This window comes from Paenarthrobacter sp. RAF54_2 (assembly GCF_052113945.1).
In the GTDB taxonomy this organism is placed as follows: Bacteria; Actinomycetota; Actinomycetes; order Actinomycetales; family Micrococcaceae; genus Arthrobacter.
Genome location: NZ_JBFRDV010000018.1, coordinates 1 through 57671 on the forward strand (window position 1 = coordinate 1; position 57671 = coordinate 57671).

General features: G+C 60.7%; 51 protein-coding genes and 2 pseudogenes (1 of these 53 running past the window's edge). 22 read left to right on the forward strand and 31 right to left on the reverse strand.

All coding sequences use genetic code 11. The features are described from left to right. The first annotated feature begins 502 nt into the window (after positions 1-502). From AB4Y87_RS17840 to AB4Y87_RS17850, 3 genes are all read left to right on the forward strand, one after another. Positions 503-2059 (forward strand): Re/Si-specific NAD(P)(+) transhydrogenase subunit alpha, encoded by a 1557-nt coding sequence (locus AB4Y87_RS17840; protein WP_442005640.1) that lies wholly within the window; start codon positions 503-505, stop codon positions 2057-2059. Beyond that, a complete protein-coding gene (pntB, locus tag AB4Y87_RS17845) occupies positions 2056-3534 on the forward strand; it encodes a Re/Si-specific NAD(P)(+) transhydrogenase subunit beta (RefSeq protein WP_442005641.1) in 1479 nt (492 codons plus the stop codon). Before AB4Y87_RS17840 ends, pntB begins: the two co-directional genes overlap by 4 nt. Positions 3535-4039: 505 nt before the next feature. Further along, a complete protein-coding gene (locus tag AB4Y87_RS17850) occupies positions 4040-5176 on the forward strand; it encodes a bifunctional 2-methylcitrate synthase/citrate synthase (protein ID WP_442005642.1) in 1137 nt (378 codons plus the stop codon). Between the two features lie 285 nt (positions 5177-5461). Here the strand turns inward: AB4Y87_RS17850 and AB4Y87_RS17855 are convergent, their stop codons facing one another. The 3 genes and pseudogenes from AB4Y87_RS17855 to AB4Y87_RS17865 all read right to left on the reverse strand — a co-directional run bounded on the left by AB4Y87_RS17855 (position 5462) and on the right by AB4Y87_RS17865 (position 9330). Next, positions 5462-7612 carry an amylo-alpha-1,6-glucosidase gene (locus AB4Y87_RS17855; RefSeq protein WP_442005643.1) on the reverse strand — a complete coding sequence of 717 codons (2151 nt, stop codon included), beginning with the start codon at positions 7610-7612 and terminating at the stop codon, positions 5462-5464. A gap of 541 nt (positions 7613-8153) precedes the next feature. Continuing rightward, positions 8154-8348, reverse strand: a pseudogene (locus tag AB4Y87_RS17860) (dihydrofolate reductase family protein); the annotation flags it as partial. 130 nt (positions 8349-8478) lie between these two features. Continuing rightward, complete coding sequence (locus AB4Y87_RS17865) at positions 8479-9330, reverse strand: RNA polymerase sigma factor (protein WP_442005644.1); 852 nt, start codon at positions 9328-9330, stop codon at positions 8479-8481. A gap of 100 nt (positions 9331-9430) precedes the next feature. Here AB4Y87_RS17865 and AB4Y87_RS17870 point away from each other — a divergent pair, with 100 nt between their 5' ends. Further along, positions 9431-10414 carry an Lrp/AsnC ligand binding domain-containing protein gene (locus AB4Y87_RS17870; RefSeq protein ID WP_442005645.1) on the forward strand — a complete coding sequence of 328 codons (984 nt, stop codon included), beginning with the start codon at positions 9431-9433 and terminating at the stop codon, positions 10412-10414. A 68-nt stretch (positions 10415-10482) separates the two neighbouring features. Here the strand turns inward: AB4Y87_RS17870 and AB4Y87_RS17875 are convergent, their stop codons facing one another. The 3 genes from AB4Y87_RS17875 to AB4Y87_RS17885 all read right to left on the reverse strand — a co-directional run bounded on the left by AB4Y87_RS17875 (position 10483) and on the right by AB4Y87_RS17885 (position 11983). Next, on the reverse strand, positions 10483-10914 hold the full coding sequence (locus AB4Y87_RS17875; RefSeq protein ID WP_431115320.1) for a VOC family protein: 432 nt from the start codon (positions 10912-10914) through the stop codon (positions 10483-10485). A gap of 88 nt (positions 10915-11002) precedes the next feature. Next, on the reverse strand, positions 11003-11461 hold the full coding sequence (locus AB4Y87_RS17880) for a VOC family protein (RefSeq protein ID WP_442005646.1): 459 nt from the start codon (positions 11459-11461) through the stop codon (positions 11003-11005). Between the two features lie 144 nt (positions 11462-11605). Continuing rightward, positions 11606-11983, reverse strand: coding sequence for a VOC family protein (locus AB4Y87_RS17885; protein WP_442005729.1), 378 nt, complete (start codon positions 11981-11983; stop codon positions 11606-11608). 132 nt (positions 11984-12115) lie between these two features. Here AB4Y87_RS17885 and AB4Y87_RS17890 point away from each other — a divergent pair, with 132 nt between their 5' ends. Further along, on the forward strand, positions 12116-12505 hold the full coding sequence (locus tag AB4Y87_RS17890; RefSeq protein ID WP_442005647.1) for a DUF3054 domain-containing protein: 390 nt from the start codon (positions 12116-12118) through the stop codon (positions 12503-12505). Between the two features lie 71 nt (positions 12506-12576). Further along, positions 12577-12855 (forward strand): Lrp/AsnC family transcriptional regulator, encoded by a 279-nt coding sequence (locus tag AB4Y87_RS17895; RefSeq protein WP_223932953.1) that lies wholly within the window; start codon positions 12577-12579, stop codon positions 12853-12855. A gap of 65 nt (positions 12856-12920) precedes the next feature. Here AB4Y87_RS17895 and trpD read toward each other — a convergent pair whose 3' ends face one another. Then, positions 12921-13988, reverse strand: coding sequence for an anthranilate phosphoribosyltransferase (gene trpD / locus AB4Y87_RS17900; protein ID WP_442005648.1), 1068 nt, complete (start codon positions 13986-13988; stop codon positions 12921-12923). Between the two features lie 148 nt (positions 13989-14136). Here trpD and ctaE point away from each other — a divergent pair, with 148 nt between their 5' ends. The 4 genes from ctaE (at position 14137) to qcrB (ending at position 18472) form a co-directional block, all read left to right on the forward strand. Continuing rightward, on the forward strand, positions 14137-14775 hold the full coding sequence (ctaE, locus tag AB4Y87_RS17905; protein WP_442005649.1) for an aa3-type cytochrome oxidase subunit III: 639 nt from the start codon (positions 14137-14139) through the stop codon (positions 14773-14775). A gap of 87 nt (positions 14776-14862) precedes the next feature. Next, positions 14863-15651 carry a cytochrome bc1 complex diheme cytochrome c subunit gene (qcrC, locus tag AB4Y87_RS17910; protein ID WP_442005650.1) on the forward strand — a complete coding sequence of 263 codons (789 nt, stop codon included), beginning with the start codon at positions 14863-14865 and terminating at the stop codon, positions 15649-15651. A gap of 99 nt (positions 15652-15750) precedes the next feature. Continuing rightward, positions 15751-16821, forward strand: a complete 1071-nt coding sequence (gene qcrA, locus AB4Y87_RS17915; protein WP_442005651.1) for a cytochrome bc1 complex Rieske iron-sulfur subunit — start codon at positions 15751-15753, stop codon at positions 16819-16821. Further along, on the forward strand, positions 16799-18472 hold the full coding sequence (gene qcrB, locus AB4Y87_RS17920; protein ID WP_442005652.1) for a cytochrome bc1 complex cytochrome b subunit: 1674 nt from the start codon (positions 16799-16801) through the stop codon (positions 18470-18472). Before qcrA ends, qcrB begins: the two co-directional genes overlap by 23 nt. Positions 18473-18512: 40 nt before the next feature. Here the strand turns inward: qcrB and AB4Y87_RS17925 are convergent. Continuing rightward, positions 18513-19070, reverse strand: a pseudogene (locus AB4Y87_RS17925) (GntR family transcriptional regulator); the annotation flags it as partial. A gap of 164 nt (positions 19071-19234) precedes the next feature. On the opposite strand from AB4Y87_RS17925, the gene AB4Y87_RS17930 reads away from it, so the two are divergent. Continuing rightward, entirely contained in the window at positions 19235-19528 is a 294-nt protein-coding gene (locus AB4Y87_RS17930; RefSeq protein WP_442005653.1) for an HPr family phosphocarrier protein, read from the forward strand. 111 nt (positions 19529-19639) lie between these two features. Here the strand turns inward: AB4Y87_RS17930 and AB4Y87_RS17935 are convergent, their stop codons facing one another. From AB4Y87_RS17935 to AB4Y87_RS17955, 5 genes are all read right to left on the reverse strand, one after another. Beyond that, positions 19640-20041, reverse strand: a complete 402-nt coding sequence (locus AB4Y87_RS17935; protein ID WP_442005654.1) for a cytochrome c oxidase subunit 4 — start codon at positions 20039-20041, stop codon at positions 19640-19642. After that, positions 20038-21759: an aa3-type cytochrome oxidase subunit I gene (gene ctaD / locus AB4Y87_RS17940; protein ID WP_216925611.1), complete on the reverse strand. Its 1722-nt coding sequence runs from the start codon at positions 21757-21759 to the stop codon at positions 20038-20040. Before ctaD ends, AB4Y87_RS17935 begins: the two co-directional genes overlap by 4 nt. Positions 21760-21769: 10 nt before the next feature. Continuing rightward, positions 21770-22642: an aa3-type cytochrome oxidase subunit II gene (gene ctaC / locus AB4Y87_RS17945; RefSeq protein WP_442005655.1), complete on the reverse strand. Its 873-nt coding sequence runs from the start codon at positions 22640-22642 to the stop codon at positions 21770-21772. A 182-nt stretch (positions 22643-22824) separates the two neighbouring features. Next, the gene (locus AB4Y87_RS17950) at positions 22825-23214 is read right to left on the reverse strand and encodes a HesB/IscA family protein (RefSeq protein ID WP_442005656.1); all 390 of its coding nucleotides are present in this window, start codon (positions 23212-23214) and stop codon (positions 22825-22827) included. A 201-nt stretch (positions 23215-23415) separates the two neighbouring features. Beyond that, on the reverse strand, positions 23416-24888 hold the full coding sequence (locus tag AB4Y87_RS17955; protein ID WP_442005657.1) for a dipeptidase: 1473 nt from the start codon (positions 24886-24888) through the stop codon (positions 23416-23418). Positions 24889-25007: 119 nt separating this feature from the next. Between AB4Y87_RS17955 and AB4Y87_RS17960 the strand changes: the two genes are divergently transcribed. Then, positions 25008-25601: a DUF3043 domain-containing protein gene (locus AB4Y87_RS17960; RefSeq protein ID WP_442005658.1), complete on the forward strand. Its 594-nt coding sequence runs from the start codon at positions 25008-25010 to the stop codon at positions 25599-25601. Between the two features lie 126 nt (positions 25602-25727). Here the strand turns inward: AB4Y87_RS17960 and AB4Y87_RS17965 are convergent, their stop codons facing one another. Then, positions 25728-26807 carry a quinone-dependent dihydroorotate dehydrogenase gene (locus tag AB4Y87_RS17965; protein ID WP_442005659.1) on the reverse strand — a complete coding sequence of 360 codons (1080 nt, stop codon included), beginning with the start codon at positions 26805-26807 and terminating at the stop codon, positions 25728-25730. Between the two features lie 68 nt (positions 26808-26875). On the opposite strand from AB4Y87_RS17965, the gene AB4Y87_RS17970 reads away from it, so the two are divergent. The 3 genes from AB4Y87_RS17970 to AB4Y87_RS17980 are packed head-to-tail and all read left to right on the forward strand — an operon-like array spanning position 26876 to position 30642. Continuing rightward, a complete protein-coding gene (locus tag AB4Y87_RS17970; protein WP_442005660.1) occupies positions 26876-28555 on the forward strand; it encodes an FAD-binding dehydrogenase in 1680 nt (559 codons plus the stop codon). A 9-nt stretch (positions 28556-28564) separates the two neighbouring features. Continuing rightward, a complete protein-coding gene (locus tag AB4Y87_RS17975; protein ID WP_442005661.1) occupies positions 28565-29572 on the forward strand; it encodes an alpha/beta hydrolase in 1008 nt (335 codons plus the stop codon). Then, positions 29569-30642, forward strand: a complete 1074-nt coding sequence (locus AB4Y87_RS17980; RefSeq protein WP_442005662.1) for an alpha/beta hydrolase — start codon at positions 29569-29571, stop codon at positions 30640-30642. Before AB4Y87_RS17975 ends, AB4Y87_RS17980 begins: the two co-directional genes overlap by 4 nt. A 53-nt stretch (positions 30643-30695) precedes the next feature. Here AB4Y87_RS17980 and AB4Y87_RS17985 read toward each other — a convergent pair whose 3' ends face one another. The 3 genes from AB4Y87_RS17985 to leuA all read right to left on the reverse strand — a co-directional run bounded on the left by AB4Y87_RS17985 (position 30696) and on the right by leuA (position 34104). After that, positions 30696-31520 carry an isoprenyl transferase gene (locus AB4Y87_RS17985; protein ID WP_442005663.1) on the reverse strand — a complete coding sequence of 275 codons (825 nt, stop codon included), beginning with the start codon at positions 31518-31520 and terminating at the stop codon, positions 30696-30698. 2 nt (positions 31521-31522) lie between these two features. After that, on the reverse strand, positions 31523-32278 hold the full coding sequence (gene recO, locus AB4Y87_RS17990) for a DNA repair protein RecO (protein WP_442005664.1): 756 nt from the start codon (positions 32276-32278) through the stop codon (positions 31523-31525). Positions 32279-32364: 86 nt separating this feature from the next. Beyond that, complete coding sequence (gene leuA / locus AB4Y87_RS17995) at positions 32365-34104, reverse strand: 2-isopropylmalate synthase (RefSeq protein WP_442005665.1); 1740 nt, start codon at positions 34102-34104, stop codon at positions 32365-32367. Between the two features lie 251 nt (positions 34105-34355). Between leuA and AB4Y87_RS18000 the strand changes: the two genes are divergently transcribed. Continuing rightward, positions 34356-36308, forward strand: a complete 1953-nt coding sequence (locus AB4Y87_RS18000; RefSeq protein WP_442005666.1) for a M13 family metallopeptidase — start codon at positions 34356-34358, stop codon at positions 36306-36308. Between the two features lie 96 nt (positions 36309-36404). On the opposite strand, the gene AB4Y87_RS18005 is transcribed toward AB4Y87_RS18000, so the two are convergent. From AB4Y87_RS18005 to AB4Y87_RS18025, 5 genes are all read right to left on the reverse strand, one after another. Next, positions 36405-37976, reverse strand: coding sequence for an LCP family protein (locus AB4Y87_RS18005; protein ID WP_442005667.1), 1572 nt, complete (start codon positions 37974-37976; stop codon positions 36405-36407). Positions 37977-38079: 103 nt separating this feature from the next. Beyond that, positions 38080-39075, reverse strand: a complete 996-nt coding sequence (gene era, locus AB4Y87_RS18010; protein WP_442005668.1) for a GTPase Era — start codon at positions 39073-39075, stop codon at positions 38080-38082. After that, entirely contained in the window at positions 39026-40357 is a 1332-nt protein-coding gene (locus tag AB4Y87_RS18015) for a hemolysin family protein (RefSeq protein ID WP_442005669.1), read from the reverse strand. The genes era and AB4Y87_RS18015 overlap by 50 nt, the downstream gene beginning before the upstream one ends. After that, positions 40354-40827 carry an rRNA maturation RNase YbeY gene (gene ybeY, locus AB4Y87_RS18020; RefSeq protein WP_224090475.1) on the reverse strand — a complete coding sequence of 158 codons (474 nt, stop codon included), beginning with the start codon at positions 40825-40827 and terminating at the stop codon, positions 40354-40356. The genes AB4Y87_RS18015 and ybeY overlap by 4 nt, the downstream gene beginning before the upstream one ends. Next, positions 40824-41909: a PhoH family protein gene (locus AB4Y87_RS18025; RefSeq protein WP_442005670.1), complete on the reverse strand. Its 1086-nt coding sequence runs from the start codon at positions 41907-41909 to the stop codon at positions 40824-40826. The genes ybeY and AB4Y87_RS18025 overlap by 4 nt, the downstream gene beginning before the upstream one ends. Before the next feature lie 444 nt (positions 41910-42353). Here AB4Y87_RS18025 and AB4Y87_RS18030 point away from each other — a divergent pair, with 444 nt between their 5' ends. Further along, positions 42354-43226, forward strand: a complete 873-nt coding sequence (locus tag AB4Y87_RS18030) for a GerMN domain-containing protein (protein WP_442005671.1) — start codon at positions 42354-42356, stop codon at positions 43224-43226. 46 nt (positions 43227-43272) lie between these two features. On the opposite strand, the gene AB4Y87_RS18035 is transcribed toward AB4Y87_RS18030, so the two are convergent. Genes AB4Y87_RS18035 through hrcA form a run of 3 tightly spaced genes read right to left on the reverse strand, consistent with a single transcriptional unit; the run spans position 43273 to position 46242 of the window. Then, positions 43273-44046: a 16S rRNA (uracil(1498)-N(3))-methyltransferase gene (locus tag AB4Y87_RS18035; RefSeq protein WP_442005672.1), complete on the reverse strand. Its 774-nt coding sequence runs from the start codon at positions 44044-44046 to the stop codon at positions 43273-43275. Positions 44047-44048: 2 nt separating this feature from the next. After that, the gene (gene dnaJ, locus AB4Y87_RS18040) at positions 44049-45176 is read right to left on the reverse strand and encodes a molecular chaperone DnaJ (RefSeq protein WP_431115348.1); all 1128 of its coding nucleotides are present in this window, start codon (positions 45174-45176) and stop codon (positions 44049-44051) included. 58 nt (positions 45177-45234) lie between these two features. Continuing rightward, a complete protein-coding gene (gene hrcA / locus AB4Y87_RS18045; RefSeq protein WP_442005673.1) occupies positions 45235-46242 on the reverse strand; it encodes a heat-inducible transcriptional repressor HrcA in 1008 nt (335 codons plus the stop codon). Between the two features lie 174 nt (positions 46243-46416). Between hrcA and AB4Y87_RS18050 the strand changes: the two genes are divergently transcribed. Together AB4Y87_RS18050 and AB4Y87_RS18055 are read left to right on the forward strand one after the other, a co-directional pair. After that, positions 46417-47268: a DUF3097 domain-containing protein gene (locus tag AB4Y87_RS18050; protein ID WP_442005730.1), complete on the forward strand. Its 852-nt coding sequence runs from the start codon at positions 46417-46419 to the stop codon at positions 47266-47268. A 135-nt stretch (positions 47269-47403) separates the two neighbouring features. Beyond that, positions 47404-47817, forward strand: a complete 414-nt coding sequence (locus AB4Y87_RS18055) for a DUF4870 domain-containing protein (protein ID WP_159699313.1) — start codon at positions 47404-47406, stop codon at positions 47815-47817. Positions 47818-47847: 30 nt separating this feature from the next. Here the strand turns inward: AB4Y87_RS18055 and hemW are convergent, their stop codons facing one another. Both hemW and lepA read right to left on the reverse strand, forming a co-directional pair. Continuing rightward, the gene (gene hemW / locus AB4Y87_RS18060; protein ID WP_442005674.1) at positions 47848-49077 is read right to left on the reverse strand and encodes a radical SAM family heme chaperone HemW; all 1230 of its coding nucleotides are present in this window, start codon (positions 49075-49077) and stop codon (positions 47848-47850) included. Next, on the reverse strand, positions 49078-50931 hold the full coding sequence (lepA, locus tag AB4Y87_RS18065) for a translation elongation factor 4 (protein WP_442005675.1): 1854 nt from the start codon (positions 50929-50931) through the stop codon (positions 49078-49080). 220 nt (positions 50932-51151) lie between these two features. On the opposite strand from lepA, the gene AB4Y87_RS18070 reads away from it, so the two are divergent. Continuing rightward, entirely contained in the window at positions 51152-51691 is a 540-nt protein-coding gene (locus AB4Y87_RS18070) for a type II toxin-antitoxin system PemK/MazF family toxin (protein ID WP_442005676.1), read from the forward strand. Between the two features lie 167 nt (positions 51692-51858). After that, complete coding sequence (gene rpsT, locus AB4Y87_RS18075; protein ID WP_442005677.1) at positions 51859-52119, forward strand: 30S ribosomal protein S20; 261 nt, start codon at positions 51859-51861, stop codon at positions 52117-52119. An 81-nt stretch (positions 52120-52200) separates the two neighbouring features. Here the strand turns inward: rpsT and holA are convergent, their stop codons facing one another. After that, the gene (gene holA / locus AB4Y87_RS18080; protein ID WP_442005678.1) at positions 52201-53217 is read right to left on the reverse strand and encodes a DNA polymerase III subunit delta; all 1017 of its coding nucleotides are present in this window, start codon (positions 53215-53217) and stop codon (positions 52201-52203) included. Between the two features lie 219 nt (positions 53218-53436). Between holA and AB4Y87_RS18085 the strand changes: the two genes are divergently transcribed. After that, the gene (locus AB4Y87_RS18085; RefSeq protein WP_442005679.1) at positions 53437-54156 is read left to right on the forward strand and encodes a hypothetical protein; all 720 of its coding nucleotides are present in this window, start codon (positions 53437-53439) and stop codon (positions 54154-54156) included. Between the two features lie 40 nt (positions 54157-54196). Here the strand turns inward: AB4Y87_RS18085 and AB4Y87_RS18090 are convergent, their stop codons facing one another. The 3 genes from AB4Y87_RS18090 to AB4Y87_RS18100 all read right to left on the reverse strand — a co-directional run. Continuing rightward, positions 54197-55798, reverse strand: coding sequence for a ComEC/Rec2 family competence protein (locus AB4Y87_RS18090; protein WP_442005680.1), 1602 nt, complete (start codon positions 55796-55798; stop codon positions 54197-54199). Continuing rightward, a complete protein-coding gene (locus AB4Y87_RS18095; protein WP_442005681.1) occupies positions 55791-56651 on the reverse strand; it encodes a helix-hairpin-helix domain-containing protein in 861 nt (286 codons plus the stop codon). The genes AB4Y87_RS18090 and AB4Y87_RS18095 overlap by 8 nt, the downstream gene beginning before the upstream one ends. A 62-nt stretch (positions 56652-56713) precedes the next feature. Next, positions 56714-57671, reverse strand: partial view of a DegV family protein gene (locus AB4Y87_RS18100; protein WP_442005682.1) — the 3' portion only. 23 nt of this gene lie beyond the right edge of the window; the window shows 958 of its 981 coding nt (coding positions 24-981); its start codon lies beyond the right edge, outside the window — the gene reads right to left on this strand; the stop codon is at positions 56714-56716.

The window sequence follows — 57671 nt, forward strand, 5'->3', positions numbered from 1 at the left end:
ACCGGGATCACCGCATCAAACCCGATCCGATCAGCATGCTGCGCCAACCGAAGGCTCTCCTCCCAACTGCCCAGGACCTTGCCCTCCACATTGGCAAGCGTCACACTCCCACGCATATTCGTAGCGAACGTCGCCAACTTCAACCGATTCTCATCATTCAAAACCGGTGTTGACCACTTATCGACACGAACATCCACCGCCTCCGAAGGCACGCTCAACATCTCTTCCGTCCTCGCTGACAAGACTCCACCTCGACTTAACTCATCGTGCGCAGCGCCCGAAACAACCAAGACAGCCACACAACCCAAAACTTATGAATACGATACCATGAGGTTGGATGCGATACCACGTTCATCGACAACTACCTCCGTTCGTCCCGCACCGCACGTGGCGATCCTGTCCTGAGGCACGGGCTTCAATTCCAAGCCAAACCTCCGGGACGTTGACAGTGTCGGCTGAGGCATCAGCATTTACCGGCATCAAATCTTAGAAAGAGAAAATAGTGACACGTATTGGCATCGTGGCCGAGTTGGGTCACGAGACGAGGGTGGCGGCAACGCCCGCCACCGTGAAGCAGTTGCTGGGGTTGGGCTTCGAGGTGGTGGTCGAGAAGGGTGCCGGGGAGCGCGCGTCGTTCCGTAATGAAGCCTACGAAGAGGCCGGCGCACTGATTGTGGGTGCGGATGAGGCGTGGGGTGCCGACGTCGTGCTGCGCGTGAACCCGCCCACTCAGGAAGAGATCGCCCGTCTTACCGAGGGCGCGACGCTGATCGGCTCCCTTAGCCCGGGCCTGCGGCCGGAGTTGGTGGAGGCCCTGGCGGAACGGCCGATCACTGCGCTGGCGTTGGATGCCGTGCCGCGTATTTCCCGGGCACAGTCGATGGACGTGCTTAGTTCGATGGCGAATATTGCCGGGTACCGGGCCGTCATTGAAGCCGCCCACGAATTCGGCCGGTTCTTCACCGGGCAGGTCACCGCGGCGGGCAAGGTCCCGCCCGCGAAGGTCCTGGTCGCTGGCGCCGGTGTTGCCGGCCTCGCGGCGATCGGTGCGGCCTCCAGCCTGGGCGCGATCGTGCGCGCGACCGATCCGCGGCCCGAGGTGGCTGACCAGGTGAAGTCTATTGGCGGTACTTACCTCAAGGTTGAGGTGGAGGAGGAGATGAAATCCTCCGATGGGTACGCCAAAGCAACGTCGGAGGCGTACAACAGGCGCGCAGCCGAGATCTACACCGAGCAGGCCCGCGATGTGGACATCATCATCACCACGGCCCTGATCCCTGGCCGGCCTGCACCGAAACTGCTCACGGCGGATGACGTGGATGGGATGAAGCCGGGCAGCGTGATTGTTGATATGGCTGCCGGTCAGGGCGGCAACGTGGAAGGTTCCGTCGCCGGGGAACGCATCGTCACGGACAACGGGGTCGTCATCCTGGGCTACACCGATCTCCCCTCACGGCTGCCGGCCCAGGCATCCCAGCTGTACGGGACGAACCTGCTGAACCTGCTCAAGCTCCTCACCCCGGACAAGGACGGAGTGCTGCGGATCGATTTCGACGACGTCGTCCAACGTTCAGTGACCATGGTGCGTGAGGGTGAGAAGACCTGGCCACCACCCCCGGTCCAGGTCTCCGCCGCACCGGCCGTGAAGACAGACGCCGCGACGGCCGCCGAGAACACGGCGCCGAAGAAGAAACCGGGCCTCGGCGCAGGCGGTAAGGCAGGTCTGTTCGCCGCGGGCATCGCAGTGCTGTTCGGGATCAATACCGTTGCCCCGGCGCCGCTGCCCCAGCACTTCACGGTGCTGATGCTTTCGGTGGTGGTTGGGTTCTACGTCATCGGGAAAGTCCACCACGCCCTGCACACCCCGCTGATGTCCGTGACGAACGCGATCTCCGGGATCATCGTCGTCGGTGCCCTGCTCCAGGTCACCTCCGAGAACATTGTCATGCAGGTCCTGGCCGCCGTCGCGGTCCTGCTGGCCAGCATCAATATCTTCGGCGGCTTCGCCGTCACGCGGCGCATGCTCGCGATGTTCACGGCCGGGAAGGGCCGTTCATGAGCGCCGTAGCCGTAACAGCAGCCCAAATCGTTTCGAGGAGCCTTACTGTGTCTGACACCGCCTCCGGTCCGTTGACCGCCGACTCCATCGCGGGGGCCGCGTACATCGTCGCGGCGCTGCTGTTCATCCTCAGCCTCGCCGGACTGAGCAAGCACGAGAAAGCCAAGACAGGTGTCATCTACGGCATCACCGGCATGGTCATCGCCCTCGCCGCGACCGTCTGGCTGACCCTCCAAGGAGCCTGGGGCACCGGCCACGCCCTGACAGGCCTGGGCCTGCTCATCGCGGCAGTAGTGGTTGGCGGCGCGATCGGGCTCTGGCGCGCACGGGTCGTGGAAATGACCGGGATGCCCGAGCTCATCGCCCTGCTGCACAGCTTCGTGGGCCTCGCGGCCGTGCTCGTCGGCTGGAACGGACACCTCCAAGCCCCGGCCCTGTCCCCGAACCTGATGGCGATCCACCATGCCGAGGTGTTCATCGGCGTGTTCATCGGGGCGGTGACCTTCACCGGTTCGATCGTGGCGTTCCTGAAGCTTTCCGCCCGGATGAAATCCTCACCCCTGATGCTGCCGGGGAAGAACGCGATCAACCTCGGCGCCCTCGCGGCTTTCGTCGCGCTGACCGTCTGGTATGTCAATGACTCCCAGCTCTGGCTCCTCATCGTCGTCACCCTCTTGGCTCTGGGTCTGGGCGGGCACCTGGTCGCCTCCATCGGCGGCGGCGACATGCCCGTCGTCGTCTCCATGCTCAACAGCTACTCCGGCTGGGCCGCAGCAGCCGCCGGCTTCCTGCTCAACAACGACCTGCTCATCATCACCGGAGCCCTGGTCGGCTCCTCCGGCGCGTACCTGTCCTACATCATGTGCACAGCCATGAACCGGTCCTTCATCTCCGTGATCGCCGGCGGCTTCGGCATCGCGGCCCCCACCAGTAAAGGAGACGCAGACCAGGGCGAGCACCGCGAAATCACGGCCCAGGCAACCGCGGAAATGCTGACCAACGCCTCGTCCGTCGTGATCACCCCCGGCTACGGCATGGCCGTCGCCCAAGCCCAGTACCCGGTCGCCGAACTCGCCCACCAACTCCGCGAACGCGGCGTGAACGTCCGCTTCGGCATCCACCCCGTCGCCGGGCGGCTGCCCGGACACATGAACGTCCTCCTCGCCGAAGCAAAAGTCCCCTACGACATCGTCCTGGAAATGGACGAAATCAACGACGACCTCGGCGCCACCTCCGTGGTCCTGGTCATCGGCGCAAACGACACCGTCAACCCCGCCGCAGCCGAAGACCCGGGAAGCCCCATCGCAGGCATGCCCGTCCTGCGGGTCTGGGAAGCCGAAAACGTTGTGGTCTTCAAACGCTCCATGGCCGCCGGCTACGCCGGCGTGCAGAATCCCCTGTTCTTCCGGGACAATTCCCAAATGCTCTTCGGCGACGCCAAACAACGCGTCGAAGACATCCTTCGTGCCTTCTAGCGGAAATCAGGACCTTTAGGTCCCAGACGAACGAACGATTCGTGATGTTCCGTTGGTTATCCAATTCAGTGACCCCAACAAGACGGGAAGAGACCATGCTGTGGCGTCGATTTAATTTCAATAGCCCTGATCAGCCTATCTTTGGGTCAGGGGCGCCCGATAAGGTGCACTGCCCAAAAGCGCGGATTGAGCTAGAAGCGTTCAACATTGATGAATTCAACGCATCTCCTTGGATTGGCCTTCACTACCGACATGAGTTCGCGCCCCACCACGGCCACGAACTGTTGGACCGCGGGCAAGGACATAAGGAATGAGACGGATGCCCAGATTAGACACGTAGGACCAGGCTTAAGTTGTAGCGCTCAATTTTGCGAAACGAATGCCGAACCGGCCTGATTTACATAGATGCCGATTTGGCTCCTCGGCATTTACTTTGGATTTAAATAGCGCCTATGTATACAGATTCCAGACATCCACTAGAACAAACACTGCAAAGGAGTTCAGCATGACTGACACCGAGATTAGAAAGGGCCTGGCCGGCGTTGTGGTGGACTTCACCGCCGTCTCAAAGGTCAACCCTGAAACGAATTCACTGTTATACCGCGGGTACCCGGTACAGCAACTCACGGCCAAATGCAGCTTCGAAGAGGTCGCCTATCTGCTCTGGAACGGTGAGCTGCCCACCCAGCAGCAACTGGCGGAGTTCACTGCACTCGAACGGGCCGGCCGGGCACTCGCCCCTACACTCCAAGCCATCATCGACGCCTTGCCCAAGAACGCCCACCCGATGGACGTGTGCCGCACCGCGGCCTCGGTGCTCGGCGCCCGCCATGAATTGGCGGAGGATTCATCTCCTGAGGCCAATATGAAGAAGGCGATTGACCTGTGGGCCGCAATGCCTGCCGTGGTTGCCTATGACCAGCGCCGCCGCCATGGGCAGGGCGCCATCGAGCCTCGTGACGACCTTGGCTACTCTGCCAATTTCCTCTGGATGACATTCGGCGAAGAACAGGTCCCGGAAGTCGTGAAGGCCTTTGACGTCTCGATGATCCTCTACGCCGAACATTCCTTCAACGCCTCCACCTTCACCGCCCGCGTCATCGCCTCGACCCTCTCCGACCTTCACTCGGCGGTCACCGGAGCCATCGGCGCGCTCAAAGGCCCGCTGCACGGCGGCGCGAACGAAGCGGTCATGTACACCTTCGACGAAATCGGCATCCGCCCCCAGGAATCCCTCGAGGAAGCAGCCGCCCGGGCGAAGGCCTGGATGGAAGACGCCCTCGCCCGGAAGAAGAAGGTCATGGGCTTCGGTCACCGTGTCTACAAGCAGGGCGACTCCCGGGTGCCCATCATGAAAGAGGCCCTGGACAAGATGATCGCCCACTACGGCCGGCCCGAACTCCTGGGCCTCTACAACGGCCTGGAACAGGCCATGGACGAGGCCAAGAACATCAAACCCAACGTCGACTACCCCGCCGGCCCCGCTTACCACCTCATGGGCTTCGACACCGCGACCTTCACTCCCCTGTTTGTCGCCAGCCGTATCACCGGCTGGACGGCCCACATCATGGAACAGCAGTCGTCCAACTCCCTCATCCGCCCTCTGGGCGAATACAACGGGCACGAGGAGCGTGCCGTGTAGCTGGCAGTCCTAATTGCCTCTATATTCCAGCGGTGAGGTGTCGGATGATCACCCGGATCATCAAAATCGCAACGTTTACGGCACCTCACCGTCTGTTCGCCAAACAGCACGACGCGGCCGGCGTCTTCAAACTAGCCAGCGGCGATGTGTTCCGGCAACCTACGGAAACGGCCCTTTTATTCCCTAGATTCCATTTGGGCGAAGGCCGACGTCATCGGCCGCCTAACGGGGGCACCATTCAGGACCCGAGGGGCTTATAGGAAGGCATGACATGCCGAGACCAGATCACCGCTGGGGTTTGACCTTCTCCACCAGGTCGGTCACCCGGGGCCGGATTCCGCGGTGGAAGATCATGCCCTCGGGCAGTCCGTGAACGGCTGTGGTCGAATCAGAGATATCAATTGTGATCCTGCCATTTGCCAGGGGGGCGTTGGTGAGGTGGAGGTCGCCATACGATTTCGGGAGCACGGGATCCAACCAAACTCCGCCTTGCAAAACGTCGACGTGGTAACCCATCAAGCTCTTGATCAGTTGGATTGGCGTGGTTGCCGCCCATGCCTGCGGGGAGCATGCTGTGGGGTAAGGGAGGGGTTCGTCGAATTGATCGCGGCCGAAGCCGCAGAACAATTCGGGCAACCGCCCCTCGGAGTACTCTGCCGCCTCAAACAGCGCTGTCGCGATCCTCTGCGCCTGCTCGATAAAGCCGTAACGCAGGAGTCCTGTTGCGATAATCGCGTTGTCGTGGGGCCAAACTGATCCATTGTGGTAGCTGGCAGGGTTGTATGCGCCCATGTTGCTGGCCAACGTTCGCACACCCCAGCCACTGAACATCTCAGGGGACATCAACTGGTCAGCCACCAGCGCAGCCTTGTCGTTGTCAACGATCCCAAACATAAGGCATTGACCCATGTTGGAAGCACAGGCGTCGACCGGCCGCTTGTCGCCGTCCAGGGCGACGGCGTAGTAACCACGGTGAGGCAGCCAAAACTGTTCGTTGAACTGCTTCTTCAACCGCGCCCCGAGCTCCCGATACTCGGCCGCAAGCTCCAAGTCACCGGCTTCGTGAGCTATCCACGACCGGCCCAGATAAGCGCCGTAGACGTAGGCCTGCACCTCGCATAAAGCGATAGGTGGCTGAGCTATATTCCCATCGGCGAAGTTGATGCCGTCCCACGAGTCCTTCCATCCCTGATTGATCAGGCCGTGATCATTGAGCCGTGAATATTCGATAAAACCGTCGCCGTCCTTGTCCCCGTAGTGGCGGATCCAGTCCAGCGCCCGGTCGACATGTGGCAGAAGGTCCGCAATGGTTTCTGATGCGAATCCCCAGCGGCTGACCTCGCCGAACAGTGCCACAAAAAGCGGCGTGGCATCAACGCTGCCGAAGTAGCTGGGTTTCCCGCCCAATGCCAGCCCACTGGATACGCCAAATCTGACCTCGTGGAGGATTTTGCCCGGCTCCTCTTCGCTCATTTCATCCGTCACGTGCCCCTGACGGTCGGCCAAAGTCTGGATGGTGCCGAAGGCCAGGGAGGGATCAACGGGCAGTGCCATAAGGGACGCCCAAAGCGAGTCCCGGCCAAATAAAGTCATGAACCAGGGGGCACCAGCAGCCACTACGATCCTGTTGGGGTGGTCAGGATCCTGAATGCGCAGAGCGCCGAGGTCGTCGTAGCTGCGCCGGAGCGTGCGTTCGATTGACGCGTTGCTGATGTGTAGTACAGGGATCTTGGATACCCACTCCTGGCGGCGCCGGTCACGAGGAGACATTTCGCCTTCATCGGCCCGAATAAAGCGTGCGGCGGAGGGGGTTCCGCCAGCGAAGGCCGTGACGCTTAACACAGTACTCCACTGTCCATGCGCGGGAACACTGAATCGGTAGGCAAGCCCCTCGGGGGTTATGTCGGCCCCGTCGGCCGCCACCACAACACCCTTCTGAACGTCCTGCCAGACCGCCCTGATGATTAGCGAGTCGCCTGATACGTCACGGGACTCTTCCCAGCGCCGCTGGATTCGGGCCTCTTTCACCTCGAAGAGATCCGCGAAGTCCGCCTCCACGTGAAGAGTCAGAGCACATTCAGCGCTGGACGGCGAGTAGTTTCGGACAGTAATCCGTTCCAGAATGCCGGCACCAACCTCGCGGAGACGTTCGACGATCAGGGGGCTATCCGCGTATCCATCTGGGCGTGGGACACGCCCGATAAACAAAGCACGGTACGGTTCCTTCGTCTTCGCCCCCAGTGGCTCCAGCGGGGCGCCGTTGATGAGCACACGCCAAGAGGAAAGGATTCGCGTGTCCTCGACGAAAACCCCGTGTGGAAACTGGGGTTGAATGTCGCCGTTTGCCGCGGAGATACAGAACGATGCGCCTTCCACCAGGGTGACCGAACCCGGCCCGGACGGCCCTGCAGCAGTGTCAGCATTCCACCCAGCCATCACGGACCCTTCACGGGATAAATCAAACCAAACGGCACACCACAGCGGATTCCCTGCGAACCCCCTATCTGATAAGACGCTACGCTCTTCGGCTCATCGGCACCAGCGCCCCAAGATAAAAGCGGCTTTCTGCGCCGCGGTGGCATTAAGCGCCGGTGTCGCGGCGGCGTTGCCTCGCTGGCGGTGGTGAACCCATACCCGCGTCCTCCGAGACAGGGTCAGGCACCAACTGAACCGGGCGGAGACAGGTCCCTGAACAATGCCGTGCACATATCGACGAACGACCGGCGGGCTGACGAATGATGTGATCAAATCTTTGGTCCTCGACATCGTCAAACTTTAGAGCAGGCCGCCACCAGGAGCGCGTTCCACGAACCCACGCAAGCGGGATGGGCTGGTTCACCGACGGAGCCTGAAAATCTTGAGATGTCAGCCCTCAACTAACGAGCGCAGCTCATCTTCCCCCGGGTTTCGAGCCTCTTTACGAAGTCCAAGCAAGAGAGAAGGAATCGAAGCCGAATCACAATTCATCGAAGTTGGTCGCCGCGGCGAGTGTTGCGCCACCGGCTCTCATCGGGCCGCCGTCCTCGGGCTTGAGCCGGGCGATCTCGGCGATCGCGTCGCGCCTGACCAGGCGGGTGTTCCAGTCGACCTTGTCGATCGTCGAGGAGAACACCACCTTCGGCGGGTCCCGCCAGTTGCGCGCGAATTCAATCTTCGCCGGGGTGGCGTTGGGTATCCGTCCAGGGTCAGATTCATGCCATAGATCAATTTGCGCATGACTCCTCCCTTCCGTACGGCGGTCTCCAGACGATAGACCCAGAGTCGACTCCCTTAAGGGGCGGAGCCCACCCACCCACTAAGGCCTATCCAGCGCGGGACCCGGCCTGTTTCATTCCTGACTGAACTTCCCGTAATTCAGCCAATACCCCTGTGCAACGGAGGCAGTCGTCCAAGTGGCGGCGCACTTTCTCCTGGGCGGCCTGGCGCACGGCACTTCGGACGTATTTGCTTAGATAGCGCGAGAAGCCTGCGCAGGGGTCGGTGGCAGCGTCCTTCACATGTTCCTGCAGGTATGCCTGACGGAGACCCTCCCGCGCTCTGATGAGCAATGACGACACAGCGTTTGGAGTCAGTTCCATAGCCCGTGCCGCTGCAGCCGGCTTCATGCCCTCAACGTCCACATGCCAAAGTACGGCCTGCCAGCGGGATGGCAAGGAACGGAAAGCCAGCATAAGGATCGTATTCTCGAAGTCTTTGAGAACAGGATCATCATTGCCAACTACCACTTCACCCGCAGCGCTGTTCAGCGTCGCCGCTGCTCGCCTGCTCTGCAAATTGCGGCGGTGCGACATACGCCGAACGGTGGTCAACAGATATGACCTGAACGAGTCCACCGGTCCCCTGCCCTGAAGCAGGGATTTTAGGATCGATACAAACGCATCGGATACCACATCGTCAGCGTCCGTTGGATTATCCGATTCAGTCCGGGCAACATAAGTGGCAATGACTTGATGCCGGCGGAAAAGTTCCTCGTAGGATCCGGAATCTCCCCCGCGCACGGAAGCAACCAGGTATGTGTCACTCTCGCCCGCAACTAACGCATGTGTGCCCACTCCCCTCCCCTGCTGACTTTGTGCAGGTTTCAGTAGCACTTGTTCTTGCCGAACCGTCGTGGAAGATTGGACGCGGCCGAACCGCAGGACGGGAGCAAGCATGGCTGCCTTCCAGAGTGTTTGAGTGATGACGCCTAGAATCTAGGCAGCAAGTGATTGGTCACACTCAAAACGCAGGCAATTTGTTGGAAGTAGATGTTCCATGCAGGATTTCGACTTTGATGAACGGGATCTCAGGCTCCTGCATGCCCTTCAAATCCGCCCCCGCGCACCATGGACAGCCTTGGCACCTGCCGTGGGTGCCGATGCCGTCACCTTGGCCCGGCGCTGGAATTTTCTTTCCGCGGAAGGGCTGGCATGGGTAGCGACCTACCGTGGCCTCGGTTCCAAAGTCGCCTTTGCCCTGGTGGAAGTTGAGTGCGCGCCTGCCAGCATGGCAACCGTGACCGAAGAGCTTGCGGCCGATCCGGATGTGCTCTCAATGGATCACACCGCAGGTGGCAGGGACATGGTCATCACTGTCGTGAGCCGCGATGAAGCCTCCCTCGGACGATTCATTTTGGACCGCTTGCCAGCCGTCAAAGGAATTCGCAGTACAAGAACCCATCCGGGCATTAATCTGTTGGCGGACGCCAGGAGCTGGCGGTTGCGCTCCTTGCGGGACGACGAGGTAAAACTCATAGAGCGCGAAGCACCTCAACCAAGTCCCGCCGCGAAAGGCGCATCCGCAGACCTGGAAGAGCAACTTTTTTGGATCCTGCGCTCTGATGGTCGAGCCTCGATAACTGAAATATCCCAAAAGTTGGGAATCAGCCCTCCGCGCGCGAAAGCCGCTTTAAGCGCGGCCCTTGCACAGGATCGGATCGTTGTCCGGCTCGAAATCGCCCGTACATTGTCGCCTTGGCCCGTAAACGTTTGGTACTTCCTCCGCGTCCCAGCCACGCAGGTGGAGGCAGTGGGTGGCCGGTTGGTCGGTCTCGGAGAAGTGCGTCTGGTCGTCACCACAGGCGGTCTGTATTCGATTGTGATCTCGGTGTGGCTTCGCCGCCTTGAGGACATGACCATCCTCGAACGGCAGCTGGGCGAAAAGTTGCCCATGGTTGAGATCATGGACCGTTCAGTCGTCTTGCGGACGCCAAAGCATGTTGGCATCCGGTTGGACCCCTCTGGCCGCCGCATTATGTAAGCCGGACACGTGAATGCCTCGTCCAACGAGTCGGACGAGGCATTCGTTCGTTTGATTCCGCGCGACTGCTACTGCTCCTGTTGTTGCGCTCCTGCAATATTGACCAACCAAGCTATACCGAACTTGTCCACACACATCCCGAAGGTGTCACCCCAAGGTGCGCTTTCCAGCGGCATGGTGACGGTGCCGCCGTCGGCTAGTTTGTCCCAGTAGCCACGAAGCTCGGCTTCATCCTCGGACTGACCGCTGAGCGACACCGAGATGTTGTTGCCAGGGTTGTAGTCCATTCCGTTGGGTGTGTCGGCCGCCATCAAGGTCAGGCCGTTGGGTGTCACCAGCATCGCGTGCATGACCTTCTCCGCTTCGGCGGGGTCTTCACTGGCTTGGTATTCGCCAAAAGTGCTGAGTGTCAGTTCGCCGCCAAAGACGGACTCGTAGAAGTTGATTGCGTCCCTGGCATTGTCGCGGAACGAGATATATGGGTTGAGGCGGGTTGTCATCAGTCAGTTCTCCTCATGGTTGTGATAGGTGCGCACGTCACCGTGCGGTAATGCTAGCAGCGCCCAAAGGCGCCTGTCCCCCAAACTTTCAGTCGCCGTCGTACGCCTTTTGCAGAATGTTGATGTCAAGCTTCCGCATCTTCAACATGGCTTCCATTGCCCGCTGGGATCCTGCTGGATCCGGACCATTCAACAGGCCCGGCATCCCAGCCGGGACGATCTGCCACGACAAGCCAAACTTGTCCTTCAGCCATCCGCACTGGCTTTCTTCTCCCCCTCCTTCCAAGAGCGCATTCCAGTAACGGTCCACCTCGTCCTGCGAATCGCAGTTCACTACGAGGGAAACTGCTTCGTTGAAGGTGAAGGCGGGTCCCCCGTTCAGGGCCATGAACTGCCGCCCTTCAATCTCAAAGTCCACGGTCAGGACCTGTCCGCCTGGCCCCGGCATCGATGTCAGGATGGACGAATCATCAAATGTCGAGGTGTAGAACTCAGCCGCCTCTGCCGCCCGGCCGTCAAACCACAAACAGGTGGAAATCTTCTGCATTCTGCAAGTCCTCCAGGATCGTGAGGAACCACTTGTCCCCCGACCGAGGGTAGTCGTGTGGGTTCGCCCACACAACGCCCGACGGCGGCTGTCACCGCATGCGCTGTACGCACCAGCCATGGGCGGCCAGTCCTTGAGCCAGAGTTAGTCGCCAGACGTCCTGATCCGGCTGACCAGGCCTACCGTATTTGCCTCGCTGTCCTCAATGAACGCCATCCATTCCTCGGAATCTGCCGGTCCGAGGAGGTCATCCTCATGGGTGAAGATCATGTGAGGCTCCGAAATGATCTTGACGCCTTTGCTCCTCAATGCCGCCACTGTGCCGTGAAGGTCTCCAACCTCGAAATAGAGCAGGGACGACGGCGCCCCTTTCTCCAGGAGAAGCCGCACGCCGCCCACGTCAAAGAAGAGGAGCCCAGGAGGGTCAAACAAGGCTTTGGGCTCGGCGCCCAGCAATGCAGCGTAAAAGGCCGCTGCCCTCTTCAGGTCTTCGGCGTGCTGGGCTACTTGAACGAATCGCATGATCTCCTCCAGTAATTGGGGTGCGTCCATTGTTCCTGCCAGTCATCGTGGCCGCAGCAGAAACCAAGCGCAAGAGAGAATCTGCGGGACGTCAACTTCGCGCCCGCACTTCCGCCCGGATAGTGTCAGACCATGCCCTCATCGCTTAGATCCTGGATTCCTGCTGCAGCCGCCGATCTCGTGTTGATTCTTGTCTTCGCCGCGATCGGCCGCGACGCCCATGCCCGGGGAGACATCATCACAGGCGCCTTTGTCACGGCCTGGCCCTTCCTCGCTGGTGCGGGCGTTGCCTGGCTGGTCGCAAGGGTTTGGCGTGCGCCCTATGCCCTCTGGCCTTCGGGCATTTGTGTCTGGATCGGTGCCGTAATGATCGGCATTCTGCTCAGGGCGGTGACTGGCCAGACGGTGGTGTTGCCCTTTGCCATCGTGGCACTCATCAGCCTGGGCGTTTTCCTGCTCGGCTTCCGCGCCATTCTCGCGTTAATTCTGCGGGCGTCACGAAAACGCCATTCCAAAGCCTGAAAGGGTCCCTTCATCTCCCATGTACTAGGCTGAAGTTCGTCCGCAATGAAGCTTTTCCGGAAAGGCCCCACGTGATCACCGCTTTCGTCCTGATCAAGACCGATGCTTCGCGCATTCCGGAAACCGCCGAGCAGATTTCAGCCATCCAGGGCATCAGTGAAGTCTATTCCGTCACTGGAGAATGGGACCTGATCGCTGTAGCCAGAGTGTCCAAGCATGAAGACCTCGCGGATGTCATCGCTGATCGCCTGTCGAAGGTGGATTCCGTAGTCCACACCACTACCCACATAGCCTTCCGTGCCTACTCGCAGCACGATCTCGACGCAGCCTTTGCCCTCGGCTTCGAATAGGACTTAAGGACGCCCCTAGATCCCGCTTCGAGGCGGCAGCACAGCCTGCGAGGCTGACGCTGTGGCTAGTCTTTGGAACTCTGGCTAAGGGCGATCCACTTGGTCAGGACACCAGCGGCCTTACCTGAGTCCACGGACTCCGCCGCCAGCATGAAGGCGGCTCGCATCCGCTCCAACAGATCGCCTTCGGCGTTCATGTCAACGGAAACCAGGCCGGCTGCAGCATTCAAGAGGACAGCATCACGCACAGGACCTGTCTTGCCATCAAGGACTTCACGTACAACCACTGCATTTGCGGCTGCGTCCCCGCCCCGCAGATCTGCAACGGTGGACGGTTCGATACCGAGCGCAGCGGGTGAGAACACCTGTTCCGTGACGGTTCCGCTCCTTATCTCCCAGACTGTGGATGGCCCCGTGGGTGTCAATTCGTCCAACCCATCGTCGCCGCGGAACACCAGGCCGCGGCTGCCGCGACGGGCAAGGACGCCCGCAACAAGTGGAGCCATCCGGGCGTTGGCGACGCCGACTGCCGACGCCTGAACATGAGCAGGATTCGTCATGGGGCCGAGAAAATTAAAGGCCGTGGGCACTGCCAACTCCCGCCGGGGTACTGCAGTATGACGGAACGAGGGATGGAAAACCTGCGCGAAGCAGAAGGTGATTCCTGCCTCCTCCGCATTCCGGGCAACCTGGTCAATCGAAAGGTCCAGGCGGACACCCAAGGCTTCCAATACATCAGCAGAACCAGACGTCGACGACGCCGCCCGGTTTCCGTGCTTGACGACTTTCGCGCCCGCACCGGCCGCAACAAGGGCTGCCATGGTGGAGATGTTGACGGTGTTCAGCCTGTCCCCGCCTGTTCCCACGATGTCCAGCTTTTCACCGGAGATCTGTATGGGGTTGGCATTCTGAAGCATAGCCTCCACAAGGCCGGTCAGTTCTTCCACCGTTTCGCCCTTGGCACGCAGGGCAACCAGGAAACCAGCGATCTGCGCGGGAGTGGCTTCACCGGCCATGATCGTGTTCATGGCCCACTCAGTATTGCCCACTGCAAGGTCGTCGCCGTTGATCAGTGCTGAGATGAGCCCTGGCCAGTTATTGCTGGCTGCAGGTGCCGATGCCGGAGAAGTCACCCCTTGATGCTATCGACCGGGCTGCACCGATGACCAATGTGAACCGGACCGGGAACTTTTCCGCGCGATTTCGCGTCTTTGTAGAAAAAGTCTCCCGAATCGGTGGTTTGCATTGGGAACTCTGGACTTTTACAGACATAATGTCCTTGTGACATCTGCGACCCATGCCCCCAGTACCCCGGCGCACCCGACGCTGAACCGCCCCAATCTGGTTTCTGTTGGAACCGTTGTTTGGCTGTCCAGTGAGTTGATGTTCTTCGCCGGTCTCTTTGCCATGTACTTCACCCTGCGGTCCACATCAGGATTGATGTGGGCCGAGGAGACGACCAAGCTCAACTTCCCGTTTGCGCTCGTCAACACCATCGTCCTTGTGGCCAGTTCCTTCACTTGCCAGATGGGCGTTTTCGCCGCTGAGCGCCTTGAACCGCGCCGCACCGGCGGACCCCTGCAGTTCACCCGCTGGGGCATGAGCGAATGGTTCGTTCTCACCTTCATCATGGGTTCCTTCTTCGTAGCCGGACAGACCACGGAATACGCCATGCTCGTCTCAGAGCACGTTTCCCTGTCATCCAACGCCTACGGTTCCGCCTTCTACATGACCACAGGCTTCCACGGCCTTCACGTCATCGGCGGTTTGATCGCGTTCCTGTTCATCATTGGCCGTGCGTTTGCAGCCAAGAAGTTTGGGCACTTTGAAGCCACATCCGCGATCGTCACCTCGTACTACTGGCACTTCGTGGACGTTGTCTGGATTGGCCTCTTCCTGGTCATCTACGTCCTGAAGTAGCCCGGCTTTGACTCTTTTTCTACAAGAGGCAGAATTTCAAGAAGCGGCTCGCGGAGCCGACGCAGGATCGAATAAAGGAACCACCACGTGAAGGCACTCTCGCAGAAGCGACGTCACCCACTGGCAGCCATAGCGCTGCTGCTGATGGGCCTCCTCCTCACTGGTGGGCTGTACGCCGTTGCCACATCTGTCAACCAGGCCAAGGCCGACACCACCAGCTACAGCGCAAGTGACGTAGAGCAAGGCGGCAAATTGTTTGCTGCCAACTGCGCCACCTGCCATGGCATGGGTGCAAGCGGAACCAAGGACGGCCCCTCGCTGGTCGGCGTGGGTGCCGCAGCAGTTGACTTCCAGGTTGGCACCGGCCGCATGCCCATGCAGATGAATGGCCCCCAGGCACAGAAGAAGCCCGTCCAGTTCAACGAGGAGCAGACCAGCCAGCTGGCGGCTTACGTTGCATCATTGGGCGCAGGCCCTGCGATTCCGGAAGAGCACCTCCTTGACGAAAAGGGAGACGCAGCCAAAGGTGGCGAGCTCTTCCGCGTCAACTGCGCCATGTGCCACAACGCTGCAGCAGCCGGCGGCGCCCTGACGCGCGGCAAGTTCGCTCCCGCGCTGGCAGATGTCACTGGAAAGCACATCTACGAAGCCATGGCCACAGGCCCTCAGAACATGCCTGTGTTCAACGATTCGAACGTCTCACCCGAAGGTAAGCGCGACATCATCACCTTCCTCAAGACCATCGAAGCCAACGGCTCACCGGGCGGTGCCGATCTCGGCGCCCTAGGCCCGGTGTCTGAAGGTCTCTTCGTCTGGATTGCCGGCTTGGGCGTCATCATCGCCTTCACCATCTGGCTGACGTCACGCACGTCCTAGTCCGGACGAAACAACAAACTTCTGCTGCATGGTCAGCAGTTTCGAACTGAAAATTAACTCGGCCCAGGCCGAGACAACGAGAGAAGGATGAGGCGAATTATGGGCAACCATAGTGACGGCAGTCCGAACCACTCGGGCACCGTAGCTACGGCTGGTCAGAATGAAGTGGAGAAGTTCCAGGATCCTGGACTTCCTCCGCATCGTTTGCGCCTGGCTGACACGRACCCGGTAGCCGCAAAGCGAGCCGAGCGTCAGGTAGCCATTTTGTTTGGCACCTCTGTCATCGGCACGCTGATCTTCCTGGTGGCGTACTTCGCCATCGATTTAGGCGACGATTCGACGATTGCAAACATCCGTACCCAGAACCTGCTCCTGGGCCTGGGTACGGCGTTCGCAATGCTCGGCATCGGCACCGGCATCGTGCACTGGGCCAAGGCCTTGATGCCGGATCACGAGGTGTCGGAAGAGCGCCACGCTATCCGTCACGAGGAAGATCGCCAGGCTGCGGTGCGCATCGTCGACGACATCGTCGAGGAAACCGGCATTAAGCGTCGCCCGCTGATCCGCAACACCCTTCTTGGCGCCGTTGCCCTTGCCCCGCTTCCTGCTCTCGCTATTTTCGGCGACCTGGGACCGCGTCCTGATGACAAGCTCGCACACACCATGTGGGCTCCTGAAGGTGGCAAGCTCAAACGACTGACGCGCGATCCCGATGGCACTCCCATCAAGGCTTCGGATGTCACCATCGGTTCGGCCTTCCACGTTATTCCCGAGGGCCTCAACGAACTTCACGAGGGCAAGCTGAACGCAAAGGCCAAGGCCGTCGTTCTGCTGATGCGCCTGGATCCGAACTCGCTGAACCCCTCTGAGGGCCGCGAGAACTGGAGCTACAACGGCATTGTTGCCTACTCCAAGATCTGCACACACGTTGGTTGCCCGGTTGCTCTTTACGAGCAGCAGACACACCACCTTCTGTGCCCGTGCCACCAGTCCACGTTCGACCTCACGCAGGAATGCAAGGTCATCTTTGGACCGGCCAGCCGTCCGCTCCCCCAACTGCCCATCGCAGTTGACGCAGAAGGCTACCTCGTCGCCACCAGCGACTTCAAAGAACCTGTAGGACCGAGTTACTGGGAGCGTGACGAGCATGAGCGCCTCATCAACAGCTGAAGCCCCCTTCGTAGCGAAGACCAAAGTTGGCCGATTCACTGATTTCGTGGACGAACGTGTAGGTGGCTCCGGCATCCTGCGCGAGTTCGGACGCAAGGTCTTCCCGGACCACTGGTCATTCATGTTCGGTGAGGTGGCGCTGTATTCCTTCGTCATCCTCCTGATGTCGGGCACCTTCCTGACCTTCTTCTTCGATCCCTCGATGGCTGAAACCCACTACCAGGGTTCCTACACGCCGTTGTACAACGTCGAAATGTCCGTGGCTTACAGCTCATCACTGAACATCTCCTTCGATGTCCGCGGTGGCCTCTTCATGCGCCAGGTGCACCACTGGGCGGCGCTGCTGTTCGTGGCCTCCCTGGGTGTCCACATGCTGCGCGTTTTCTTCACCGGCGCGTTCCGCAAGCCGCGTGAAATGAACTGGGTAGTGGGCGGCGTCCTGCTGATTCTGGCCATGGCTGCCGGCTTCACTGGCTACTCCCTCCCCGATGACCTCCTTTCCGGCAACGGTCTGCGCATCATCGATGGCGTTATCAAGTCCATTCCGGTCATTGGTACCTACATCTCGTTCTTCCTCTTCGGCGGAGAATTCCCGGGCACAGCAATCATTGGTCGTCTCTATGTGCTTCATATCCTTCTAGTTCCGGCCCTGATTCTGCTCATGATCGTGATTCACCTGTTCATGGTTGTCGTGCACAAGCACACCCAGTACCCCGGCCCGGGACGCAACGACGGCAACGTCGTCGGTTACCCCCTTGGCCCGGTTTACGCAGCCAAGGCTGGCGGGTTCTTCTTCATCGTCTTCGGCGTCCTGGCCCTTATGGCAGCTGCCTTTACGATCAACCCGATCTGGAACTACGGTCCTTACGACCCCTCCCCGGTTTCCGCCGGTACCCAGCCTGACTGGTACATCGGATTTGTTGATGGCGCTCTTCGCCTCATGCCTGGCGTCATCAACAACTTCCACTTCGAATACATCATCTTCGGACACACGCTGACGCTGAACGTTCTGCTGCCGGCACTCGTGCCCGCGGGCATCATCTTCACCGTGCTGTTCATGTACCCGTGGATCGAACGCTGGGTAACCAAGGACAACCGTGAGCACCACGTCCTTGACCGTCCCCGTAACGCACCCACCCGTACCGCGATCGGTGTTGCAGGCTTCACTTGGTACTGCGTCATGTGGGCAGCGGCAGGCTCGGACCTCATCGCAACGCACTTCCACGTATCCCTGAACGATGTCACGTACTGGTTGCGCACACTGTTCTTCATCGGCCCGATCCTCGCATTCATCGTGACCAAGCGAATCGCACTCGCTCTGCAGCGTAAGGACCGCGAGATCGCCCTCCACGGGCGTGAGACCGGCCGCATCGTACGGCTCCCCCACGGTGAGTTCATCGAGGTACACGCTCCCCTGGACGAGTACAAGCGCTACAAGCTCGTTGGATTCGAATCCCCGGTTCCGTTGCCCGCGACGCCGAACGAACACGGTGTCGTAACCCGCAAGGAAAAGCGGCGCGCAGCGCTCTCCAAGTGGTTCTTCGAAGACCGTGTTGCTCCGGCAACTCCTGCGGAACTTGAAGCAGCACACGCGCATGGCCACCACGAGGCCATCGAAGCCAGCGAGGACCAGAAGAGTCTCAGCCACTAGTTCCAGCTTGAAAACAGGGAAGGGCACGATCCATATGGACCCATTCCATGACCAGGCCGAAGCGTTCGCTGAGGACGTTGTAGAGCGACGTGGGCGGCGCCTCATCCAATAGTCCGGGGACACGGTGCGCCGGGATGAAATTCTCGTCGACGCTCATAGGTTCGTTGTCGGCCAACAGCAACCGCCTGAAACGGACCAACGGCGTGCCCTCCTCGAGCTGTAGCTCCCGCGCCAGAAAGGCACTGGCAGCAATCTGTTCGAAACTCAACACCTTGGCAGCCGGAACCATCCCGCGTCGTTGCATCTCCTCGCTATAGGAGGTCAGCTTCACTTGAAGATCCAGTTTGGGCTTCTTCACGAACGTGCCCAGTCCCACCACACGCTCAATGACTTCTTCGCCCACCAACGCATCAATGGCCTGCCGTACCGTCATCCTTGCAAGGCCAAACCTTAGCGAGAGGTCCCTTTCGGACGGCAACGACGAACCAGGAGGGCATGACTGGGCTATGAAACTCCTCAATATCTCACGGAGTTGGATGTAAATGGGAGTGCTGCTGGTCCGGTCAATTTCACCGGCGATACTCGCGGCTTCAGGCATGACGAGCGCCCAACATCAAATGAGTCATGCATTAAGGGTAGATCAGTCAGGGCACAGGTCTAGACCAGCCGGAGTCCTCGATATGGAGAGCAGGCCAAGCAGCGGCTACGCTTGTATGGATCAAATTTCACGGACGCATATTCCGTCCTAGCAAAGGAGCTGGCTTGCTGGAGCAGAAATCCTTCGTCGCAGCAGAGATTGGCCTGCATGCGCGAGCAGCAGCCATATTTGTCCGCGCAGTAACTGAGACAGGCCTGCCAGTGACGATAAGGAAGCCTGACGGACCGCCAGTAGACGCACGCTCCCTCCTGGAAGTCATGACAGAAGACTTTGGCCATGGCTGCGAGGTGCTCCTTGAAGTCGCGCTGGACGGCCTCCAGGACGGCCAAAGTGTCTCCGCCGCCAACAATGCCCTTCGTGGGCTCTCTGCTGTGCTGGAGGGCACTCACGCCCGCTGAAACCCCAATAATGGCCCAGGACACTATCTAAAGGCCAGCGACCACCCATAGAGACAACGACGACGGGCCCCACCAAAAGGTGGGGCCCGTCGTCGTTATGATGTTTTGTTGCTAGTGCGCGTGGTCGCCACGGCTGTATTCGAAGACCCAGCCGACCAGTGCCACAACGGCAATGCCACCCGCGATGAAGGTGATCCAGAAACCCACCGCAAGGCCCAGGAAGCCGCTTGCGCATGCAATGCCGAGAACCAGCGGCCACCAGCTCCAAGGGCTGAAGTGCCCCTGTTCACCCGCGCCCTCGTGAATTTCAGCATCAGGACGGTCTTCTGGACGCATGCCAATCCGCTTGCCAGTAAAGCCCAGGTAAGCGCCGATCATGCCTACGAGACCGCCAACCAGGAGAATGCCCAGAACGCCGACCCACTCATGCCATTGCGTCAGGAAGCCGTAGGCGATGGCGACCGGGATGAAGAAGAATGCTCCTGCTCCAAAGAGCCACGATTCAATTTTCACTTGCGAACGTCCTTCTGGTCGGCGTTGCCTAGCAGCACTGCTGCGGGGTCCGGGGACTGGGCGGTGTGGACCTGGGCCAACTCAGGGTGGTGCAGGTCCAGTGCCGGGCGCTCCGAACGGATACGGGGCAGCGATGTGAAGTTATGGCGCGGCGGCGGGCAGGAAGTCGCCCATTCAAGCGACGCTCCGAAGCCCCAAGGGTCATCAACTTCCACCTTCTTGTTGCTGCGCCACGTGATGTAGACATTCCAGAAGAATGGCAGCAGGGATGCACCCAGGACGAAGGACGAGATCGTGGAGAACTGGTTCATCCAAGTGAAGTTGTCCTGCGGCATGTAGTCGGCGTAACGGCGGGGCATACCCTCAACACCCAGCCAGTGCTGGATCAGGAAGGTGCCGTGGAAGCCAAGGAATAGAAGCCAGAAGTGAATCTTGCCCAGACGCTCGTTCAGCATCTTGCCGGTCCACTTCGGCCACCAGAAGTAGAAGCCGGCGAACATGGCGAACACAACCGTACCGAAGACCACGTAGTGGAAGTGTGCCACCACGAAGTAGGAGTCCGAGACGTGGAAGTCCAGTGGCGGGGACGCAAGGATAATACCCGTGAGGCCACCAAACAGGAAGGTCACCAGGAAGCCGATGCTCCAGAGCATCGGAGTCTCGAAGGTGATGGAACCCTGCCAGAGCGTACCGATCCAGTTGAAGAATTTCACGCCGGTGGGCACCGCAATCAACATGGTCATGAACGCGAAGAACGGAAGGAGCACGGAACCGGTCACGTACATGTGGTGTGCCCAGACGGTGACGGACAGCGCCGCAATTGCGATGGTTGCGTACACAAGGCCCTTGTAACCAAAGATCGGCTTCCGGCTGAACACCGGGAAAATCTCGGACACGATGCCGAAGAACGGCAGGGCGATGATGTACACCTCGGGGTGGCCGAAGAACCAGAAGAGGTGCTGCCAGAGGACGGCGCCACCGTTTTCGGGGTCGAAGATGTGGGCACCAAATTTGCGGTCCGCACCGAGGGCGAACAGGGCAGCGGCCAGCGGCGGGAACGCCATAAGGACGAGGATGGACGTCACCAGGGCATTCCAGGTGAAGATCGGCATGCGCCACATGGTCATGCCGGGGGCACGCATGCAGATGATCGTGGTGATGAAGTTGACGGCACCAAGGATGGTGCCGAAGCCAGACAGTGCGAGGCCGAAGACCCACAGGTCACCGCCGACGCCGGGCGTAAAGGTGGTGTTCGACAGTGGCGCATACGCGAACCAGCCGAACGATGCAGCACCCTGTGGCGTGATGAAGCCGGACACAGCAATGGTGGAGCCGAAGAGGAAGAACCAGAAGGCCAGAGCGTTCAATCGCGGGAAGGCGACGTCGGGGGCGCCAATCTGCAGGGGCATGATGACGTTCGTGAAGCCCGCAAACAGCGGTGTCGCAAACATCAGCAGCATCACGGTGCCGTGCATCGTGAACATCTGGTTGTACTGTTCCTTGGTCTGCAGGATCTGCATACCGGGTTCGAACAGTTCAGCACGGATCAGCAGCGCCATGACGCCGCCAAGGCAGAAGAACACGAAGGACGCAATGAGGTACATGTACCCGATGGTCTTGTGGTCCGTGGAGGTGATCCAGTTGACGACTATGCGTCCCTTGGATTTAGGAACTACGGGAGCCTCTAGGGTCCCGGCGGATTGAGTGTAAGTAGCCACGTCGCTCCCCTTACTTGGTTTCGATCAGGTCCGGGTTGCGGTCGTATTCCGCACCGAGCAGGCCCGTGTTGCCGTCCTGGCGAAGCTTGTCCATGTGGTCCTGGAATTCAGACTCGGAGACAACCTTGACGCGGAACAGCATTTCGGAGTGGTATTCACCGCAGAGTTCGGCGCACTTGCCATCGAAAGTGCCCTCCTTGGTGGGAGTGAACCTGATGTAATTGGTCTTCCCGGGGATCATGTCCCGCTTCTGCAGGAAGGCCGGAACCCAGAAAGAGTGGATGACATCGCGGGAGTTCAGCTCCAGGTCAACCGACTTGCCAACAGGCAAGTACAGCGTGGGAAGCAGGTCCTTGTTGACCTCGTTGCCGGTCAGGTGAGCCTGAACGCCGGCCTCGTGGAGGTCTTCGTTGATGACCTGGCCCTTTTTGTAGTTGAAGTCCCAAGCCCACTGCTTGCCGCGCACGTCAATGACGACGTCTGCCGGCTGTGAGCGGTCATCGATCGCGCGCTGGTCCTGGTCGGTGAAGTAGAAGAACACCAGCACCATGAACAGCGGAATGGTCAAGTAGAAGACCTCAAGCGGCAGGTTGTAGCTGAGCTGCTTCGGGAATCCAATGGTGCCCTTGCGGCGGCGGTAAGCGATGATGCACCAGACCAGAAGGCCCCACGTGATGATACCGACTGCCAAGGCGGCGATCCATGAGTTGACCCAGAGGTCCATGATCCGGTCAGTGTGGTTGGTCGTGCCGCGCTCAGTTGGCAGCCAACCCTTCTCTACCTCTGGTGAACATCCGGTCAAAACCAACGCGCCGGCTAGTGCCAAGCCAGTGATCGAGGTGATCTTTATGCGTCGGCTGCCGGTTCGGTTCTGCGAACTCACAGACGGCCCTTCCTCTTGTTGCTGTCTCCCGGCAGGCCAAAGGCCACCGGGCACACTAAAAGTTTTACTACCCGATGTAGAGCTTACCGCTATGAAGCGGTTTTCGCGCACATGTCGGCGCCGTGGCTCCGAATGCGTTGGAACGCATGCAGAGGGGCGCCGACATGCGGCGATAGCTCACGTCAGTGGAACGAATCGCCGCAAGCGCAAGACCCACCGGCGTTCGGGTTATCAATGGTGAAGCCCTGCTTCGAGATGGTGTCCTCGAAGTCGATGCTGGCCCCACTCAGGTAAGGGACGCTCATCTTGTCCACTACCACCTCAACGCCGTCGTAGTCGCGGACGGCGTCGCCGTCGAGGAGGCGCTCGTCGAAGTAGAGCTGGTAGATCAAGCCGGAGCAGCCGCCCGGCTGGACTGCAACGCGCAGCCGCAGATCGGTGCGCCCTTCCTGTTCGAGGAGGCTACGGACCTTGCCTGCCGCGACATCGGTCAGATTGACCTCATGCGTGAGAAGCTCCTCGTCGGGGACGAGCTGTGCTCCGGTGCTGTTTTCGTTGGTTGCAGTGCTCATTGGCCTACCTTCTTATGACGCTTCTGGCGGCGGCGCCGGAACGCAGCCTGCCCTTACCCAATTACGTACGGGTTATAGCTCCATGCTACGTCGCGCAGACGCTGAGCTATAACTTCTGACGTAACCACGGACGGCAATTACTTGTTCCCGCCGTGCTCGACCGCCCACGGAAAGAGTCCCCCCGTAACGCCAATGCGCTGCTTACCGGTCCAGGCCTTCGACATTAAGCCGCGCCAGCATCAGCGCCTCGGCCAGCACAGCATGACGGAAATCGCCGATGTGAAGTGATTCGTTGGCACTGTGGGCGCGGGAATCCGGATCTTCTACACCCGTCACGAGAATCTGGACATCGGGATACATCTCGGTCAAGTCGGCAATGAACGGGATGGAACCGCCGATTCCCATTTCCACTGGTTGGACTCCCCAGGCCTCCCCCAGGGCCCAGAGTGCCACCCTGGCAGCTGCTGACGAGGTATCGGTCGCGAAGGCATTTCCTCGCTCCCCCGGCGTGAATGTTACCTCTGCACCGAATGGTGCACGGGACTGAACGTGGTTCCTTAAAGCCTCCATGGCGGCGTCAGGATCCTGACCGGGTGCCAGGCGCATGCTGAATTTCGCCCGGGCTGCGGGAATGAGCGTATTTGAGGCAACGGCAACAGCGGGAACATCCATGCCGATGATGGACAACGCCGGCTTGGTCCACAAACGCGAGCCGATCGTCCCGCTCCCGGCAAGTTTGACGCCGTCGAGCACTGAAGCGTCAGCGCGGTATTCTGCCTCGGTCAGGTCAACCGCAACGTCGTCATTTCCCACCAGGCCCGCCACGGCGACATTTCCTTCGTCGTCGTGGAGCGTCGCGATGAGACGGGACAACAGGGTGGGGGCGTCCAGCACCGGGCCACCGTACATTCCCGAATGCACCGCATGCTCCAGCACACGGACTTCGAAGGTGCCATCCACGAGCCCACGCAGGCTGGTAGTTAAGGCGGGAATGCCGACCTTCCAGTTGCTGGAGTCCGCCACCACGATCACGTCGGAGCGGAGAAGCTCGCGATGTTCCTCAAGGAATGTCCGAAACGTGGGTGAACCCGCTTCTTCTTCACCTTCAAAGAAGAAGGTTACGCCCAGGCCAAACTCATCCCCCAGGACTTTCGTAGCAGCGGCGTAAGCCGCCAGATGGGCCACGATGCCGGCTTTGTCGTCAGCAGCGCCACGACCATAGAGCCGGCCTTCCCGCTCCTCCGCGATGAAAGGCTCGGAAGCCCATAGATTTCGATCGCCTGGAGGCTGGACGTCATGGTGCGCGTACAACAGAATCGTCGGCTGACCGTCGCGGGCCGGACGGCGGGCGACGACGGCGGGACCACCGGGCGTTCCATCCAATTTGTCGCAGCGAAGAATTCGGACGTCATCCATTCCCGTTGCCCTTACCAAGGAGGCGACAGCTTCAGCGCTGCGCTCCAGCTCGGCGGGGTCGAAACTGGGCCACGCGATTCCGGGGATCCCGACGAGGTCCTTTAACGAGCCGAGGGTAGCGCTAAATGATTCATCTACTGCTTTGGCCAGAGCGGCCACGCCATTGGAGTCGATGACCTGGTTCGACGACGGACCCTCCATGCTGTGGCCGGAGTTCCGTTGCTGATTCTGCGGGGTCTCCGCATGTGCTGATGTCATGCCCAAACTTTACAGCTGGCCAAAAGGCGGCGACGGAAGGCGCGGCAGGCTGCCACACGCCCACCGAACCACGGTGGGCCCGTAACCTGCGCCACCTTCCTGCGGGGTATTCTGTATGGGTGTTYGGACGCAAAAAGGAAGAGCCCAGCGCTCAAGCAGTAGTAGACCAGGCCCAGGCCGCCGCCCAGGAACCGGGCGTCGGAAAGGGCGCCCCTACGCCCAAGCGGAAGGACCAGGAGGCAGCCCGCAAGCGCCCGTTGGTGCCCACTGACCGCAAAGCTTCCAAGGAGGCCGAACGGGTAGCGGTTCAGGACCAGCGGCAGAAGATGCGGCAGGCATTGGACACGGGTGACGAAAAGTACCTGCCCCTGAGGGACAAGGGACCCCAGAAGCGTTTCGTTCGGGATTACGTCGATGCCCGGTTCAGCCTCGGTGAATACCTGATGTTCGGGGCCCTGCTGTTCGTGGTCATCTCCCTGATCATCCCGGCCAGCAGTTCACAGATTACGTATGTCCTGATTGGCTTCTGGATCATGTTCCTTGCCGTCTTTGTGGATGTTTTCATCCTTTCGCGCAAGCTCCGTAAGCGCTTGGGCGAGAAGTTCGGTGAAGTCGAGCGTGGATCAGTCTGGTATGGATGTATGCGCGCCCTGCAGTTCCGCAAGCTCCGCCTCCCCAAGCCGCAGGTCAAGCGCGGCCAGTACCCCGCTTAGCGCCACGCTGAAGAGGCCCCAACCCACTACTTATACGAAGACCCCGGACCATTGGTCCGGGGTCTTCGTATTGTCGCCTTCGTCCTGGCTCCTGGATGGAGGCCCTGGACCAACGGCAGCCCTGGCCTAGCGGGACCCACGCTTCCGGATCTTCGCCAGGCCCTTGTTAATACGCGATGCCCAGAACGGCCCCTCGTAGAGGAACGCCGTGTAGCCCTGCACCAGGGTTGCGCCTGCATTCAAACGGTCCTGGACATCCTGGGCTGACTCCACGCCACCCACGGCAATGAGTACGAGCTGATCTCCCACGGCGTCCTTGAGTCGTCGCAGGACCTCCAGTGACCGCCTTTTCAGCGGGGCACCTGAAAGCCCGCCCGCTCCCAGTGATCCAACCTTCGCGGCATCAGTGGTGAGCCCCTCACGGGCGATGGTGGTGTTGGTGGCGATGATGCCGTCCAGCTTGAGGTCAAGGGCAAGCCGGGCGACGTCGTCGACGTCCTCGTTGCTCAGGTCTGGCGCAATCTTGACCAGGAGCGGAACATGGCGGCCAGCAGCTTCATCTGCCGCATCMCCTACGGCCCGGAGCAAAGGCCGCAGAGTTTCCACGTTCTGGAGCAGCCGTAGTCCTGGCGTGTTGGGCGAACTGACGTTGACCACCACGTAGTCGGCGGCGGGAGCGAGGCTCCGGGCGCTGACGAGGTAGTCTTCTGTGGCCTCATCCAGCTCAACAACTTTCGTCTTACCGATGTTGACACCAATCACGGGTCGTACGTCGGCATGCAGGCGCTGCAGGGCAGCTTTCGCCGACCTGAGCCGCGGAGCAACTGCTGCTGCGCCATCGTTGTTGAAGCCCATGCGGTTGATGACGGCGCGGTCCTCGATCAACCGGAACAAACGCGGCTTTTCGTTGCCCGGCTGGGCCTGCCCGGTAATGGTTCCCACCTCTACATGGCCAAACCCCAGTTCGGCCAGCGCTTCGATTCCATGGCCTTCCTTGTCGAAGCCGGCCGCCAAGCCGAAGGGAGAGGGGAACGTCAACCCAAAAGCCTCAGTTCGAAGGGAAGCATCCGGAGCTGTGATCCTGGCAAGAACCCGGCCTGCACCGGTGCGGTGGGCCGCCCGGATCGCTTGAAAGCCGATCTTGTGTGCTTTCTCGGCATCCATCCAGGAGAAGGCGAGCTTGAAGAAGGTGGGGTAAACACGCATGGTCCTAGTTTTCCGGTTTACGGACAACACACCAAACCCGTGACCTTGCCTGCGGCTAGCATGTACGCATGCCGCTACAAGATCGTGATGCAGATCATGGGAATCGAATCCTCGCCGACGTCATCGTTGTGGGTGCAGGCTTGTCCGGGCTGGTAGCCGCTGCAACTGCCTATGTGGCAGGCAAACGCGTAGCGATCCTGGACCAGGAACCAGCGGCATCCCTGGGTGGGCAGGCGCATTGGTCCTTCGGGGGCCTGTTCATGGTTGACACCCCCGAGCAACGCCGGCTCGGTGTCAGGGACAGCGCTGAATTGGCGCTCTCGGACTGGATGGCCTCCGCAGGCTTTGACCGAGAACACGATGCGATGGCGCGGCAGTGGGCCGAGGCCTACGTCCAGTTTGCCTCCGGTGAGAAGCGCGCCTGGTTGAAGAGCCTCGACGTCGGCATCTTCCCTTTGGTGCAATGGGCAGAACGCGGGGGTTACGGCCCCCAGGGACATGGAAACACGGTTCCCCGATTCCACGTCACGTGGGGAACGGGCCCCGCCCTCGTGGAACCGTTTCTGGCCAAGGTCCAGGAAGGTGTCCGGGCCGGGAGGGTATCGCTGCACTTCCGGCATAGGGCTACTTCGCTGACGACGACGGCCGGTCGGGTGGCGGGTGTCTCGGGCCAGATACTGGAACCCTCGACGGCGGTGCGCGGCCAACCGTCCTCGCGAGCTGCCGTCGGGGGTTTCGAAGCCACGGCGGGCGCTGTGGTAGTGACGACAGGCGGCATCGGCGGAAATCACGGGACGGTGCGTCGACAGTGGCCGGGCAATGCTGCACCGGCCGATATGCTCAGCGGGGTTCCTGCTTCCGTGGATGGTGATTTCCTTCCCGTTGCCAAATCCATCGGTGCAGCGTTGGTGAACGGTGACCGCATGTGGCATTACCCGGAGGGAATCCACAACTACGACCCCGTTTGGCCCAAGCACGGCATCCGCATCCTGCCTGGTCCGTCATCCCTGTGGTTGGATGCCGAAGGGCGCCAACTACCGGCGCCGCTGTTTCCGGGCTTCGATTCCCTTGGCGCGCTTCGCCACATCGTTGCCACGGGCCACAGTTATTCGTGGTTCGTCCTGAACCGCACCATTGCGCTCAAGGAACTTGCGCTTTCAGGATCCGAGCAGAACCCGGACCTGACGGGGAGGGACGTGTCACTGCTCGTTTCCCGACTGAAACCAGGCAGCGATACGCCCATACAACGTTTCCTGGACAAAGGCATCGACTTCATTCAGGGATCCTCACCCCATGACCTTGCCGGGAAGATGAATGCACTCACGGGGAATCAACTGATCAGCGCTGACCGCTTGGAGGCGCTGGTACGGGCCCGGGACCTTCAAGTGTCCAGCGGGCTGGGCAAGGACCCCCAACTGGCTGCTATCCGGGCGGCCCGCCGTTTTGCCACTGACAAACTGATGAGGGTGGCTCCCCCACACCGCCTGGCGGATCCTGCCCATGGGCCGCTCATTGCCATCAGGCTGTCCGTCCTCACAAGGAAGAGTCTGGGAGGGCTGCAGACTGACCTCCGATCCAGGGTCCTGGATCAGGAAGGCCGAGTGATCCCGGGCCTTTACGCTGCAGGTGAAGCGGCGGGCTTCGGCGGAGGCGGTATCCATGGGTACAGGGCGCTGGAGGGAACCTTCCTGGGTGGATGCCTTTTCACAGGCAGGTCCGCGGGACGCGAAGCCGCGGCGGATGTCTAAGCTGAAGGCATGGAGTGGTCGGCGGATATCCTCGGAATCGACTTCCAGTCATGCGCCCTGGACGTGGAAGGACCTGACGGTGTGGTGCGACGGGCAACCTTGGTCCGTCACAGGCCGGAGTCGATGACCCTGGAGGCCGAGGCAACCCGTGGCGCGTTGCTGTTCCTGCATGGCTGGAGCGACTACTTCTTCAATGTGGAACTCGCCCGGTTTTGGGCAAGGCACGGCTATGAATTCTTTGCATTGGACATGCACAACCATGGAAGGAGCCTGACTTCAGGTTCGCCGGGCGGCTACGTGGCCAACCTTGGGGACTACGACGCCGAAATCAGCCGTGCCCTCGAGGTCATCCACAGCGAAAGCCCGGGACCTCGCCCGAATGGCGTTGCCATGATGGGCCATTCCACCGGCGGCCTCATTGCAGCACTGTGGACGAGCAAACACCGGGACCAAGTGCAACACCTGATACTAAACAGCCCTTGGCTCGAAATGCATGGCAGCTCGATTGTCAGGCGGGCCGCGCAAGTCATGGTGGGACCCATTGCCAGGGTCCGGCCCGAGATGGTTTTAAGGCTGCCGGAGCGTGGATTCTACTTCCGGAGCATCAGCAATACCGCCGAGGGCGAATGGCCGCTGGACGAAAAGTACCGGCCTCCCCTGGCCTTTCCCGTCAGGGCAGGTTGGCTGAGCGCCGTCCTGGCCGGCCACTCACAGGTTGCACGCGGCCTGGACCTGGACATCCCGGTCTTGGTCCTGACATCGGCCGCCAGCGCCAACGGTATGGTGTGGCAGGAGTCCATGCGGCGTTCGGATGCCGTGCTGGACGTGGGCATCATCGCACTGCGTGCCATGGCCTTGGGTCGCAGCGTGACCCTGGAGAGAGTGGATGGCGGGCTGCATGATGTCTTCCTGTCCGCACCCAAGGTCAGGGCAGATGCCTACGCGAGGCTTTCACGATGGATTCGCGGGTACATGGAAAGTGAGTTGCCGCAGGTACGGCAGGAAGGGGACGCATGACCACCACTGAAGAATCGGTATCTCTGTGGCAACCGGACATCCTGGGCACCGGATACGAACGTCTGGAACTTCCCCTCTCCCCTGACGAGGAAGGACCGGTCAAAGCCACACTCGTCAGGCATGCCCCGCCAGTTACGGCCCCAACTCCTCACGGCATCCTCGATTTTCTATCCTCCTTCACACAACGCAAGCGACGTGAGGCGTCCATGGATCCCACGGGGGCGCCGCGGGTGGTCCTCTACCTGCACGGCTGGGCTGACTACTTCCTGCAGACCGAACTCGCCGAGTACCTGACGGCGTCCGGTTTTCATTTCTACGCGCTGGATCTTCGGAAATTTGGACGGAGCCTGTTGCCCGGTCAGACACCCGGATACACCACTGACCTGGCTGTCTACGACGAAGATATCGAGGCGGCCTTGCTGGAGATCGAACGGGATGTTGTGGCCAGGACCAACAACCCAGCATCACCGACCATTCATATGGTCGCGCACTCCCTGGGCGGGCTGATTGCTTCGTTGTGGGCTGACCGCCATCCACGCCGGATCGGGTCACTGGTCCTGAACTCGCCTTGGCTGGAGCTTCAGGGCAGCAGCCTGGTTCGCAGCATCGCCATGCATCTGGTGGAGCCCTTCGCGCGAACCGACCCCAAGCGTCCGTTCAGGTTCCCCGAAATGCCTGCGTACTGGGAGAGCGTCAGCAACCAGGCCCACGGCGAATGGGTGCTGGATTCTGTCTGGCGGCCGCGGGCCTCATTCCCCATCCGCGCTGGTTGGACGAAGGCAGTGCTTGCCGGCCACAAAGCGGTGGAGCGAAAACTGAACATTGACGCCCCGGTCCTGGTCCTTTTATCAGGCCGGACCAGGATCCAGTCCGAATGGACAGCAGACCTCATGAGGGCCGACGCCGTGATCGACGTCGAGGAGACATCCCGGCGTGCGCTCGGCCTGGGAAGGCGGACGGCGGTGTTCCGCTACCCAGGGGCTCTGCATGACATCTTCTTGTCGCGAAGGACCATTCGCCAACAGGCGTACCGTGACGTGTCGGTCTGGCTTTCGTCCTACCCGTATTGAACTAGCAGGACCATGTTGAAGTGGCAGACCCATGTTGAAGTGGCAGACCCCTGCTAATTTGCGGCTGGCGCTGCGTCGACCGCCCCGCCGTACCGGCGATCCCGCTTGGCGTAAATCTCGACGGCGTCCCAGAGCGTGCGCCTGTCAACGTCAGGCCACAGGGTGTCCATGAAGACGAATTCAGCGTAGGCGGACTGCCACAGCAGGAAGTTTGACAACCTCTGCTCGCCGGAGCTGCGGAGGAAGAGATCCACGTCAGGAAGGTCTGGCTCGTCCAGGTACTTCTGGATGGTCTTTTCCGTCACCGATCCCGGCTTGAGCCGCCCGGCGGCAACGTCCTCGGCAATGGCCGAGACGGCGTCGGCGATTTCCGCCCGCCCGCCGTAATTAACACACATGGTCAACGTGCAGGTGTCGTTGGCCTTGGTAAATTCCTCGGCCTCTTCAAGCTCACGAATCACCGAACCCCAGAGGCGCGGCCGTCGACCGGCCCAGCGGATACGGACTCCCCATTCATCGAGTTGGTTCCGTTGGCGACGTAGCACATCCTTGTTAAATCCCATCAGGAAGCGGACTTCCTCCGGGGATCGTCGCCAGTTCTCCGTGGAAAACGCATACACGCTGACGTACTTGATGCCTAGTTCGATGGCTCCGGCCATCACGTCCAACAGTGCAGGCTCACCGGCCTTGTGCCCTTCAATGCGGGGCAATCCCCGCTGGTTGGCCCAACGGCCGTTGCCATCCATGACAATGGCTACGTGCTGCGGAATAAGTTCACTTGGAATGCTGGGCGGAACGGCACCTGAAGGATGTCCGTAAGGGGCCACTACGGGCGAAGTCCGCACCCGGGTTGTCTTGCTCTTCTTGCCAAGTGCCACAGTCAGCTTCGCTCCACGTGTTTAAGTGATTTCAAGGCGCGTTCCAAATGCCATTGCAGGTAACTGGCCACCAGTCCGGCTGCTTCGCGTCGATGTCGCGAATCCGAGGCGTCAGCTACGCTCCAATCCCCAGTCAGGAGGGCTCCCAACAACACCACGGTCTCCGGTGCTGGGGCCGGGGAGCCGGGAGGGCGGCACTCGCTACACACCATACCCCCCAATGGCGCGGCAAACGCCGTGTGCAGTCCGGGCCTGCCGCACCGGGCGCAGTCAGTAAAGCTCGGCGCCCACCCACCAGTGGCCAACGCGCGCAAGAGATAGGAGTCCAGAATAAGTTCCGGAGCATGGTCCGAGCGGCTGAGCGCCGCCAGGGCACCCACCAAGAGGTTGTACTGGGCCGTGCCGGATTCGGCGTCCGCGTCCGTAAGCTTCTCCGCCGTCTCTGTCATGGCAGCAGCTACAGTAAAGCGGCCATAGTCCGCTGCGATGCTGCTCCCATAAGCGCCTTTGGCCACAGCCTGTGTAACGATATCCAAAGTTCGGCCCGAGATGAGCTGCAAGTCCGCCACCATGAACGGTTCCAGGCGGGCGCCGAAACGGCTGGTTGTCCTGCGCACACCTTTTGCGACCGCACGTACTTGCCCGTGATGCTTGGTCAGCAGGGTAATAATCCGATCTGCCTCGCCCAACTTATGGGTACGGAGCACAACGGCATCGTCCCGATAGGACCGTGCTGCAAATGAGGAGGGATTGGCCACAACTAATCTTCGCACTAAGCCAGTGGCCAAGGAGGACCACAAGACCGTGTGGTGACGGTATTTCCCGTCACCACACGGTCCAGGCGTTAGGCCCGGGCGTCCCGAACTGCCCGGTTTACGGCAGAGATGAGTGCTTTCAGTGAAGAAGTCGTGGTGCTGGGGTCGATTCCCACGCCCCAGAGGACACGTTCGCCTACCGCGCATTCAACATAAGCAGCCGCGCTTGCGCTGCCACCTTCTGATAGGGCATGTTCGCTGTAATCGAGCACACGAACATCAACGCCGTCATGGTGCAGGATGTCCAGCAGCGCGGCGATTGGACCATTACCGTGGCCGGTCCTGCGCACCTCTACGCCATCAATCCGCAGGTTCGCGTTCATGGTCATGGCGCCGGACTCATCCGTTTCAGTGCTTACGCTGCCCAGGGAGTACCGGCCCCACTGGGCTTGTTCCTCATCGGAGGGCAGGTATTCGTCCTGGAAGATCTGCCAAAGCTGCGCACCGCTGACCTCGCCGCCAACAGCATCTGTCCGGCGCTGGATAACTCCGGAGAATTCAATCTGGGCGCGCCGCGGCAGATCGAGGTTGTGCTCGTTCTTCAGCAGGTAGGCGACCCCGCCCTTGCCGGACTGCGAGTTGACCCGGATGACAGCTTCATAGCTTCGGCCCAGGTCCTTGGGATCAATAGGCAGGTAGGGAACCTGCCAAGTGAAGTCATCCACGGGTACGCCTGCTGCGGCAGCATCCTTCTCGAGTGCTTCGAAGCCCTTCTTAATGGCGTCCTGGTGCGATCCCGAAAAGGCAGTGAAGACGAGATCGCCACCATAGGGCGAACGTTCGGGAACCGGCAACTGGTTGCAGTACTCAACCGTGCGGCGGATCTCGTCGATGTCTGAGAAATCGATCATCGGGTCCACGCCCTGGACAAACATGTTCAGGCCCAGGGTGACGAGGTCAACGTTTCCGGTGCGCTCCCCATTACCAAACAGGCAGCCCTCAATGCGGTCTGCTCCAGCCAGGTAGCCGAGTTCCGCGGCAGCAACGCCGGTACCGCGATCGTTGTGCGGGTGCAGTGAAATGATGATGCCGTCGCGGGGATGCAGATTGCGGTGCATCCACTCAATGGAGTCCGCGTAGACGTTGGGAGTTGCCATCTCCACCGTGGCCGGCAAGTTGATAATGACCTGCTTGTCCGCTGATGCTTCAAAAACGTCTGCAATCGCATTGCACACCCGGGCCGCATACTCCAGCTCAGTTCCGGTGAAAGACTCCGGCGAGTACTCGTACGTGATGTGGGTATCGGTCAGCGTCTCTTCATACTTCTTGCACAGGCGGGCACCCTGCAGGGCGATATCGAGGATGCCGTCCTCGTCCTGGTTGAAGACAACGCGGCGCTGCAGCACAGAAGTGGAGTTGTACAGGTGCACGATCGCCTGCTTGGCACCCACCAGGGACTCGTAGGTCCGTTCAATCAGGTGTTCACGCGCCTGGGTGAGGACCTGGATGGTGACATCGTCCGGAATATGGCCGCCTTCGATCAGCTGCCGAACGAAATCAAAGTCGGTCTGGGATGCGGAGGGGAACCCAACCTCGATCTCCTTGTATCCCATGTTGACCAGCAGCTGGAACATCTTCAGCTTGCGCGCCGGGCTCATGGGATCGATCAGCGCCTGGTTGCCATCGCGCAGGTCCACTGCACACCAGCGTGGGGCCTTGGTGATGACTTTGTCCGGCCACGTACGATCCGGAACCTCGACAGTGATCTGGTCCTGGAACGGCAGGTAGCGGTGAATCGGCATACCGGAGGGCTTTTGTGCATTACGCATGTCGTGTTGGCCTTTTCTCTAAGATCTAAATGAAAGCTTAGCCGGGCACAACTAAACTCCGCGGCGAGGGTGGCCCAGCTTTCAGATAGCTTTCAGGCCTCGCCGCGGCAGCTAAGAAGAAGCATTCCCGCACGCACAAGTTCACAGTAACACGGTGCGTATGATGACATTGCAACACCTCATGCAACGTCCACTATGCAGACGCAGCGACGGTGGCAACGCCGGCTGCAGCGTCCATTCAAGGAGCCACAGTGCCACAGTCGGGGATCACTCTTTCCAACATCGATCACAGCGTCCGGCCGCAGGACGATCTCTACCAGCACGTCAACGGTGCATGGCTGAACAGCACGACGATCCCTGACGACCGCCCGCTGGAAGGCACCTTCACCGCTTTGCGGGACGAGGCAGAATTGGCTGTCAAGGCGATCATCGAGGAAGCCGCGAACAAGGGAGCATCAGCCTCCGGCATCGAACAGAAGGTCGGCGGCCTTTACGCGAGCTTCATGGATGAGGCTGCGGCAGAGGCGAAGGGACTCGAACCCTTGCAGGAGCGACTGGAGGAAGTCCGGTCAGTGGGTTCGGTGGAGGAATTTTCGGCGTTGCTGGGCCGCCTGTTCCGATGCGACGTGTCCGGTTTGTTCTCGATCTACCCGGCACCGGACGCCGGAAACCCGGAGCGGATTCTTCTGTACATCGGCCAGGGCGGCCTCGGACTCCCGGACGAGTCCTACTATCGCGACGAAAAGTTTGCGCCGATTGTGGCCTCCTACGGTGAATACGTCGCGAAGTTGTTCGGCCTCGCCGGAGTTGCAGACGCGGAAGCCGCGGCTGGCCGCATCGTTGCCTTGGAAAAGGCCCTCGCGTCCCACCACTGGGACAACGTCACACTTCGGGATCCCCAAAAGACGTACAACCTCAAAACGGCGGAAGAAGCAGCGAAGCTGTTCCCCCTGCTGGATACCTGGTTTGAGGCCGGCCGTGTCGATGCCGGCAAACGCGCCGAGATCGTGGTCAGCACGCCGGACTTCTTTGCTGGCGCCGCAGCTCTTCTGGAATCGGAACCCCTCGCCGTCTGGAAGGAATGGCTGACCCTGAGGGTGCTCAGCTCAGCCGCGCCTTACCTTTCTTCGGAGTTTGTGGACACCAACTTCGACTTCTACGGGACCACCCTCAGTGGCACCCCGCAAAACAAGGAGCGCTGGAAGCGCGGCGTGGCCGTCGTCGAAGCAGCACTTGGCGAGGCAGTGGGCCAAATCTATGTGGAGCGCCATTTCCCCGAGGGGCACAAGGCCAGGATGCAGACCCTCGTGGCCAATCTGATCGAGGCCTACCGGGACAGCATTTCTTCCCTTGAGTGGATGGGTGAGGACACAAAGGCCGAAGCCCTTAAGAAGCTGGACGCATTCCGCCCCAAGATTGGTTTTCCTGAGAAATGGATAGACTACTCCGCTGTTGAGATCGACCCCCATGACCTCCTGGGTAACGTAGAGCGGGCCCACGACGCCGACGTCGATCGCCACCTGGATGAAATCGGCAAGCCGGTGGACTTGGACAAATGGCTCATGACTCCACAGACAGTGAACGCCTACTATCACCCGATGCTGAACGAAATCGTGTTCCCCGCCGCCATCCTCCAGCCGCCATTCTTCACTGCAGAAGCAGACGACGCAGTGAACTACGGTGGCATTGGTGCTGTAATCGGACATGAGATCGGCCATGGATTCGATGACCAGGGATCCCAATTCGACGGAAGCGGAGCCCTCCGCAATTGGTGGACCGAAGAGGACAGGACGGCCTTCGAAGCCCGCACGGCAAAGTTGGTTGCCCAATTCGACGCGCTATCTCCCTACGCCGCACCTGACCACAAGGTCAACGGCAAACTGACGTTGGGTGAGAACATCGGTGACCTGGGCGGCCTCACCATTGCGTATAAGGCCTACCTGCTCAGCCTCGATGGTGCCGAGCCTGAGGTCCTGGACGGTTTCACAGGCCAGCAACGGTTCTTCATGTCCTGGGCTGCCGGCTGGCGCCAAGTGATCCGAACCGAGGAAGCGATCCGCAGGCTTGCTACGGATCCACACTCCCCCAACGAGTTCCGCACGAATGCCATTGCCCGGAACCTCGACGCCTTCCACGAAACCTTCCAGGTCAACGATCAAGACCGGATGTGGATGGCACCTGAGGACCGGGTCAGCATCTGGTAAAGCCACTACGACGAATGGCCGGACCCCGTGGATGAATCGGGTTCCGGCCATTCGTCTTTATCCTGCCTTTGCAGCCAATTACCGCTGCGATGACTGTTATTGGGTGATGTAGAGCGGGTTCACCTGTTGGCACACTGCTTCTTTGGCCGTCTGGTTGACTACATCAGGTGGAACAGAGGCCGCCCCATAGGCTGTCCCGGTCGCAAAGTCCGTGCCTACGTAGAGCTGCACGCCCGAAACTCCCTTGGCTTGCTGAACCTGTGCCGCCGGGATACCGAACAGCGCGGCAACGTCGGTAGCAACGTCGGCGAAGTCCGGACCGTAGTAGACCACGGTCTTCTCCACTGGGTTGGCCAGATACGAAACGGACTGTGTAAATCCATTGCCGGTCAAGGTGGCCAGGAGTTCCTGCGCCCTGGTCCCAACCCCGCTGCCGTTGGCGACTGCTACCGGCTGGATGGCTTTGTTGTAGGCCGGGACTGCAGGGGCAGCAGTAGTAGGCGCCGTGGATGGAGTGCCGGCCCCAGGCTCTGTTGGAGCCGGGCTTGACGTTGCTCCGGGGTTTGTCAGATCCAGATCTGCGCGCAGGGCCGCAAACAGCTGTGATGCCTGGGGCTCAACGAGCTCCAACCGGTTGGGGTCCAACGCGGCTGGCTGGGTGGGGACAGCAACAAAGGCGACTTTGGAGACATCAATGTCCTTCAGCCTTCCACCAATGGTCAGCAATGATGGCACAGACGCCAACCCCTCGTCGACGGTGAGGTTTTGCGTGACGACGTCAGCGATCTGCAGGAGCCTCTGGGGATTGCCGAGCGTGCCGTCGGCCTTGAGCTTCCGCGTCAGTGATGAAAGAAATGCCTGCTGGCCCTTGATTCGCCCGAGGTCGCCACCGTCTCCAAAGGCATGCCGGGTACGCAGGAATGCCAGGGCCTGCTCGCCTTCAACCTGGGAGTTACCCTTCGGCAAACGAAGATGGGAGTCGGGATCAAAGACGGGATCGCTGACACAAACATCCACTCCGCCCACAGCCTTGGACAGTTCCTTCACCGCATTGAAGTCGGCCATCATGAAGTGATCTATTTCCAGGCCGGTGAGCTTGTTGATGGTGTCCACGGCACAGCCGATTCCGGCTTCTGCCATGGCTTCGTTGATCATCACGCCGCTCCGCGCGGGGAACGTCTGGTTGTTGGTGTGGTCCGTGCACTGGGGCACATCCACCAGGAGGTCACGTGGGAAACTCATGACGCTGACACGTTTATTGTCCGCAGAAATGTCCAGCAGCATCATGACATCCGAGTGGCCGTAGCCCGTGGAATCGTCCGCGTTACCATACTGGGAGTTTTTCCCATCACGGGTATCCGACCCGAGGATAAGGATCTGCAGTCGGTCCGACTTGTCATTGACTACCGCATCATTGCTATCGCGCGATTCTGCCGCGGATAGCGGGGCCTTGGTGATGTTGGTCTGTAGACGGATAAACCAGAAGGCCGCAAAAGCAACGCCGGCAACGAGAGCCACTGACACGAGGCCGGTAACAATCTTTAGCCACAACGGGAGGCCCTTGGGCGCGTTCATGTGGCGCGGAGTTCCCTCGGGGTCCTCCCCATGGCGCGCCGCATCAGGAGCAGCGGTGCCGGGGCCCAGCGGGCGGGCGTCACGACGTCGCACTATTCGGTTACCTTTCCTCAAACACGTGGATCCCCGCAATCATAGTGGCGGATTCTGGGAAGTTCCTTATCGAGCCCGGGCCACRCCGTTGCCGTGACGCCGGTCAGAAGCCGAGTTTCACCAATTGCTTGGGATCACGCTGCCAGTCTTTGGCAACCTTGACATGCAAATCCAGGTAGATCCTTGTTCCCAGGAGCGTCTCGATTCCCTTACGCGCGTTGGTTCCGACCTCACGCAGCCTGCTGCCACCCTTACCAATGATGATGGCTTTCTGCGAAGGCCGCTCCACGTACAGATTGACGCGGACATCCAGCAACGGGTTGTCCTCCGTACGTCCTTCGCGGGGCACGATTTCCTCAACGACGACGGCAAGGGAGTGGGGAAGTTCATCCCGGACACCTTCGAGTGCGGCTTCACGGATGAGTTCAGCAATCATGACGGCCTCGGGCTCGTCCGTCAGCTCACCATCCGGGTAAAGGGGCGGCGACGAGGGCATATGCCCGATAAGAACGTCGGCAACAGTGGATACCTGGAAACCGTCGGCGGCAGAAACGGGAACGATATCCGCCCAGCCTTGTTCTCCGAGGACTTCACGGCCCAATGCGGCAACAGCGAGCAGCTGCTCGGTCAGGGCCTGACGGTCCACGAGGTCAGTTTTCGTCACAAGGGCAACAATGGGCTTGCGGCCAACGGCAGCGAGCTGCGCGGCGATGTACTTATCGCCGGGACCGATTTTTTCGTTGGCCGGCAAGCAGAAGCCGATAGCGTCCACCTCGGACAACGTGTCAGCCACGAGGTCGTTGAGTCGCTTTCCCAGAAGCGTACGTGGCCGGTGGAGGCCCGGTGTATCAACCAGGATCAGTTGTGCGTCCTCGCGATGGACGATGCCACGAATCGTGTGGCGCGTGGTCTGCGGCTTGGCAGATGTAATGGCCACCTTCTGCCCTACCAACGCATTTGTCAGCGTGGACTTACCCGCGTTGGGGCGGCCAACGAGGACCGAGAATCCGGCGTGGAAGCCACCGAAATCGTCATCGGCGTCGAATTTCTTATTTTGCTTGCTCACGTGGAACTCCCTGTTGCGTTGTGTCGGCCTCATCGAGAAGGTCTTCAAAGTCAGTGTCTTCCTTTGGCATGGCTGCCGCAATGATGTGGCTGACCCGGTTTCGGCGACCCTCAAGCCTATCTGCCTTTAGCGACACACCGTTCACTTCAACGGAGCTCCCGACGATCGGAACCTGGCCGAGAGCCTTGGCAAGGAGGCCGCCAACGGTGTCCACTTCGTCGTCGTCGAGGTCGATATCGAACAGTTCCCCGAGGTCATCGATGCTCATGCGGGCACTGACACGGTAGGTTCCGTCGCCCAGGTCCACCGCTTCTTCGGCCGCGGAATCGTACTCGTCAACGATCTCTCCCACGATTTCTTCGATGAGATCCTCCAAGGTCACCAGGCCGGCGGTGCCGCCGTACTCATCGATGACGATGGCAACGTGGGTGGATTCCTTCTGCAGTTCCTTCAAGAGGTCGCTCACGGGCTTGGATTCCGGGACGTACCGAACGTCCCGGGCGAGAGAATCGACGTCGTGCGGTTGCAGTCCGGGTTCGCCGCGATGCATCGCCGCGGCAACGTCCTTGAGGTAGAGAATGCCGCGGATCTGATCCGTGTTCTCGCCAATGACCGGTATCCGGGAGTAGCCGGAGCGGAGGAAGAGGGCCATGGCCGCTTCAAGGTCCGAACCCGTCCCGATGCTGACGATGTCCGTGCGCGGAACCATGACCGAGCGAACCAAAGTATCGCCGAAGTCAAAGACCGAGTGGATGAGCTCTGCCTCGTTGTCTTCGATCATGTCCGATTCCGCCGCCCGGTCCACGAACTCGCGGAATTCTTCCTCGCTGACAAACGCGTCATCACCGCCGGGGGCGCCGGGCGCGACCGCGCTCCCCAACGCGACAAGCCAGCCGGGAATCGGTCCGAGGATCCAGCAGAGGAACCTGATCAGCGGGGCGGTAAAGCGGACGATGGGGCCCGAATGCGCGCGTCCCAGCTGCCGGGGCGAGACGCCAACCAAAACGAATCCGATGACAGCCATGATGCCGGTTGCCGCCAATCCTGCAAGCCACATGTTGTCCAGAAAACTGTGCATGACGACAGCGACGGCGACCGCTGCCGCCATCTCGAACCACACGCGCCAGAACCGCAGGGCACGCATATGAGCGACCGGCTTCTTGAGGATGCTCCCCAAGGCCTTGCCCTTGCTGCGGACTACCGATTGTTCAGCTTCGTGCCGGGGCAGGAAATTGAACGCAGCCTCGGCTGCGGTCAGCAAGGCGACGAAACTGAGGAAAACCAGCGCCATGCCGACCAGGATGAGCGAGGTCACTGCATGGTCTCCATGGGGGCATCCTTGCCCAGGAACTCAGACAGCAACTCACGCTGCAAACCGAACATCTCTTCCTTTTCCTCCGGTTCAGCGTGGTCGAAACCAAGCAGGTGGAGGATGCCGTGCGTGGCGAGCAACAGCATTTCGTCCTGGGTGGTGTGTCCGGCGTTCCGCGCCTGCACCTCGGCCACCTGCGGACAAATGGCTATGTCTCCGAGCATTCCCTGCGGCGTGGGCTTGTCAGGTGTGCCCGGCGTCAACTCATCCATGGGCACCGAGAGCACATCCGTGGCTCCTGGTTCGTCCATGAGCTCGATGTGCAGCTTCTCCATGGCGGGTTCATCCACCAGGAGGATGGACAGCTCAGCCTGCGGATGGATGTAGAGGCGCTCGAAGATGAACCGCGACAACGTCACCAGTTGGGCTTCGTCCACCTCCACGCCGGATTCGTTGTTGATTTCAATGCTCATTTTCGTTCTCCACGTTTGTGATGTGTGCCGGCGGCCCCATCCGTACGGTGCGCGTCATCCCACCTGCTGTAGGCCGAAACGATGTCTGCAACCAAACGGTGCCGGACGACATCCGCAGCCTCCAGGATGGAGAAATTGACGTCCTCGATCCCACTCAGGATTTCCCGTACGATCCGCAGTCCGGAGGTGGAGCCAAAAGGCAGGTCGATCTGCGTTACGTCTCCTGTGACAACCATCTTTGAGCCGAATCCGAGGCGGGTCAGGAACATCTTCATCTGTTCAGGAGTGGTGTTCTGGGCCTCGTCCAGGATGATGAAGGCGTCATTGAGCGTCCGTCCACGCATATAGGCCAACGGTGCGACTTCAATGGTGCCGGCAGCCATCAGCCTGGGAATGGACTCAGGATCCATCATGTCGTGCAAGGCATCGTAAAGCGGCCGCAGGTAGGGATCGATCTTGTCGCTCAGCGTTCCCGGCAGGAAACCCAGCCGCTCCCCCGCCTCAACAGCGGGCCGGGTCAGGATGATCCGGCTTACTTCCTTGAGTTGGAGGGCCTGCACGGCCTTGGCCATGGCGAGGTATGTTTTGCCAGTACCTGCCGGGCCAATACCGAAGATCACTGTGTTGGCATCTATGGCATCCACATAGTTCTTCTGATTCAAGGTCTTGGGCCGAATGGTTTTGCCGCGGCTTGAAAGAATGTTGTGGGTAAGGACATCCACGGGATTCTGGACCGACTGTGTCCTCAGGAGGGAAACGAGCTGCTGCAGGACATCAGGGGTAACGACCGTTCCCCTGGCTACCAGTCCCCGGACCTCTTCAAGGAGGCGCATGATGCGCGGGATGACCGTGGACGGACCGGACATGGACAATTCATTGCCGCGAACGTGGAAGTTGACGTCCGGGAACTGCTCCTCGATGTAGCGCAAGGCTTCGTCATGGCTGCCCAATGAGTGAACCATCTGATCGGAGTTGTCGAACGTGACGATTTCCGTGCGCGTGCCCGGTAAGGTGTGCGGGAACTCGGTGGCGGCTGGGTTCCCGTTTCCGGTCCGCAGCCGCCCATTCAGGGATTCACTCATAGTGGTGGCCGTACGGCCTCTTCTCCTCCGGTCGGATAACAGTTGGTCCATCGTTTCGACAACGGGACTGGCTCAACCGCCAGGCCATATGCCGGAATGCCTTCAATCCTACGCCAGCCCGGCAGACCTCGGGCGTTCGCCCGCGGATCCTCTGCCGTATCCTCCCCGTGTCCTCCCCGCGAGGTCGTCCCTCGACTGCGACATTTTGTCTCAACTCGGCATCAAGCGGGTATCAATCCTGTTTCAGTTGCCGCCAGTGCCCGCAAACCCGGCCAGCCGCCGTCGACGATATGCCAAGCTGGCAGAGCGGGTAGTCAAACTACGCGCGTTCGACGGGCCGGCGACAACCACCGGCCACCAAGGCAAGGAACCCCCATCGCGCAGTCAGTAAGTCATCAGCCCGGCGGGCGAAAGCGGAAAAAGTCCGCCGTCGCAGCGCCAGCGATGCTTGCTGTCCTTTTGCTGACCGGCTGTATCGCCAACGGCGGACCCACTCAAACTACGTCCAGTGCGCCGCCAGTCAGCGTCCAGGAAGCTCCGGCCAGCAACGCTCCCCTGGAGACCACCCAGGCGTCCACGAAGATCCCGGTCTACTGGATTGGGCGGAGCAAGGAAGATGTCTACCTCTACCGCGAATTCAGGGACATCTCCGGCGATGGAAACCCCGTCACCACTGCGCTGCGCATCATGATGGCCGAAAAGCCGTTGGACCACGACTTCTTCACCCCGTGGCAGGACCCCGGCAGCCTGGCAACATCCATCTCGGGCAAGAACGTGATCACCGTTGATATTTCCCGGGATGCCTTCAACTCCAACCTTGATGCAGGCATGGCGCAACGGGCTGTACAGCAGCTGGTCTACACTGCCACGGCAGCAGCTTCGTCGTCAGGCCTGATCAACTCCGGGCAGCAAATCCAAGTGGTCATCCTGGTCGACGGTCACACTGATTTCATGGCCTTCGGCCAGGTACGGCTCGGACAACCAATGGCCAGGGACGCTTCCTTGGTGGCGCCACTATGGATCATCGACCCGCAGGAGGACACCTCGCTCCCGGCTGGCGTGGTCAAGTTCAATGGCCGCAGCACTGACAGCTCCAAGCCGGTCAGCTGGCAGATCCTCCGGGACAACGGCAATGGCGAAAAGGCCAGCCTGCTGACCGGCCAGACAAAAGCCACAGGAGAGCCGGGACAATTCGGCGTCTTCTCCTTCAATGCGACACTGAAACCAGGGAAATACGAATTGCGCGTGTCCCAGGTTCAGGACTCCGGGCAAGCAGACACATCCACCACCGATACGCGGCTTTTCAGCGTCGGCTAGAGCCGGCGTCGCGCATTAGCTGGCGTTGCCTGGAAGGCGACACAGCCTACCAGCGGCCCAACACGTCGGAGGCGAGTACGACGGCGGCGGGTCCCGCCGTCGAAGACCTCAGGACGTGGTGCCCCAAGAGAGCCGTGACCGCCCCGGCGTCGCTGAGGCGCGTCACCTCGCGTGGCGAGATGCCGCCTTCCGGCCCCACGATCAAGAGGACTTCACGTGGTGAATCCAGGCCGCCGGCCTCAGCCACGATGGGCGCTTCCAGGACGGTCCGCAAGGGGTTCTTGGCGTCCTCGTGAAGGATTACAGCCAGGTCCGCGGCGGCAACAGCCTTTGCCAAAGCCGCGGAATCCAGGATAGGACGCACCTCCGGTATCCACGCCCGCCGGGCCTGCTTCGCCGCGGCAGTGACCACAGACTGCCACTTCGCGTGGGCCTTCGCAGCGCGATCCCCCTTCCAGCGGACGATGGATCGCTCAGCCTGCCAAGGGATCACTGCGTCTATGCCCAGTTCGGTGGCCGTTTCAATGGCCAACTCGTCACGGTCGCCCTTGGCCAACGCTTGGACCAGCACCAAACGCACGTCCGGCTGATCTTCGAAAACTACCTCGGATGCCGTGACGGACAAACTTCCAGGGCCAACTTCTGCAACCGTGCCTGTCAGGCGGGCTCCTGCGCCATCGGCGATGTCCACGGACTCACCGACAGTGAGCCTCTTCACGGTAACGGCATGCCGGGCTTCTGCACCGTCGATGACGAACACAGCGCCCGGCTCAACTCCGTCCAGGCTCCCGGCGGGCGTGAAGAAAACGGGGTTGCTCACCGCTACAGGTTACCGAGCTTGTCCCGCAGCTTGGCGAACATGCCGCCGCTGGCCACGAGTTTGCCCTCGCTGAACTGCTCGCCGCGCAACTTGGCAAGCTGCTGCAGGAGCTCTTCCTGTGCTGGATCCAGCTTGACCGGTGTCTCAACGTGCAGGTGCACCTTGAGATCGCCTCGGCCATAGCCCCTGAGGTGGGTAACGCCCAACCCGCGAAGCGTGATGACCTCGCCGGACTGGGTGCCGGCCTTGACATCAATCTCCTGGGGCCCGTCGAAAGTTTCCAGGCTCAGTTCCGTGCCCAAAGCGGCGGCTGTCATCGGAACGCTCAGTGTTGCGTGCAGATCGTCGCCTTCGCGGATATACGTGGAGTCATTGTTGACGCGGATCTCTACGTAGAGGTCGCCCGCAGGTCCGCCAGCTGGTCCTGCTTCGCCCTGTCCGGAGAGTTGGATGCGCGTACCTGTCGCAACACCGGCAGGAACCTTGATGGTGAGGGAACGCCGGCTGCGGATACGGCCCTGCCCGTTGCACTCGTTGCAGGGATCCTTGATGACCGTACCGAAGCCCTCACAGGAACCACACGGCGCCGTGGTCATGACCTGGCCCAGGATGGATCGAACGGCCCGCTGGACTTGGCCGCTGCCGCCACAAATGTCACAACGCTCGGGATGCGTGCCGGGCCGGCAGCAGCTGCCATCACACGTGGGGCAGACGACTGCCGTATCAACTTCGAGCTTCTTGTTGACACCAAACACGGCGTCCTTGAGGTCGATGCGGACACTGATGAGTGCGTCCTGGCCGCGGCGCACACGGGAGGCCGGACCAGCGTGCCCGCCGCCACCGCCGAAGAAGGTATCGAAGATGTCCTGGAACGCGAAACCCTGGCCGGAGTAGCCGCCACCAAAGCCGTTGTCAGTGCCATTCTCGTTACCGGTGGCATCGTAGACCCGGCGCTTTTGGGGGTCGGACAGCACTTCGTAAGCATGCGTCACGGCCTTGAACTGCTCCGCGACATCCTCCCCCGGGTTGACGTCCGGGTGAAGCTTTCGCGCCAACTTGCGGTACGCCTTTTTGATCTCTTCCCCGGTGGCTTCCGGCGAGACTCCCAAAACGTCATAGTGGCTGCTCAAAGTCTGTATCTCTTCCTTGTTATACGGTTAGACGGCGATTCTTACCTCGGGGCTTGCGTCAGCCGCCGAGAATGCGGGAAAGGTAACGGGCCACGGCGCGCACGGCAGCCATGGTGGTGGGATAGTCCATCCGGGTTGGTCCGAGGATTCCCACCTTGGCACCGGAGCCGTACCCCGTTGCCACGACCGAGGCCTCGGCCAGGCCATCGTAAGGATTCTCGCGCCCGATGCTCACTGTCACGCCGCGGGGATCATCCCCCATATCGGACAACAACCTAAGCATGACAACTTGTTCCTCAAGAGCTTCCAGCACTGGCCCAATACTCAACGGGAAATCGACATTTGAGCGGGCAAGGTTGGCTGTTCCGGCCATGACGATGCGCTCTTCGCGGCTGGTGTCGCTGAGGGCTTGGAGACCATGGGCAAGATGCTGCGCGAGTCCCCGAAGCTCCGGTGGGCACAGCGCCACTACGGAAGGCAACACCTGCGGCAGCAGTGCCAGCTGGGTTCCCGCGATGCTTCCCAGGAACCGGGAACGCAGTGCCATCAAGGCCTCGTTGCTTACATCGGAGCCAGCCTCGATGACCTTCTGGCCAACGCTTCCTGTATCTGCGATGAGCACCACGAGCACCTGCTTTGGCGCCAGGAGGACAAATTCAACGTGACGGACCAGGGCACGGTTGGAGTGCGGATACTGAACGACGGCGACCTGGTTGGTCAGTTGCGACAGTAGCCTGACCGTGCGCTCAAGGATGTCATCGAGGTCGTCCGGCCCTTCAAGGAGCGAGTGGATGGCTCGACGCTCCGCGGCGGACAACGGTTTGACCTGCGAGATGCGGTCCACGAACAGCCGATAGCCCTTGTCCGTGGGGATGCGGCCTGCGCTGGTATGCGGCGCTGCGATGAGGCCTTCTTCTTCCAGCACAGCCATATCGTTCCGGATGGTGGCGCTGGAAACGCCCAGATGGTGCCGCTCCACAAGTGCCTTGGATCCAACAGGCTCACGGGAATGCACATAATCCTCAACGATTGCGCGCAGCACTTCAAGCTTGCGTGGCTCACTCATTGCAACACCTCCTGACGACTGTCCGGGCCTTTATCGGGACGGATAAACAGCACTCACTTAGCACTCAACATGCCCAAGTGCTAACAAGTCTAGTATGAGCCAGCACGTTGCTAGCATTGAAACCGCCCGCGGGAGTTATTCCCAGCACAACCAGCACAGAGGGGTATGAAGTCCTTGGCTTTCGATACGTGGGGCCCGCAGGATCTGTCCGCTCCTGCCAAACGCCAACTCCCCGAGGTAGCCGTCCAGCGCGGGATGGTCCTTGAAGACGTCCAGTCCGGCTGGGTGGGCGAAGTCACACGGGTGGAGAAATCGGGGGGAATGCACATCGTCTCCCTTGAGGACAGGCGTGGCAAAACCAAGTCGTTCCAACTCGGGTTCGGTTTCCTGCTTGAAGGGCAGGCCATCCGTCTCATGCCTCCGGCAGCAAAGGCTCCTGGTTCGCCTGTGCAGTCGGGTCGAACGGCATCCGGGTCCGTAAGGGTCCTGGGCCATCGTGCACAGGTGGCCAAGGCGAGCCGTATTTGGGTGGAAGGCAAGCACGACGCCGAGCTGGTGGAGAAAGTCTGGGGCGACGACCTCCGCATTGAGGGCATCGTCGTAGAGCCACTCCACGGCGTGGACGACCTCAAGTCAGCTATCGCCGCATTCTCGCCCGGGCCAGGGCGCAGGCTCGGGATCCTGGTAGACCACCTCGTGGCAGGCTCAAAGGAATCACGCATCGCCGCAGAAGCCATGACGGTACCCGGAGCCGCCGGAAACGTCCTGATCGTCGGCCATCCGTATATAGACGTCTGGCAAGCCATCCGGCCAAAAGTGCTGGGTATTGAGCGGTGGCCGGAAGTTCCACGAGGCACTGACTGGAAGACCGGGATACTGACCGCGTTCGGCTGGCCGCACGAAACCGCCGAAGACATTGGACTCGGCTGGCAGCGCCTGCTTGGTGCGGTACGCAGCTACGCCGACTTGGAAGCGTCGCTGCTGGGAAGGGTAGAGGAAGTCATCGATTTCCTCACCACTGCCTGACGGTCTTGTCCTGAATTACGTTTCCTCAATGCACTTTTCGCAGGGACGTAACGGGGCGTTGGTCCCGGGATGACCCGGAAGCCAGTATTCTGGGACAGCAACACTGCAGCATCTTTACAGCAAAGGGAAGACACCGTGGCAGAGAACGCTCCTGAAGAACCGGGCAGCGCCGCAGGCCAGCCCCAGTACCATGGCGCGCCGGCAAACGCACTCCCACTGACGGCAAGCGAAGACCGGCAGTGGGCCACCCTTGCGCACTTCGGGGGAATTCTGGGATGCCTGCCGTCCCTGTTGATCTATCTCATCTTCCGTGATCGCGGGCCGTTCACGGCGCAGGAATCCAAGGAAGCACTGAACTTCACGCTTCCACCGACCATCGCGGCAGTCCTGGCAAATATCCTGGTTCTGCTTCCCGTCGTGGGCAATATCTTTGCAGTCATCGCCACGGGCATCTGGGTAGCACTAACGTGCTTCTCAGTCTCGGCTGGTATCCGCGTCAATCACGGACAGCCCCACCGCTACAAGCTCAACCTGCGCTGGATTAAGTAGTCCAAGGCTTCCATCGGATTCTGCCGACGATTAGTCCGGCAGAATCCTGCGCACCACGGCGTCGGCCAGGAGTCGGCCCTTAAGGGTAAGAACCAGGCGACCCTTGAAGGCCGCACCCGGATCCACCAGTTCTTCAGCGATCAGTCCTGCCATCGCATGGCGGCCAACTTTGTCCAGCGCATCAACGGACAGACCTGTACCGAGCCGGGCCTCAAGCATGATGCGCTCGACTTCCCGGGTTTCGGCGTCAAGGGTTTCCCTACCAGCTGCCGGCGAGTCTCCTGCAGCCAGCCGGTTGGCGTAAGCGGTGGGGTGCTTGACGTTCCACCAGCGGACACCGCCCACGTGCGAGTGAGCGCCCGGACCGATCCCCCACCAGTCATCGCCCCGCCAATAGGCAAGATTGTGACGGCAGGCCTGTTCAGGCGCTTTCGACCAATTGCTGACCTCGTACCATGTCAGCCCGGCTTCCGAGATCAATTTATCGGCGAGCTCATATTTCGCGGCGTGGTCGTCCTCGTCAATTCCGGGAACTTCGCCGCGGCGGATTTGGGCCGCCAGCTTTGTGCCGTCCTCCACGATCAGGGCATAGGCGCTGATGTGATCGGGTTCGTAGGACAGGGCGGTCTCAAGGGACAGTTGCCAGTCCGCCATCGACTCTCCCGGCGTGCCGTAGATGAGGTCAAGGCTAACGGCCAGGCCCGCCTCGCGCGCCCACTGGACCACCAGCGGAACGCGGCTCGGGGTATGGGTCCGGTCCAGCACTTTGAGGACGTGCGGTACCGCGGACTGCATGCCAAAAGAGACGCGCGTAAAGCCTGCATCCGCCAGCACCTGGAGCGACTCGGGCGTTACGGAGTCGGGGTTGGCTTCGGTGGTCACCTCGGCGCCCGGTTCAAGTCCCCACTGCACGACGGCGGCACGAAGGATACGAGCCAAGTCCTCGGCAGGGAGCAACGTGGGTGTCCCACCACCGAAAAATACAGTGCTCAGTGGGCGCTTCGGCAGACCGGAGGCATCCATGGCGGTGGCTGCAAAGGCCAGTTCAGTGACAGCCGTGCCTGCGTAAGCATCCTGCGACGCCCCACCACCCAGCTCGGTGGCCGTGTAGGTGTTGAAGTCGCAATAACCGCACCTCACCGCGCAGAAGGGGATGTGCACGTACAGGCCGAACTTGCGGTGCTCGACGCCGATCAGCACCTGCGGAGGCAACAAACCGTCCGCAGGTGCAGGGTCGCCCAAAGGGAGGACGCTGGGCATTTACTTCTTTGCCTTGTCCTTGGACTCGTCGGTGGTCAGCGCAGCGATGAAAGCTTCCTGAGGCACTTCAACGCGGCCCACCATCTTCATGCGCTTCTTGCCTTCCTTCTGCTTCTCGAGCAGCTTGCGCTTACGGGTGATGTCRCCGCCGTAGCACTTGGCAAGAACGTCCTTGCGGATGGCCCGAATGCTCTCGCGGGCAATAATGCGAGATCCGATGGCGGCCTGGATGGGCACCTCGAATTGCTGACGCGGGATGAGTTCGCGCAGCTTGCCGGTCATCATGACACCGTAGGCGTAGGCCTTGTCACGGTGGGTGATGGCACTGAAAGCATCCACCTGCTCGCCCTGGAGCATGATGTCCACCTTAACGAGGTCGGCAACCTGTTCGCCGTCGGCCTTCCAGTCCAGCGAGCCATAACCGCGCGTCTTGGATTTGAGGATGTCGAAGAAGTCGAACACGATTTCCGCCAAGGGCAGGCGATACCTGATTTCCACACGGTCCTCGGAGAGGTAGTCCATACCACCCATAACGCCGCGGCGGCTCTGGCACAGCTCCATGATGGCGCCAACAAACTCGTTCGGTGCCAGGATGGTGGCTGAGACCATAGGCTCGCGGACCTCGGAGATCTTGCCTGTGGGATATTCGCTGGGGTTGGTCACGTGGATCACCTTCTTGTCCTCCAGCGTTACCTCGTACTCCACGTTGGGAGCTGTGGAGATGAGATCGAGGTTGTACTCGCGCTCAAGACGCTCACGGGTGATTTCGAGGTGGAGCAGACCCAGGAAACCAACACGGAAGCCAAAGCCCAATGCGGCGGACGTCTCGGGCTCATAGACCAGAGCGGCGTCGTTAAGCATCAGCTTCTCGAGGGCATCACGGAGCACGGGATAGTCAGTTCCATCAAGCGGGTACAGACCCGAGAAAACCATGGGCTTGGCATCGGCGTAGCCGCTGAGCGACTCCGACGCCGGCTTGGCGAGGTTGGTAACGGTATCGCCAACCTTGGACTGGCGGACGTCCTTAACACCGGTGATCAAGTAGCCGACCTCGCCCACACCCAAGCCCTTGGAAGGTGTGGGCTCCGGGGAGCTGACGCCGATTTCCAGGAGTTCGTGAGTGGCGCGCGTGGACATCATCTGGATCCGCTCACGCGGGTGCAGCATGCCGTCCACAACGCGAACGTAAGTGACCACGCCGCGGTAGGTGTCATAGACGGAGTCGAAGATCATGGCCCGGGCAGGAGCATTGGCATCGCCCACGGGAGCCGGGAGGTCACGGACAATTTTATCCAGCAACGCTTCCACGCCTACTCCGGTCTTGCCTGAAACCTTGAGGACATCTTCCGGGTCTCCGCCAATAAGGTTGGCCAGTTCCGCCGCATACTTCTCAGGCTGGGCTGCCGGGAGGTCGATCTTGTTCAGCACCGGGATGATGGTGAGGTTGTTCTCCATCGCCAGGTAGAGGTTGGCAAGCGTCTGGGCTTCGATCCCCTGTGCTGCGTCAACCAGCAGCACAGCGCCTTCACAAGCTGCCAGGGAACGCGAAACCTCGTAGGTGAAGTCGACGTGGCCAGGAGTATCGATCATGTTCAGGGCGTAGCTGGTGCCATCGAGTTCCCACGGCATACGCACTGCCTGGGACTTGATGGTGATGCCGCGTTCACGTTCGATATCCATACGGTCCAGATACTGGGCCTTCATGTCGCGCTGTTGAACGACGCCGGTGTACTGCAGCATGCGGTCGGCCAAGGTGGACTTACCGTGGTCGATGTGGGCAATGATGCAGAAGTTCCGGATGATGGCCGGATCTGTTGCGGCGGGCACCGGTGCGGTGCGGGCCATGGGAGACACGCAGGATCCTTACTGTCGACACTCACACGGCAAATCCACCGGCTGGGCAAAGGCCAGCCGGGACACGCCGCGCATCTGATCCTCTAGTCTCCCACGAACCAGCGGTTCACCGTACATTCCTGGTTCACCGCGCATTCCTGCCGGAGCAGTACATTCCAGCCGGACTCGATGAAACGCTGCGCACCCTTGCTTGGCAAACCATCGCTGTAGCGTTGTCCGCATGGCTTTGGACTTGCGCCCACTGGGCAAACTCATCCTTCGATCCCTCAAGGCGCTCGGCGGCAGCAGTACTGGTAGGAAGAACGCTCCCGCTGGTTCCCCTCGGCAGCGAACCCGGCAACCCGCCGTCGGGCAACAACCGGGCGCCTACCCCGGCGACTTCGTTGGCGTGACGAAACTGCACTACTCCCCCAAGCCGGATGGTCGGCCTGATCCCGGTGAAATTGTGTGGACCTGGGTTCCCTTTGAAGAGGACTTCTCGCAGGGCAAGGACCGCCCGGTGCTGTTGGTTGGCAGGGATGGCGAATGGCTCCTGGGCCTCATGCTGACATCCAAGGACCACGACAACGGCAGGCGGGCAGGGGATTACGTTGATGTTGGGGTGGGGCAATGGGACCGTCAAGGGCGCCCCAGCGAAGTCAAGCTTGACCGCGTCATCCGGGTGAGCTCCCAGGCGATCCGACGGGAAGGTGCAGTCCTCGGCAAGCCAGCGTTCCTTGAGGTTTCCCGCGCCCTGAGGGATCGTCACGGCTGGAGCTAATCACCGTTCCACACTGGGCCCGGCTTTCTGCTATCCTTTATAGCTGTGTGTCCGTGCAGGTCGACGGCCACTCATGGTTGGCTGCCATAGGCATCCCCACGCCGCTCAGTCGATGGCCAACCTGAAAACCCTCTAGACCATTTCCGCATTAAAAAGAGAGTTCATACGTGGCTAATATCAAGTCCCAGAAGAAGCGCATCCTCACCAACGAGAAGGCTCGCCTGCGTAACAACGCCGTCAAGTCCGAGCTGAAGACGGCCATCCGCGTCGTTGCCAACGCCGTTGAGTCTGCTGACAAGGATGCTGCTGCAACTGCACTTGTTGCTGCCAGCCGGAAGCTGGACAAGGCTGTCAGCAAGGGCGTTATTCACAAGAACAACGCTGCAAACCGCAAGTCGGCGATCTCCAAGAAGGTCAACGCACTCTAAGGTTTTTCCAGTTCGACTGAGCTGATCAAAAGGCCGGCGCCCACGGGTGCCGGCCTTTTGGGTTTAACCCCGTCGCTGGATTTAACCCCGCCGCGCGGAGGTAGCGATAACGGTTACCGCGTGTTCCACGGCATACACAGGATCGCGGGACAGGCCTTTGACTTGGGCGTCGGCCTCGGCGACAACCTGTATAGAGCGAATGAGGCCCTCCGGGGTCCAGCGACGGACGTCCCGCTGGGCCTGCTCGACGAGCCAAGGCTGCATACCCAGGCTTTTCGCGATGTGGGCCGACGATCCTTGGGCTCCGGCAACCTTGGCCAACGTGCGCAGCTTTGCCGCAAGCGCAGCCACCAAGGGAACAGGATCAACCCCGGTAGACAGGGCATGCCGCAAGGTGGACAAAGCCACTGGCCCGTTGCCCGCCATCGCGGCATCGGCCACCTTGAATGCCGTGGCCTCGACGCGTCCGCCGTAGTAACGTTCCACGGTTGCTGCATCCACGGCTGTCGTCGCGTCAGCAATTAGCTGGTTGCAAGCGGCCGCGAGCTCGGACAGATTGGCTCCCACTGCATTGACCAGGGCCTGGACAGCTTCGCCATCAATCCGGCGACCAGCGGCTTTGAACTCCGAGACAACAAACGCAGTTTTGTCCGCGTCCTTCTTAAGAGGCTGGCAATCGATCACAGGCCATCCAGCCGATTTCACTGCGTCAAGCAGCTTCTTCCCGCGAACACCACCGGCATGGCGCAACACCAAAACCACATCCTGTTCGGGACGGGCCAAGTACGACAAAGAGTCGGCCAGGAACGCATCATTCATGGCTTCCAGGCCCTCAACTTCAATGAGCTTTCCCTCGCCGAACAGAGACGGGGTCACGGTCATCGCCAATGACCCGGCCTCGTAGGAACCCGCGTTCAGCCTGCTGAGTTCAACATCCGGAGTTGCCGTCCGCACTTGGGATCTGATGCGGTCCATGGCCCGAATACCGAGGTACTCCTCCGGGCCCGTGATCAGCACCACGGCGGCCGGGGTCGCGTCCCGCCAGCTGACGTTGTTCGCAGCGACGCTCTTGGCCCGGGTGTTTTGGGCAGCAGCCACAGATGGTTCCTTCCGGCGGATTTTTTGCAGACTTCAAGTCTGCCATGCCTTCGCGGCCGTGGTGCCACTGCTGTTGCGGTCGGACTCTTCCCAACGTCGAACACCTGGCTGCTGTGTGGATCTTCCCTCCGCCTGCGGCACGATTCGAACAATCTTCCTACTAGGTGTGTGTTAGCGGGCAGCAAGAAATCTGCCACAGGCACCTGTAAGGGGATACCGATGTACAAGAAATCGCTGCTGGGCCTCGGGGTCGTAGCACTCGTTGGAATGGCGCTGGGTGCATGCTCAGACCTCGGAACATCGCCGGACACAGCTTCCGCTCAGCCCAGTGAGAAGGCAGCACAGGCGAAACAGTACAGCAACGGGGAACTACTGGATTTGGTCAAGCAGATCAAGGCGGCTGATGGCACCAGCCTGACCACGGTCTCCGGCGAGGAACTGTCCAGCCAGGAGAACCCGATGAAGGAACTACTGGCCTTGATGACCATTGAGCCCGCGGAATGCAAGGCACTTGGCGCCCTCGGCTCATCGGAGACCATTGCCGGATCCACAACGGCAGGAGGGGCATCAGTTGACACTGCCGGTGGCGTGATGACGGGTGTAACCCTGACCTCTGGTTTGGACGCAGACGCACTGCGCAATACGGTCCAGAACAACAAGTCCCAAGCAGCAGCCTGCGAGAACATCACACTCTCCATGGCGGGGCAATCAATGACCATGACAACGAAGCCGGTGGAGGGCGTCAGCTCTGTGCCTGACGCCGCGGCGTACAAGACAGCCATCAGCCTGCCCGATGGCAGGGCGCAGTCCACGTTTATCGCTTACGCCGTGAAGGACGGAGTGTTGATTACCGCTACAGCGTCAGGGCAGAACGCTGATGCAACGGGTGCCGCCGCTGCAGGTGCGCTCATGGATCAAGCAGCGGCACTCATCAAGTAGCGGACCACAAGCGGCGGCATCAGGAAAACCATGATGCGCGCTACTTCCTCCGTGCGATGTTGTCCAGCCGCTCCAACACAACCATCACCCGGTGATGAAGGACCCTCATCCGCAGAAGCACGCCGCCAGGATGCAGGGCTGTCCAGACGACGACTACGGTAACCACCGAAGAGATGGACATGGCAACGATGCCTGCCGGTCCTTCTGCCCAGGGAAGCGCCGCGCCCGGTAATCCGGCAAAGAACCGCGCTATGCCCGCCACACCACTGGCACAGCCACCCGCCAGCGCGATCGGAATCGCCGCTGCCAAGGGATGGATCGCGGAGAGCGGCACGGAAAGAGTCCCCAGAATCGTTATGGGAGCCACAAGCGGACCAGCGATCACGTTTGCAATGAGTGCATACGGCGAGAACTGCGGTTGGAGTGCCGCGATGACCGGTCCACACAGCACCTGCGCGGACAGGGGCACGGACACTCCCACGGCCAACCATTTGGGAATGGTGTCAGGAAACCACGACGCAATACGGCTGGCAAGCAGCACGATGCCAAGCGTAGCCAGGACGGAGAGGAGGAAGCCAAAGTTGCTGGCAAGCGTGGGATCCAGCAAAAGAAGCACAACGGTAGCCAGGCATAGGAAAGTTAGCGGTCTTCCCCGCAACCCGCCCGTCAACGCAGCCATCCCGACAAATCCCATCACGGCTGCCCGCAGGACACTGGGCTCCGGTCCCACCAAGACTACGAAGGCACCAAGGCCACATCCCGCAAAGGCGGCGGCGGGAGGACGCGCCAGTCTGAGGCATCTCGCAAGCAGGATGAAGCCGCCCAAAATGAGGCTGCAATTCGCGCCACTGACCGCGGTCAAATGCACCATTCCGGTCGTTTTCATGTCCGCTTCCAGGCTCTCCGGAAGAGCGCTGGTATCACCGGTAACCATGCCTGGCAGCAGCCCCGCAGCATCGGGAGGCAACCAACTTGCGGCATCGCGTAACTGCTCGCGCAGCTTGGCGGCCGAGTCTTGCAGGTCGAAGGCAGAGCCCAACACAACCGGTTTGGTGGAGGCTGTGAGAATCGCCGCTTCTGATTGTCCGGGCCGAACTTCCTTGAGTGTGCCAGTTGTTCGCACACGCTGTCCCGGGCGTATGTCCTGCCACGCATCGTCACCAATGACGATAAGAGAGGCAGAACCGCGAATTACGTTCCCTTCGGTGGTAAGGCTGACCAGGTTCGCCGGAACCGACCATCGGGTATTGCTGGAATGCCCGGGCTGCGGTACAGCAGAAGGGCTGCCTGTGACCCGGACCTGGATGACCACACCGGCGTCGGCGTCGACGGCGGCCCCGAGGGGACCTTGGTCCCGCTTTCCGGCAGCCAAAGCACAATGCCCAGCCGCCACAGCACCAAGTACGCAGGCCAGGGCGAGAGTAGCCGGAACTGTCCTGGCACGTGAAGCCGCGGTTGCCCGCAGACGCGAATGAAACAGCAGGGCGCTGGCGGCAGCGGCAAGGACTGCGCCAATAGTCGCCGACCACGCAGCTGTGAGAACACTGCCAGCCAGTGCAGCGGCCCACGTGAAAAGCACAGCAGGAACCAACCGGAGATCCAGACGCCTCAGCAACAGATCGCGCTCTAAATCCTCAGCCACCCTTCACCGTCACCAAATCCTGGAGCGACTCCATAAGCTTGGGCCCGATGCCGTCAATGGCATCCAACTCATCCACTGAGGCAAACGCTCCGTGCTCTTTGCGCCAGTCCACGATGCGCTGTGCTGTCACCGGACCCACCCTTGGCAGTGTCCCGAGTTCTTCCACGGAGGCAGTGTTGATGTTGACCTTTGTGCCTCCGGATCCCGGGCTGGCCTTGGTTTCCGCTGCCCCACCTGCGCCGTTCGCGGGTCCGGTTTCCTGAGACGTCCCTCCCCCTGACGCCTCCCCCGCGGCAGGAACATGGATCTTTGCCCCATCTGTGACTACTTCTGCGAGGTTGAGACCATTTAGGTCAGCGCTGGCAGTTGCGCCGCCTGCAGCATCGATCGCCTGAAAGACCCGGCTTCCCTCGGGAAGCGAAACGACACCGGGTTTCTGCACTGCCCCGGCAACGTGGACCAACAGCATCTTCATGTCTTGTGGCGGCGTCGCCGATCGAGTCGATTCAGGCTCCCCACTCTCGGGCACTGTTCCAGCCGATACCGACTGACTCAAGGGCTCCATAGTGGGCTGGCCAGTAGTCGCCTGAATAAGGAACCATGCTGCGCATGCTGCACCAACAACGAAAACGGCAACCGCTACCCTCCACGACGTTCGCCACCGAGTCCGCACCGTCATCGTCTCTTGACCATGGAGGAGATCGGTAGTCACTTCGTCCGGAACGGCCTGGTCCAATGGAGGGATGGAAAGCAAGGGAGCGGGACCCTCTGGAGGGTTCAGTCCCGAGGCAAAGCGTCGCCTGGCTGCCAGCGCTGCGGCGTCTGGGGATCCATCCCGATTCCAGCGTGGCATGATTCGAGCCTACGACCGACGCGATGGGAACTCAGTGGGGGTCTTAGCCTATGTGGATAAGCTCACGCGGGCGTACTGCTCTCCCCCACGATGACCGCCAGAACGCCCAAGCCCGCGTGCGCAGCGAGGACTGCCGGCAGGGCGCTGATCTGCGGTGGTGGACAGTCCGGGCATTTATCCCGCAGGCGTTCTGCCAACGCTTCGGCCTCTGACTGGTTACCGAAATGATGAACCGCCAACCGTTGCTGACCAGCAGGTCTTGAAGCAACATCAGCGGCCACGATCTCCTCGAGCCGGGCAACGGCCCGGACAGCGGAACGGACCTTTTCCAGTGGAACGATCCTTCCGCCGTCGACCGCGAGTATTGGCTTGATGGCCAGCACTGTCCCCAGCAGCGATGCTGCCGCTCCAATGCGACCCCCGCGCCTTAGCTGCTCAAGGCTGGGAACGTAGAAATAAACCTTGGTTCGCTCCATGCGCTTCTCCGCGAAAGCACGAACTTCAGCTGCGGACTGGCCAGCGGCCGCTGCCACTACCGCGCTCTGCACACCCATGCCTTGTGCCATGCCGACGGTGCGGGAGTCGAGCACCTCCACGGGGATATCAACCCGGGCTGCAGCCAAGCGTGCAGCATCGGCGGTTCCTGACAATTCAGAGGAAATATGGATCGACACTACCGCTTCGAAGCCGCGACTTTGAGCGGCGCGATATGCCTGTTCAAACTGACCGGGTGAGGGGCGGGACGTCTTCACTGATGCACCCGATGCCAAGGCAACGGCCAACGTCTCGGTGATATCGTCTTCGCCCTCACCATAGATCTCGCTTCCCACCATGACAGGCATGGGAACGACGGCCAGACGGCCGTCCGCAGCAAATGCTGCAACCCAGTCAGCCGGCAGGGCAGCTGCAGAATCTGTTACTACAGCAGTCTTTACGACAGCGGGAAGCGCCTCATCGGCGACGGGAACCGGGAGCGCGGGCTGCCGGAGGCGGGACAGCCGTTCCTTGAGCCATATCCAG

What these genes read in the sequence shown, in the direction of transcription:
- pntB (WP_442005641.1), top strand. Translation starts at nt 2,056, where the DNA reads ATGAGCGCCGTAGCCGTAACAGCAGCCCAAATCGTTTCGAGGAGCCTT.
- AB4Y87_RS17850 (WP_442005642.1), top strand. Translation starts at nt 4,040, where the DNA reads ATGACTGACACCGAGATTAGAAAGGGCCTGGCCGGCGTTGTGGTGGAC.
- AB4Y87_RS17855 (WP_442005643.1), bottom strand. Translation starts at nt 7,612, where the DNA reads ATGGCTGGGTGGAATGCTGACACTGCTGCAGGGCCGTCCGGGCCGGGT.
- AB4Y87_RS17865 (WP_442005644.1), bottom strand. Translation starts at nt 9,330, where the DNA reads ATGCTTGCTCCCGTCCTGCGGTTCGGCCGCGTCCAATCTTCCACGACG.
- AB4Y87_RS17870 (WP_442005645.1), top strand. Translation starts at nt 9,431, where the DNA reads ATGCAGGATTTCGACTTTGATGAACGGGATCTCAGGCTCCTGCATGCC.
- AB4Y87_RS17875 (WP_431115320.1), bottom strand. Translation starts at nt 10,914, where the DNA reads ATGACAACCCGCCTCAACCCATATATCTCGTTCCGCGACAATGCCAGG.
- AB4Y87_RS17880 (WP_442005646.1), bottom strand. Translation starts at nt 11,461, where the DNA reads ATGCAGAAGATTTCCACCTGTTTGTGGTTTGACGGCCGGGCGGCAGAG.
- AB4Y87_RS17885 (WP_442005729.1), bottom strand. Translation starts at nt 11,983, where the DNA reads ATGCGATTCGTTCAAGTAGCCCAGCACGCCGAAGACCTGAAGAGGGCA.
- AB4Y87_RS17890 (WP_442005647.1), top strand. Translation starts at nt 12,116, where the DNA reads ATGCCCTCATCGCTTAGATCCTGGATTCCTGCTGCAGCCGCCGATCTC.
- qcrB (WP_442005652.1), top strand. Translation starts at nt 16,799, where the DNA reads ATGAGCGCCTCATCAACAGCTGAAGCCCCCTTCGTAGCGAAGACCAAA.
- AB4Y87_RS17950 (WP_442005656.1), bottom strand. Translation starts at nt 23,214, where the DNA reads ATGAGCACTGCAACCAACGAAAACAGCACCGGAGCACAGCTCGTCCCC.
- AB4Y87_RS17955 (WP_442005657.1), bottom strand. Translation starts at nt 24,888, where the DNA reads ATGACATCAGCACATGCGGAGACCCCGCAGAATCAGCAACGGAACTCC.
- AB4Y87_RS17970 (WP_442005660.1), top strand. Translation starts at nt 26,876, where the DNA reads ATGCCGCTACAAGATCGTGATGCAGATCATGGGAATCGAATCCTCGCC.
- AB4Y87_RS17975 (WP_442005661.1), top strand. Translation starts at nt 28,565, where the DNA reads ATGGAGTGGTCGGCGGATATCCTCGGAATCGACTTCCAGTCATGCGCC.
- AB4Y87_RS17980 (WP_442005662.1), top strand. Translation starts at nt 29,569, where the DNA reads ATGACCACCACTGAAGAATCGGTATCTCTGTGGCAACCGGACATCCTG.
- leuA (WP_442005665.1), bottom strand. Translation starts at nt 34,104, where the DNA reads ATGCGTAATGCACAAAAGCCCTCCGGTATGCCGATTCACCGCTACCTG.
- era (WP_442005668.1), bottom strand. Translation starts at nt 39,075, where the DNA reads ATGAGGCCGACACAACGCAACAGGGAGTTCCACGTGAGCAAGCAAAAT.
- ybeY (WP_224090475.1), bottom strand. Translation starts at nt 40,827, where the DNA reads ATGAGCATTGAAATCAACAACGAATCCGGCGTGGAGGTGGACGAAGCC.
- AB4Y87_RS18025 (WP_442005670.1), bottom strand. Translation starts at nt 41,909, where the DNA reads ATGAGTGAATCCCTGAATGGGCGGCTGCGGACCGGAAACGGGAACCCA.
- AB4Y87_RS18030 (WP_442005671.1), top strand. Translation starts at nt 42,354, where the DNA reads ATGCTTGCTGTCCTTTTGCTGACCGGCTGTATCGCCAACGGCGGACCC.
- hrcA (WP_442005673.1), bottom strand. Translation starts at nt 46,242, where the DNA reads ATGAGTGAGCCACGCAAGCTTGAAGTGCTGCGCGCAATCGTTGAGGAT.
- hemW (WP_442005674.1), bottom strand. Translation starts at nt 49,077, where the DNA reads ATGCCCAGCGTCCTCCCTTTGGGCGACCCTGCACCTGCGGACGGTTTG.
- AB4Y87_RS18070 (WP_442005676.1), top strand. Translation starts at nt 51,152, where the DNA reads ATGGCTTTGGACTTGCGCCCACTGGGCAAACTCATCCTTCGATCCCTC.
- AB4Y87_RS18085 (WP_442005679.1), top strand. Translation starts at nt 53,437, where the DNA reads ATGTACAAGAAATCGCTGCTGGGCCTCGGGGTCGTAGCACTCGTTGGA.
- AB4Y87_RS18095 (WP_442005681.1), bottom strand. Translation starts at nt 56,651, where the DNA reads ATGCCACGCTGGAATCGGGATGGATCCCCAGACGCCGCAGCGCTGGCA.